Genomic DNA, 57,671 nt, shown 5'->3' on the forward strand with positions numbered 1-57,671 from the left:
TTTGTTTTAGAGCCTCTGCCAGTTGTTGTGTAGATACTAATACTTGTCGAGTAGATGCTAAAAAGCTTTTTACAGTTTTTGATGATTCGGTTAATGTTTGTTCGTTAATATTTGCTAAATCTAAATTCCCTGCTGGATTTTTCAAGAACTCTGTAATTTGTACTGCACCATCTGCAGACTGTTTTAGAAATGTTAGATTGTTTTTTATTGCTTCTGGTGCAGCTTCTAACGTTTTCGTATTCTGTGCAAAAAATGCATCTAAATCCTTCGTCATTTCTTGTCCATCTCGAATGACATTCTCAACCGTCGGCAATGTGGCTTGTGCTGTTTTCACAAGTTTTTGTGCTGTATCAGCATCCGTTAATGCTGTATCAACCAAATTGTTAATCTCCGGAAACTGCGCTTCTAATTTAAAAACAAGTTCTGTTACTTTTTCAATACTTGGCAAATTCGTTTCTAAATCAATCCCAAGTTCATTAAAAATTTTAAAAATCTCACCGTTTGCTGTTTTTACGAAGTTTTTACCTATTTCCTGTACAACACCTGATGCACCTGATGACGTAATCTTTGGTGCAATAGCATTTACTTTTTCATTCACATAATATTGAAGCTCTGGTTTTTGCGGATCATCACTTAATACCGTTGCAATTTTTTCGGAGAAATCTTTTGGGATGGTAATACTTGCGTAATAATCACCATGCTTTACACCATCTATGGCCTGCTTCTCATCAACAAACTTCCAACCAAGGTTTTTGTCCTTTTTTAAAGAATCAACAACCTCTTTCCCTATATTAATATCTTTCCCGCGTAAAGTTGTACCAGTGTCTTCATTAGATACTGCAATAGGAACATCTTTCGTATTTCCATAAGGATCCCACGAGGCTTGAATATTAAACCACGCATATAGCGATGGTAAAATTGTAAGCCCCAATATTATAACAATTGCAGCCCAATGCTTTGCCACATTCCGTATATCTGTCGTATAAATACGCCATATTTGTTTCATATTTTTAATCACCTAATCATATATTTTTTCTTTTTCCCAAATTCATACATACATTTTGCCATTATATCACTGTTTACAAAGAATTTTAAATTAAAATTCTATACTTTTCTAATAAACTGTATACGTCATTATATAATGAATACATGTCGATATCTACACTAAATGACCAATTTGGTTTTATGTTCAATAATAAAAATTATGTATGAAATGTAATAAAAAAGCAACCAATCCGTATTTTACACGGCGGTTGCCTTTCTCATTACATATTAATTTGAACTTCAACACCAAAATGATCCGATATTACATTTCGGTTCACATCATTAAAAATCACTTGAGAAGAAACAACTTGCACAGGCTGATTACTTAAAATGAGATCGATGCGTAAATTTTTCTTGTTCTCATCCCAACCAGCAATCTTTCCTTGCACAGTTGTTCCTTCGTCTTTTCTTTCTGCTAATTTATACGTGTCGTATAGACCATTTTTCATGAGATAGTCATATCCCTCATTCTGTATGCGTGCATTGTTGTTAAAGTCCCCCATTAAGAACGACAACTCATTATTATCTACATGACTCAATAAATGATCTACTTGCTTCTTAAACGGCTCTTCTTCATCAAGCCACCAGCCAAGATGACAAGAATAAATTGTCACCGGCTGATTGTTATAGGAAACTGTTGCACTTACAATTTTTCGTGTTTTCCAGTATGTTGTATCTGTACTGTCTGATATGAAAAACGAATCGCTCTTTGTAATGGAATGCTTTGTCAAAATTGCCAAGCCTTCTTCATACACCTCATACCCAATATGAGCAAAGTCCCATACAACATCATATTTTGCGGCTCCTAGCTCTTCTAACTCCGCTTGTAATAAGCGTACAAAATTATCTTCTTTCATATTACCGCATACATTCCTTGCTGTAATCGACTGACTTACCTCTTGCAGCGCAATAACGTCATAGTCATTTTCTTGAATTGTTTTTGCTAAATAATGAATCTTTGCAAGTTGCTCTTCTTCTTGCCATGAATGACAATTTAAAGTTAATAATTTCATTTTTTATGCACCTAAAATGTCTTGAATGTCTGACTTTAAAACGTCAGCTTTTGGACCGTAAACAGCTTGTACCCCTTTATCTTTTACAATTAATCCAAGTGCCCCGTTTTTCTTCCACTTTACTTCTGGTGCAACGATATCTAAATCTTTTACTGTTACACGTAAACGTGTCATACAAGCATCTACATCCGCAATATTACCTTTTCCGCCTAATAACTCAATAACCGCTGTTGCTAATGAACCTTCTTTTACATTTGCTGCTACTTCTTCAGCCTCATCTTCATTATCAATGTAGTTACCCGCACGTCCTGGTGTTGGTATGTTAAACTTTTTAATTAAGAAGTTGAAGATTGTAAAGTTTAATCCAAAGAATATAACTGATACAACAACAAAGTTGATAAGATCTCTTGTTAATCCTGCCTTTATAATCATTGGTGTACGAGTTAATAACTCAATAAAACCAAACGCATGAATACGTAGGTGAATTACATCTGCTAATGCGAATGCCAAACCTGTTGTAATTGCATACACAACATATAATACTGGTGCGATGAACATGAACATAAACTCAATTGGCTCTGTTACACCTGTTAAGAATACAGCTAATGCTGCCGATAAGAACATTGGTTTATATTTATGACGCTTCTCTTTGTCTACATTGCGGTACATCGCAAATGCGATACCGATTAACGATGCTGTGGAACCGATAACTTGTCCTACTTTAAAACGTGCTGGAACCACATTATTTAATAAATCGTGATATGCTTTCGTATCACCATTAGCTAGTAAGTTATTTAAGTCTGTAATCCATGCGAGCCATAATGGGTCTTGACCAGCTACTACTTGTCCTGCCTTGGTACCTGTTAATATTGTGTACGTGCCGCCAAGCTCTGTATAGTTCATTGGAATCGTTAACATATGATGCAATCCAAATGGTAATAATAAACGTTCTAGTGTTCCATATACAAATGGTGCAACAACTGGCGCGCTATCCTTTGAAGCTGCAATCCAACGCCCAAATTCATTTAATCCACTTTGAATGAACGGCCATACAAACGATAAAATAATAGCAGTGATTGTAGAACCAACAATTACTACGAATGGTACAAAACGTTTTCCATTAAAGAACGCTAATGCTTGTGGTAATTTATTATAGTTATAATATTTATTGTATAGAGTAGCTCCTAAAAAACCTGAAATAATACCTACGAATACTCCCATGTTAAGTGCCGGTGCACCAAGAACAGAAGTAAAGTAATCTTTAACAAGTAAATTTCCCGCTAAAAAGGAAGAAACTTTCGCTTTTGAATCCGCTAACATTACAGCGTTTACACCAAAAATTGCTCCTGTGATTCGGTTTGTTAATATGAATGCTAGCAAGGCTGCGAACGCACCGCCTGCACGATCCTTCGCCCAAGATCCCCCAATTGCTACAGCGAATAAAATATTTAAGTTTCCAATAATTCCCCAACCGATATCTTCCATAACTCTAGCAATTGTGTGCACTGCAGATATATCACCCGCAGACATACCAATTAGTTTACCAATGGAAATCATTAAACCAGCAGCTGGCATAACTGCAACTACTACTAGCAAAGCTTTCCCAAACTTTTGCCAAAAATCAAAAGATGCAAGCTTCTTCATTTCTTTGTTCCTCCTTTTTCTAAATTACAATCCCTCATGTATAAATAATAATTGCTTATCCCCTTACGAAAACTTTTTACGCAATCGTTTTCATAAATCAATTTTAATAAAAGCGTTTTCATATTGCAATAACAATTTTATAGAAAATACAAATTTTTATGAGAAAAGATGCTGTATGAGCATCTTTTCTCCATTAAGAAATATAATACACCCTTGTTTCATAAGGTTTTAAAGTTATTGTTGTAACTACATCATGTTCTTCTACTTCGTAGTTATTTAAAAGCAAACGTTTGCATTCTAGGTTGAATGCAGCCTCATCATATACAGCTTCACTCTTTGATAAATTGCTAATTACAATAACTTTTTTATTATTTAACGTCCGTGTATACGCATAAATTTGTGGATCATCCTCTAAAAGTAAATCATACGTTCCATAAGTAAACACTTCATGCTCTTTTTTCAATGCAATCATCTTTTTATAGAAATTTAAAATAGAATTTGAATCTGTTTGCTGCACCTCTACATTAATTTCTTTATAATTTGGATTCATTCCAAACCAAGGCGTACTTGTTGTAAAACCAGCATTTTCTACACTACTCCATTGCATCGGTGTCCGTGAATTATCACGACAAGATGCCCAAATAATCTCCATAATTTCTTGGTGAGGTATACCCTCTTCAATCTTTTGACGATATAAGTTCTTAATTGCTACATCATCATAATCTTCAATATGTGGGAACTGGACATTTGTCATTCCAATTTCTTGGCCTTGGTAAATAAACGGTGTACCATGCATAAAGAAATACATTGCACCTAAAGCTGTTGCACTTTCGCGCCAATACTGTTTATCATCCCCCCAAGTAGAAACAATACGAGGTTTATCATGATTTTCAATATACAGCGCATTCCACCCTTTATTTTCTAAACCTTTTTGCCACTTCGTTAAAACTTTTTTAAGCCCTGCAACATCAAGCTCTTTTTTCTTTTCTGCATCCCATAAGCTTAAATGCTCAAATTGGAATACCATATTAAACTTTCCTTGTTCTTCTCCAACCCAAAGCTCAGCATCTTCAATTTTCACACCATTTGCTTCGCCAACAGTCATAATATCATAATTTGAAAACGTTTTCGTTTTTAACTCTTCTAAAAGCGGCTGAATGCCATCAACATTCATATGTTTATCAAAAGAAGGTACATACTTTAGTCCTTTTGGATTTGGCATGTCTTTAAACCCTTCTTCTTTTTTAATATGACTAATCGCATCAACGCGGAAGCCGTCAATTCCTTTATCAAGCCACCAATTGACAGTATCATATAACGCCGCACGTACCTCTTCATTTTCCCAGTTTAAATCTGGTTGCTTACGTGAAAACAGGTGTAAATAATATTGATCTGTTGCTTCATCATATTCCCAAGCAGAGCCGTTAAAAATACTTTCCCAGTTATTTGGCTCTTTCCCATTTTTTTCGTCATGCCAAATATACCAATCACGTTTCGGATTATCTTTAGAAGAACGCGATTCAATAAACCACGGATGTTCATCACTTGTATGATTAATAACTAAATCTATAATAAGCCGCATTCCACACTTATGAACCTCGTCTAATAACTGATCAAAATCAGCCATTGTGCCGAATTCATCCATAATAGCTTGATAATCACTAATGTCGTAACCATTATCGTCATTTGGCGATTTGTACATTGGACAAATCCAAATTACATCTATACCGAGTTCTTTTAAATAATCTAGTTTTGAAATAATGCCTTGCAGATCTCCAATACCATCGCCATTTGAATCCATAAAGCTGCGCGGATAAATTTGATAAGCTACTGCTTCTTTCCACCACGTTTTATTCATAATTCCTTCTCTCCTTTTGCACAAATTAATGCAAACGTTTTCGTAACACCATCATAACAAAATATGTTGAGTTTGTAACGTTTTTTTTACTTATATTGTTACTTTTCCTTATTCAATATGTTTATTTTTTCCTTCCTGATACACAAATATCTGTATTTTTCATTAAAAAATACAGTAAAACGCCCATCATTATAAATGAAACTTCCATCAGTGGGGTTTTCTTCATCCCCCACCTATCTTCTTCGCTTTCTCTGAATCTCGAGGTGGGGGTCTTACTGCCCGTTAATGCGGGATAAAATCACATAAAAACAAGGTAGCACTCATGCGCTACCTTGTTTTCATTGTTTACAAACTTACTTCCACGATAAAGCCTTTTAACTTTTCTATTCAACTTTATTTCAAAAAAATATTTTTATAGTTTTCGTTTTCTTTAACTACAGCAGCAACCTGTTCTTTTTTGATGGCCTTCCTGCTTAATTTCATTCTATACAACCAAAAGCGCAATCACTATCGAGCTACATTACAATAACATTACACTTCTGTAAGCAAGGTTCCTCTTCCTTAACACTATGCAACACACTTAAAAAATTTCTGATTATTAAGTGTGATCGCCTTAATTTTTAACAAAAAATAAAGGAATATGACAATTTATGACTAATTACCAAAAACAAGGTATTTTTATACACCTGAATTTCATTGGAGGGGGATGCATGATACAAGTTCAAAATCTGACAAAATCTTTTGGTTCTTTAAGCGTGCTCAAAAACGTCAATTTACACGTGCAAGAAAAAGAAGTTGTCGTCTTAATTGGTGCAAGCGGTTCAGGGAAAAGTACATTACTGCGTTGCTTAAATTTCTTAGAGATGCATGATACTGGAGAGATTTCGATACAGGGAGAACAAATCCATCCAAAACGTACAAATCTAAACAAAGTTCGCGAAGATGTCGGCATGGTTTTTCAACATTTTAATTTATTTCCTCATATGACCTCACTAGAAAACATCATTGAAGCTCCTATTCACGTCAAGAAGTTAGACAAAACAAAAGCAACAAGCATTGCCTACGAATTGTTAGGAAAAGCTGGATTGCAAGATAAGGCTAACGTAACACCAGATCTTTTATCAGGTGGCCAAAAACAACGAGTCGCTATCGCAAGAGCACTCGCAATGAATCCGAAAATTATGCTATTTGACGAACCTACCTCAGCTCTCGATCCTGAACTCGTCGGAGAAGTACTACAAGTTATGAAAGACCTCGCAAAAGAAGGTATGACGATGATTATCGTCACGCATGAAATGGGATTTGCCCGTGATGTAGCTGACCGCATCATTTTTATGGATGACGGACAAATCGTAGAGGATGCACCTCCAGAACAGTTTTTCACCGCTCCATCAAATAAACGCGCAAAGCAATTTTTACGAAACATTTTATAAACATTGGAGGGATTTTTATGAAACGAAAGATGCTTAAAGTAATAGCGGCGATTGCATTATGTGCTTCTTTAATATTAAGTGCCTGTAGTAAAGAAAGTAGCACTACATCAGCAGACGGAAAGCAAGAATTTCGCTATGCAATGAGTGGTTTATATAAGCCGTTTAACTATAAAGAAAACGGCAAGCTTGTCGGCTTTGACGTCGAAATTGGTGAGGCACTTGCTAAAAAAATGAATATGAAGGCTGTTCCTGTAACAAACCCTTGGGAAACACTAATACAAGGTCTGCAAGCAAAAAAATATGATGTAATTCTAGGAAGTATGGCCATTACAGAAGATCGTCTCAAAGCAGTTAATTTTACGAATCCATATTATCGCTCTGGGGCACAAATTTTCGTTACAAAAAATAACACATCAATCTCCTCTGCTGAAGATTTAAAAGGGAAAAAAGTAGGTGTCGTAAAAGCAAGTACATTCAAAACACTTGTTGCCAAGCAGACAGATCAAATTACAGAATACGATAGTGACATTACCGCTCTTATGGATTTAGAACCAGGACGAATTGATGCTGTTGTCACAGATCAAATGGTAGGTCTTCGCATGATGAAAGAAGGAAAGTCAAATATAAAAGATGCTGGTAAACCATTATCTCTTGATGAAATGGCCATTGCTGTTCGCAAAGATGATACAGAATTAATGGAAAAATTAAATAAAGCATTAGATGAAATCATTCAAGATGGTACGTATGAAAAAATCAGTAAAAAGTGGTTTGGCCGTAACATTCTAGGTGAGAAGGCAGAATAGATTTTTGGTGCATAAGTAATGTCCCACATCTTTCGACGGAGCATTGCTATCATATTATAAAAATTAAAATCAACTCATATAGAGGTGATACTAATGATTGATATTTTCATATCTACATATCCAACGTTCCTAAAAGCAGTTGTTCTGACATTACAATTAACAATAACTTCCTTATTACTCGGATGCCTAATTGGATTATTATTTGCTTTTTTTCGTATTTCCAATAGTAAACTCTTAAATGGAGTTGCACATGTATACATTGCTATTATTCGTGGTATACCGTTAGTTGTACAAATTATGATTCTCTATTTTGGAATTACATCTGTTATTGTATTATCACCTTTTTGGGCTGGCGCTATTGCCCTTGCTATTCATAACGGTGCCTATATTACTGAAATTTTCAGAGGGGCCATTCAGTCTGTGGACCGCGGCCAACTCGAAGCAGCCCGCTCTTTAGGAATGACATATCCATTAGCAATGCGGCGTATTATTTTGCCTCAAGCATTTCGTTTATCTATTCCGCCGCTTGGCAATCAGTTCATTATCGGCCTAAAAGATTCTTCTCTCGTTGCCTATGTAGGAATGTCTGAGCTATGGGGATCCGGACTTTCTGAAGCTGCTGCAAACTTTCAGCAACTTGAAACATATATTGTCGTCAGCATCTATTACCTTGCACTCGTTCTTTTATTTACGTACTTCGTTCATCTTCTTGAAAAACGATTAGCACGAAAAAATATGAATCACACACAACTCGCTAAACAAAAAGAAATCCCTATGTAAAAAGCACGAACTCTTCATGAGTTCGTGCTTTTATCATTATTATATAAACATAGTTGATTCTAATAACAACATATATTTTAGCCGTTTTTTACATTTTTTACTTCTTTTACTTCTTTTGTATTTTCCTCACGATATTCAATATTCGCAGGATCTAATCCATTCCCTAAAGAACCGTATAAATGTGCTTTATGCGGATCAATTAGCTCGCTATCTTGGTAATACACACGCGGTGTATTCCAAAGCGTAGCTAACGCTTTCCCCATCGGCATTTCATGATAGCGCTCTGGCCACATTTCTTTAATTTTCTCTTTTACTAACGGATAGTATTTCGAGCTCATACCTGGGAACAAGTGATGTTCTGTATGATATGAGAAATTAAAATGTAACACATCTACCCAGCGCGGTACTGTTACTGATAAACAGTTGGCAAGCGGATCGTTTACAGGAACAATCGGGTTCAAACGGTGATTTGTTGCGATATATCCCATTACAATAGCGTTTGCAATTAATAATGGAATAACATAAGCAAAAAACCATTTTGCAGGACCCATAATAAACAATAAACTAATCCACACTGTCCATGGTAAAAGAAGCTGGAACCATACAGATTTTTTATTCTCTGGTTTAAATTCCTTTATAAAAAGAGTGAACATACGAGACGAATGCACTGTAAATTGAAGCGTTAACGATAGAAAGCTAAAGAAAGAACGAACATGCAACGGAAGGCGATATACCCAGCGTAAAAATTTGCTTTTCTTAAACTTCTCCATTGTTGGCCACGCATCCGGATCATTCTCCTCATGCTGTGTATGCACATGGTGAGTCAAATTGTGCCACTTTCTCCACAACTTTGGTCCAGTTGATAATGGCAAGAACGCAATTGCTCCAAGAAAATCTCGCAGCCAAGCTTTTCTTACTACTGTACCATGTAAAATTTCATGTCCAAGAAATCCCATAGATGCAAAACATAATCCTAGAACGATTGCAATTCCAAGATTAGCCCACACGTTCAAATCTAATAAACCAATTGTCAGAAATCCCGCTACCGTAATGAGTAAATAGGCTAGTCCACCAAACAAACGAGTTGGGACTGGTTTAAATGCCTTCTTTGGCAAATGCGGTGATACACGTGCTGCATACCATCCAAACGTATGAAGATCCTTCATTCTTTTGCCCCCTTTTCATGCCGCGCTTATGCACCTTGCATATATCGATTGTCGTTTCCAGATTGATAATACTATTATTATAAAATTTTCTTTCCCAAAGAAAATTATGCTCACTTAATCTTACAATTATTATTCATTGAAAAATATTTCTCTTTTTACTCTTTATCAACCTTTCCACTAGATGAATCATATCAGTAGACTTTCTATATTGTCAATAACTTTTATGACCTAGTAATAAAAGTTGGTTATATTTTCATAATCACTTCCTATGTTACTAAAGAAAAGATGCTTATTTACCAACATTTACACTCCATATCAATTCTTCATCACTTCGTTACTAAACACTTAATGTTGTGAAGGATACTATACTTAATCCTATTTGTCCTGTGTTATGTCAAGAAAATTAAAACAAAGAATCATATATAGAACTTCTGTTATTTTATTATTTTAAAATAATTTATTTTTGACACATGAAATTTCTGTTATTGGAAAAATTAAGTAAAAGAAACTAATTAGAATAAGAGGTGCATTCATTTGGAACATGAACAACTTCCAAGATTTCCAGAACCATATTGGCGGGACTCTACTAACTTCCCTACTTTCCCAAAGCTAACTGAGAACATTAAAACAGAAGTTGCCATTGTCGGAGCAGGTATCACTGGCATTACAACAGCGTACTTACTTGCAAAAGAAGGAATCAAAGTTGCATTAATTGATGCCGGAAATATTTTAAACGGAACAACTGGACATACAACTGCAAAGATTACAACCCAGCACGATCTTATTTACGATGAACTAATTAGCAATTTTGGGGAAGAGAAAGCGAGATTATATTACGAAGCAAACGATAAAGCGCGGCAATTTATAAAAGATACCGTACAACAGCACAATATCCAATGTGATTTCACAGAAGAAGATGCTTATCTATATACGAATTCAGCCGACAATCTACACAAGTTAACGAAAGAATTAGAAGCATATAAAAAGCTTAATATCCCTGGCGAATACATAGAAAGTATCCCGCTTCCAATTCCTATCAAAGCGGCACTTGTTATAAAGAATCAAGCACAGTTCCATCCGCTTCGCTACTTAGCGGCGCTTGTCGAACAATTCATTGAAGCTGGCGGCGTTATCTACGAAAACACAACTGCAGTTGATGTGGAAAAAGGATCTTATCTGCAAGTCATTACAAGGGAAGGACATCGAATCACCTGTAGCTATATCATTTCCTGTTCGCACTTTCCGTTTTATGATGCGAACAGCTTTTTCTTCGCAAGAATGTACGCAGAGCGCTCTTATGTCCTTGGTGTAAAAACAAAACAAGAGTATCCAGGGGGAATGTATTTAAGTATTGATAATCCGAAGCGCTCCCTTCGCTACACAGCAATGGGTGATGAAAAATTGGTGTTAATTGGTGGTGAAAGCCACAAAACAGGACAAGGCATTAACATGATGAATCATTACGATGCACTACAAGCATTTGGCGAAGAAACCTTTGGCATAAAAGAAATTCCATACAGATGGGCAACACAAGATTTGATTACACTTGATAAAGTTCCTTATATCGGACACATCAATGAAAATAACCCTAACATTTTCGTCGCAACAGGGTACCGTAAATGGGGCATGACAAATGGAACTGCGGCAGCTTTATTACTAAAAGCATCCATTATGAAAATCGATAGTCCATATAAAGAACTGTACGCGCCATCGCGATTCCATGCGAATGCAGATATAAAAACGTTCGTCACTCAAAACCTCGACGTAGCAAAACATTTAATTGAAGGAAAACTGGAATTTGCGCTTCGTAAACCAGAAAATCTCGAAAATGGAGAAGGTGCTGTCGTAAGCGTAAATGGGAAACGTGCTGGTGCTTATAAAGACGATGACGGCAAACTTCACATTGTCGATACAACTTGTACACACTTAGGCTGTGAAGTGGAATGGAATAGCGGTGATTGTACGTGGGATTGCCCTTGTCATGGTTCGCGGTTTTCGATTCAGGGAGATGTGATTGAGGGGCCGGCTGATAAGGGGCTGAAGAGGATTGAAGATATATAATATTATACCTTCTCTTTATGTTTTATCATGAGCTCCCGGGCAGTAAGAGCTTGATTGGTGAGAGCTGTCTATCAGTGGGGTATTACTCCCCACTGATAGACATTTCACTTTTACCTTTTTCGTTGGATTAATTGCTTTCATTGCTGTTTTCTTTATCCGAACTAATCAAGACAAAACCCTCAGCACTACTACTATTACCAGTGCTCTTTCCAGCTTTTATATAACATTTCTCGAAACAATACATTTAACTTCTCAATGTCTATAACTAATCTCTTTTCTAGACCTTTCACATACTCCTCGTAATACGTAATTGTTCCTTCCAAAAATTCATTCAATGCTGTAATTTTTGGTCCTGCATCCAGCTCGATACCTGCTTTTTTCTTCTCAAGCAGTTCCTCAATTTCTTTCAAAAGGTCTGCATCCAAGACTAATCCATTCACTAATCTTTCAAACTCAACAGGCGGCAATGTTCCTTTCTCTTCTAACCATCTGCAAGCTAATATTGGACGTAATACATAAAAGTATTTCTTCAACTTTACTTCTTCACCTTGCAAAAACGTGCGATAGTTTTTAGATGCCATATGTAAATAATGATACATCGTTGCTTTTAGATCAAAATGACTACTCATTTCCTGCAAACACTCCGGAAGATTTGATGTCTTAGCGTATACAATTGGTGAAAGAATCCACTCTATCAAAGCTGGATTCGATTTAGAAAATAACTGTAATGCTTTACGGAGTTCCCAGCCGCTTATATCAAGGGCATCGCTGATTGGATACTCAATGACATCCCGCTTTTGCTCAATTGATAGGTACCAGTCCATTCGATGTACGTATACAAAACGGACATCATAGTCACTATCTTTTGATGGAAAGCCCCACGCCCTGCTTCCGGATTCAACAGCGAAGAGAATCTTTACGTCGTTTTCGCTTTCAATTCGTTGTAACTCTAATTGAATTTTTTCTCTCATATTTATCACTCTCATTTTTCTATCATTTCCTCGGAAATTCGACACCGAATCCAAAACACCTGCCTTTAGTATGGCATCTGCGATAACATACATATACAAGTTTTCTATGTATGTCGTGTCTTCCTTTAAGATAAAGTGAAACTTCCATCAGTGGGGGTTTTCTTCATCCCCCACTGATGGTTAGTTGAACCAATCGGGCTTTTACGGGCAGTTATCCCCCACCTATCTTCTTTGCTTCTCTCTGAATCTTGAGGTGGGGGTCTTACTGCCCGTTAATGCGGGATAAAATGTCAATGAAGAGGATTCTCTATTTCTCAACTATACCTTCAAACACCACTCCTAAAAGACACTATTACATGTCACTTCCTCGTTAAGCAGGATAAGATCTCAAAAAAATAACACCTTGGAAGCCAAGGTGTTATTTTTGCTCTTGTGATATTTTCTCTGCAATCCGTTCAAACTCAGCTTGAATTTCATCTTTAAGCGAATCCACTTTGTCAAAATCCATCGCTGTAATATAAATTTTCTCTAATTTGTCACGTACAGTTTTCGCTTTCGCTAAATAGGACATCGCTTCATTCATTTTTTCTCTATAGCGCCTTGATACATCTTGAATTTCTACTGCATATTTTTCATCTGTTCCCGGTGCAATAATGAGCTCATACATATCAATAATTTCATCACTCTCACGTGTCGGAAAATATTCATGAGGTGCTGTACTATCAAAAATTGCAAAGCCAAGCTCTCTTACAATAACCATATCAAGACTATTTGGATCAAAGCCGCAATGATATATCTCAACATCGAAGCCCTTCTCTTCAGCTGCCGCTGCTAATTTTTTTAACATCGTCGATTTTCCAGAACCAGGACGCCCTTTTATAAAATAACGCTTCCGTACATCTTCCGTTAAATTTGGAACAAAATCAACTGCTCCTTTTGGCGTTGCGGCCCCTAAAAAACGATGCTTCACATTTGCTTGTTTCGTACACGCTTTATCAGTAAAAAATTGCTGTATGAGCTGTTCTGTCAGCTCATTTGCTTTTTCAAAATCAATATGGTCAATATAAAACTTCTCCCACTCATCATGAATCTCTAGCGCCGTCTTAAAACACGCATAAGCTGACTGAAACGCACTGCTCGCTTCTGATGTATAACGCATAATCTCATCTTTATGCGCCCCAAGTTGAGTAGAATCCCAAGCTACACCTAAGTTTACATACTCTTCTACAACGCCTGGCGCTTTCGGTTCAATAACATGCGGCGCTGTTCCATCAACAATTCCAACTTGTAATGACGGAATAATCACACCATCAATCGAATTATTGTCAGACGAACAATGTAAAAATTCAATATCATACCCTTTCTTCACCCACTCACGACCAATCAGCTTCATAAGCGAAGATTTTCCTGTTCCAGGTCCACCTTTTAAAATAAACAATCGGTCTAATCCCGTTAAGTTCTCTTCAAATAAACTGTAAAATCCCCTTGCTGTATTACCGCCAGCATAATAATTTTTTATATTTCCTGTCACTGCCTTTCACTCCCTTGTAAGCAGTTTCACTACATAAGCTACAATATGCAAACTGGGAAGAATAGGTGAATACCCATCTACAAATCAAAAAAGAGAAACTCATAACAGTTCCTCTTCATCTCTGACTATTCATTTCTATATTTCTTTCTCCATGAATACAGAAGAAGGCTAAACATAACTACAGTTTGCAACATAATAATCGCCGCATCCCAAAAATATAAATTCGACATTGGTTTTTGCAAGTTAGGAATAGTTTGCTTCATCATATACACCGCTTGCGGAATATAAAACATAACTGCCAATGTAATTGTTACAGTAACGCCAATAACATAAAACAGGCCATAAAAACGAACAATCTTCTCTTCGCCATTAAACAATTCACTATTGTTTACACGGAGTTTTGGAACAAACAGACCTTTTATATAACGCTTTCCATTCTCCATTAAATTATAACAAGCCGTCATATTTTCAAACACATAATACAAATCTGTTTTCATATATATGCAGCATTGATATGCCATACGTAAAGTAGTATCAAATACAATAAGTGCAAGAATCCCTAATAATACTTGTGAATGGATTGGAAAAAGAAGTTGAATTATTAAAGCAATAAATAAAATAACTGTATCAAAACTCATTCCAGCTAAATACAGAATGTTTCTCTCTTTAGCAGGCAACTTCCAAACAGATGACATATCTGTTTCAAGTACAACGAAAAACAACCGGTGTCCAAATTCAACCTTTGTCGGAAAATCATACGCCCTAACCGCAAGCACATGTCCCATTTCATGAATAAACACCAAAACAAATGTAACAAAAGCCAAAACTAGAATATTAAACGTCATTACATTAAACACAAACAAATCTTTATAGTTTGGCAATAAAGATGGATTTACGATAAACAAAGCGATATTCACTACAAAAAGAATCGCATAGAGCAGCATTGTCTTTTGAGTAAAAAAGAACTGACCAACCTTTGGAGAAATCCATGAAAACCCTAATTTCTCCTTCTCTTTCTTACAAACTATTTCCTCACCATCTACTGATTGAACAAGCTCTAAATCTAGCAGTTGCTCTGCAAAATCAAGCATATCGACGTCTTCTTCAGGATACTGTTCTTGTAATTTCTCTTCTACTTCTCTTAAATTGAATCCCTTTTGAATCATAGTAATTGCATCAATACAGATTGGAGGCATTTCATAAAATTCACCAGTTACTGCATCTTCAACAATGTAGTTTTTTTGATCATGACGGATTTCTATGTTATGTAATATTAATGTTAAGTCATATATTAGTTTCATAGTACTCACCTTTTTCTACAACAGCTGAAATAAATAAAAAAGGATGCTTCGCATCCTTTTTTATTTGTATTTTCATTCCCACCATGGCCAATTGCACCACCAGCATCCTGTCAACTTCACTTTGTTTAGTTTACGAATTTTCATACCTTCACCTCCTTTTTAATTAACAATTTACATCTTTTCTTTACAAGATAATTTTTGATGAGTTTCTTTCCAAGCAGGATACACTTTTGGAAACAATTCCACTAGATAGGGATCAAACTGTGTCCCGTTCCCTTCAACAATTCGTTTATACGCTTCTTCTAGTGGAAGTGCCGCTCGGTAAGATCGTGAAGATGTCATTGCATCAAAAGCATCTGCAACTGCTGTAACACGAGCGAGTAATGGAATTTCAATTTCTTTTAATTGATCTGGATACCCATTCCCATCCCAGCGTTCATGGTGAGAACGAATCACACTAATTCCTCGTTGTAAACCTTCTACTCCTTTCATCGCACCCGCTCCAACAGTCGTATGCGTTTTAATAACTTTAAACTCTTCAGCCGTTAAACGAGAAGGTTTTGTTAAAATATGATCTGGAATATGTATTTTTCCAATGTCGTGAAGTAAACAAGCATAATAAAATTCTTTTAATTCATCTGCCTTAAATCGCCCTGTTTCTTTCGCCAATATAAGTGCATAAGCAGCCACTCGTTCACTATGTCCTCTCGTATAAGGATCCTTTAATTCTAAAGTTGCAATAACTCCTTTTACTAACGCTTCTAATTGTCTATCGTATGAGTTTTTTATAACCCCTACATAACGTTTAAAATGCTTTAACAATATATAAGCTATAATAGATAACAAGAATATAGATATAACCGGTAGTACAACAGTAAATGATTGTAATACTAATCCAATTAAAAGATATTTACCTAACACTCCTAAAACAACGAACCAAAAAAAACGTGTGTTTAGAAACATAGGCGTGAATAAAATTGCAAATAACTCTACAATATTGCCACTTGCATATGCTCTTGGGTGCATTAAATAACTTCCTAAATCCTCTATAATCGTTAGTAGGGTATAAACACTAAAACAAATATATTTTATTGATTGTTCATTATTTTTTTTAAAAACATAATACATCACTGGTAATAAAAGTACCATAATAATATAAAACCACGGTCCCATAAAACTTGTAGACGTTGTGCTATTTTTCATAAAGTAAATAGGAAATATGTAATTACATAAAAAATCATATAATATAAAACATAAATAAAATAATGATATAAACCATTTGACAGTATTTCGTTCTTCCATTCTCACAACAGAACTAATTTCTAATTTCACCATATTTCCCTCCATTAGATGCACGTACTCTAAGAAGTTATATTGTTTATTTTAATATGCAGCTACATAGTTAAGATGACCAATCATAATAATTCGCCATTTATCGACATTTTCCTCTATTATAAATGAAATATTTTCTAAATGAAATAGATCGTCCCCCTCTTTAACCATACTTTTACATTTTATTTACTCATAATCATGTATAAAAAAACTCTTCTTTCATCGTTTGAAAGAAGAGTTTTTTATACATATATTTATTTTACCTCTGCCACCGGCAACATAACATTTACCTTTGTCCCAACGCCAATCTTGCTTTCAAATACTACTTTACCTTGATGCTCTTCAATGATTTTATATGTAACCATTAGTCCTAAGCCCGTTCCATTTTCTTTTGTCGTATAAAAAGCTTCACCTATTTTATCTATTTTCTCTTGATCCATTCCACATCCTTCATCAATAACACTCACTACAATCTGATTATCATGAACTAAATTTGCTTCTACAATAATATTACCGCCATTTGGCATAGACTCTATCGCATTTTTAATAATGTTAAGAAATACTTGTTTCATTTGTTTTTCATCACATTGTATAGATGGTAATGTTTTATCGATCATTGTCGAAATGGTAATGCCATATTGCGAAGCCGGCTGTTCTACAATATAAATCACATAAGCTAAAATATCTTTTATATTATGTAATTTATATTCTCTCTTTTTCGGCTTTCCAAGGACCATTAATTCACTAACAATCGTATTCATACGCTCAATTTCTTGCACCATAATGTTATAATACTCGACATCTTCAGGATGTTTTTCTCTCTGCAATTGCGTAAATCCTTTTAATGCTGTTAATGGATTACGGATTTCATGTGCAATCGTAGTCGCCATTTTTCCAACGACTGCTAGTTTTTCAGCTTGCTGCACTTCTTCAAATATTTTTGTAATAGTACGTACATACGATTTGAAACGTGTTAACAAAATAAAGGATATGATTGCGAGAATCGCACATAATACGATTGGGATAATAACCGTTGATATATGTAAGATAATCCCTAAAAGGGCATATTTCCCAATCATACCGAGCGAGACTAACCAAAAATATCGTTTATTCACAAAAAGGGGCGAAAACAGAACGAGAAACTGTTCTACTGCATTCCCACTTGCAAATTTTTGTGAGGCCCCTAGATAAATCATTATACTATTAAGTAAATCAATAAAGGTATATCCGAAAAATATGATATACTTTACAGCATACGGATTTTTCCTTTTTATTAAGTAAATTCCAATCGGCAATAACAGAAACATGAAAATATGCACTCCAAACCCTAATCCGCCTTCTGGAAAACCGATTGGCCGATCATCTATTTTCATTGCCGGATAAATAAAATAAAATATGATATCATAAGAGAAAAAAATAATATAAAACAAACTTAAAAAAAGCTTTAATGCTTTAATTTCCTCTTTTATGAGCATATCAGCTTTGTCCACGCTAAAACTCCTTTATACATAGCATCAATTTTATATACTACTTGTTATTTTATAAGAAAAAAACAAATTTATGAAACTATTCTTTCTAACATAGATTGTTATTCATTAAACAAATTTTGTTTTCTTAAATACTTTATTGATTCCCTCAACATAAGAGTGAAAACACATTAATAAAATATACGCCGCCCAATACTACAGTAGAGATAATCATTGTCATCAAATTATTCGGTTGTTGAGATACAGTAATAATTATACTGTACTTTATAACGTTAAAATCCAAAAATACCTTTTACTTATAAAAATAGGAACAAAGAAAGTTAACACAACTTCTACAAAATTTCCACTTTCCAATTCAGCATCATCTCTTAAATACATTCGCACGTTACGGAAAATATATCCAAATAAATACCCTATTAAATATATATTTCACGACATGTAGAATTTCTTTCTTTACACAATATATGCTAAGTAATAATAAAAGTAAAATGATCATACATAAAAAATAATATAAGCAAAATTAAACACCCATAAAAATAACTTGGCACTCTTCATTTCTTCTTCAAACAATATAGTATTTGGATTCACCTTAGACTCCTTTGCGTGTTTATATAATTGAGAATAAAAAATGTTTCCAATGTTTTATTATATCGATAAAAAAACAACCTACAATCCTACTTTAAAAATAAAGTGAAACTTCCATCAATGGGGGGTTTTCTTCATCCCCCACTGATGGTTAGTTGAACCAATCGGGCTTTTACGGGCAGTTATCCCCCACCTATCTTCTTCGCTTCTCTCTCAATCTTGAGGTGGGGGTCTTACTGCCCGTTAATGCGGGATAAAAAGAAAGAGAACTATTTCTAATTTGTTGTATCTACAATTAGAAATAGTCCTCTTTCTATCCCTTGTTTTCTTCCACTACTCTTAAATAGCTTTTTTATTTTCTTCATATATGGTTTTACCTGAAGTAGGCTAATCTTTCTGAATCCTATTTAATTAAGCCTTTTTTCTTCTATGACTAAAATCAATAATTAATTCATATTTTCTAAGTACACGATTCCTAGTCCTCGTCTTTCACATCGATATCTTCAGGAATTGGTTCGTTTAATATTTCTTCTACTAACTTTTTATATTTCTCCATTTGTTCTAAGTGCGTATTAAATTGCTCTTTATTCAGCAAGTACTGTTCTCCATCATGGACAGCACGAATACGTTTTTGTTGGATTAAGCTTTCAATATACGATTCTGGCATACTTAAAAATTCAGCTGCTTCTTTTATTGTTAAATACAATCTTTTCAGTCCTTCCCTATATAAACGAAGTAAATGAAATTACTCCTTCTTATTAATCAATTCGCCTTCCGTTCGTATAAACTTTACCACACCCAATGCGTATTTGGGAGATAACAATGCAGATATATGTTCAAATTGTATTCTATATAAACAAAAGATTAGGGAAATCAATCCCTAATCTTTTATTACTTTTGACCGTACGTCTCAAACTTCTTCGCTAATACAGCCATTTCTTCCTCTGGCAATAGTTTCGGTTCTCCAATACATTTCGTTTGATAATAAATTTGCGCACAAAATTCTATCTCTTCTGCGACTGTAAACGCTATTTTAATATTATGTCCCCCTGCAATTAGTCCATGATTCGCAAGTAAAACAGCGCGGCGATCTATCATTCCTTCATAAGCTGCTTCTGCTAATTCTTTCGTACCGAATGTTGTATACGGTGCACAGCGCACATTTGGACCTGCAAAAGCTACTAAATAAGAAACAGCTGGAAGCTCCCACCCTAATGATGCAATTGTTTTTGCATAAGGAGAATGTGTGTGCACAAGTGCATTCAAGTCGTCTCTTTTTTGATAATAAATGAGATGCATATCAAGCTCACTAGATGGTCTTCTTGTTCCCTCTATAACATCTCCATCTAAGTTCAGTACAACCACATCTTCAGGCGTTGTCTCAAAATACTCTAATCCGCTTGGACTCATCGCTATAAGGCCTTGTTCACGATTAAAAATACTAATATTACCGCCTGTCCCCTTTGTTAGTCCGCTTGTGATTAATTTCTTTCCATACTCTACAATTTCTTCTCTCTCTTTTTGTAGTAACATATACATCCTCCTCAACGGGACACTTGTTATGGCTAGTTTGCTACAATAACTGGTATTCCATATTTTTCATAGCTTGTAATACATTCTTGCTGCATCGGTGTAAGTGGTATAAGTTCATCTGTAATAATTTTTGTAATACGCTGCTTATCACAGACTTCAAAGAAAGCGACCTTTCCAAGCTTTGTATGATCCATCAGAACGATGACTTCATTTGCCTTATTCACTATCGCCTGCTTCGCTTCCCCTTCATCTATCGCTGTATCTGTTAAACCTTCACGGAAGCTTAGCCCTTTACTTGAAATAAAAACTTTATCAATATAAATCGATTGAAGATATTGATGCAAGGATGCCCCCATGACAGATAATGATTTTCCTCGTAAAAAGCCGCCAAGTAAGATCACTACAATGTCTGGTGCATCTGCCAGCTCAATTGCAATGCTCAAATTATTTGTTACAACTGTAAGGCTTTTGCGGTCTTTAATGAACTTGCTTACCTCAAGCGCCGTTGTACTTGCATCAAAAGCTATTACATCACCATCTTCAATGAGCTTTGCGGCTTCTTTCGCAATAGCCATCTTTTCTCGCTTATTACTGTTTAACCGCTCTTCCATGGAAGCTTCATATACACGCTTCGTTTTCAGCTTTACACCGCCGTAGACCCGAATAACCTTACCATCCTTTTCAAGCCTCTCTAAATCCCTGCGTATCGTCATTAATGACACTTGAAAGACATCACTTAAATACGAAACATCTGCGTATTCCGTCTTCTCAAGCATCTCAATAATTTTATTTCTTCTATCTGCTGGTGAATTAGACATGATAATCGATCCTCTTTTATTTATTTTCTTATATGTCTAATATGCAAAATTTATTATTGCTGAAATAACTTTTTTAAGTTCTCCGCAAACGGTGGACGTACAATGCCCTTCTCTGTAATGATTGCGGTAATATTCTCATGCGGCGTTACATCAAATGCTGGGTTGTACACCTTGCTATCTTGCGGTGCTGAATATTGTCCAAAGCGGTTAATAACTTCAGAAGCATCGCGTTCTTCAATCGGAATCTCTTTCCCCGTTGGTGTTTTCAAATCAATTGTTGGTGTCGGTGCTGCTACATAAAATGGAATGTTATAATACTTTGCTAAAATAGAAACACCTAACGTTCCAATCTTATTCGCTACATCACCGTTTGCTGCTACGCGATCACATCCGACAATTACTGCATCAATTTTCCCTTGTGACATTACCATCGCTGCCATATTATCGGTGATGACCGTTACATCAATGCCAGCTCGCTGCAGCTCTAACGCTGTTAGTGTAGACCCTTGTAATCTTGGACGCGTTTCATCAGAATAAATTTTTAAATCCCAGCCTTTTTCCTTGGCTAAATACATCGGTGCTGTTGCAGTTCCGTATTTTGTTGTCGCCAAAGCACCCGCGTTACAATGCGTTAACACACCCATACCATTTTGAAATAACGTAAGTGCATGTTCACCAATTTGACGGTTAATCTCCTCGTCTTCTTTATGAATCTTTTTTGCTTCTTCTAACAATCTATTTTTCAAATCTTTAATAGATAAATGAACATTTTCTTTTGCAACGTTCTCCATTCTCTCAAGCGCCCAAAATAAATTTACAGCTGTCGGTCTTGAAGTCGCCAAATAAGCACATACTTTTTCAACTTCATTTATAAACAGCTCTATTGAATTTTCCGGTATTTCTTTCACTCCTAAATACACACCGTAAGCTGCTGAAACTCCAATCGCTGGTGCACCGCGCACCTTCATCACTTGAATTGCATCCCATACGCTCTCTGCTGTTGTAAAAGATTCATAGACAACCTCATTTGGTAATAAAGTTTGGTCTAATAAAACTAAAGCGTCATCTTTCCATTGAATTGGTATTAATTGCTCAGACATAATCTTCTCTCCTTACTTTGTGTTAAGTGACAGTGCTTGTATTTTTAACGTTTGTAAAAAATCATTGCCTATTTTGTGCGTACTTGCCTGTAAAATAAACAACTTCGCAGCTTGCAAACAAATGCGTTCTGCTCTAGCACGAGCTTCTTCATCTGCAATAGATATGATATCCTTTACTTTTGCTAAACCAACAATGCGGCGAATTAATTCAAGACCAGTAACAGCCGCTGTATCTTCTAGGACAGACTGTAAATACAAACGACTAAATCCTTCTTCTTTTGCCATAATGTCTGTAACATGCGCATTCCAAGTTTCTAAAAATTTTACTGAAAACAGATCAATTACATCCGTAATCGTAGACTCCAACCAGTTCATATAAGCATCTTTTTCTATCCCAGAAACCATTGTCGCATCCGCATTTGCCCATGCAAATATTAAGTTTGCCACAACATTCCCGATGTCATATCCCATCGGTCCATAAAACGCAAATTCCGGATCAATCACCTTTGTAGAATCTTTTCTTACAAATACAGAACCAGTATGCAAATCTCCATGCAGCAAAGCTTGTGCATTTGTCATAAACGAAAACTTCAGCTTCGCCACTTCCATGCGAAGTGCGTCATCACTATATATATGCTCTCGAATCCAGCCTTCATTTAAAGAAAATAACTCATTTCTTTTGTTATGATCTGTAAACGGCTCAGAGTACACAAGATCTTCTGTAATCTCACATAACTCCGGATTTATATAGTTCTTCACTAACTCCTTTTTCTCTTTATGATTCATTACCACATCTGATGTTAATAGCAATGTATTGACCATAAAGGTCGTTAAATCATCTGCAAGCTTTGGAAAGATTTGATGATTCATAAGCGCAGTACGAAGAATCGTATGATCTGACAAATCTTCCATCACACAGCAATTCATTACATCATCATACAAATACACATTCGGCACGAGCTTTGGTGCCAGCTTCCCCTCTAGCTGGAGCACATCTGACTCAATGCGAATACGATTCGTAGATAATTTAAACTCATCAGAAATACGCGCCGTATCTCCTGCTTGCTTCACAATAACAGAAGTTCCCTTCTCTTCATCCCAAACACGGAACACATAATTTAAATTACCATCCCCAATTTCCTTGCACTGCAAGCGCTGTGCATCTTCGAACATCGACACCTTTTCCATCACATACGGTATTACATCACTAGCTTCCATTAAAAAATACTTGGTGAACTTAGACATAAATTTCCCCTCCGCAACAAATGTAAACGTTTTCTTTAAGCCGTAAAAAATAATAGATTGATACTATTTTATTCAATCTATGTTACAAATTGTTCTTTTTGAATTATTTTTTGTTCGAAACGAACATCTAGTTTTTATTATATCTCGTTAAGGATGGGAGTCAATATTTTCCTATATAAAACAAAAGGCTCTTTATGTATCCAAAAGCTTCTTGTTCATTTTTTTAATATAAGAAGCAGGCAATCCATCTTGTAACTGCTACTTCATGCCCAGGAACCAAGTGCCACTTTCCAACCATATATGTAGCCATCCCATTCAACTTTAAGATTTCAGCTAAAGTGGCAGCAGCATCTGAAATTCTCCCTCGTTTATTAGGGTATTGAGGTCCCCAATCTAGTTCAGTTATAAATCCCATCCCCACAGAATGGCAGTTACGGCCTGTTAAAAGACAAGCACGAGTAGGAGAACACAAAGGGGCTACATTAAAATTATTGTAACGCAGGCCATTTTCAGCTAATGAATCAATATTAGGTGTTTCAATCTCTGAACCAAAGCAACCTAAAGCCGAGTAACCCACATCATCTAAAACAATATATATTACATTAAGCGCAGATTTTTTATTGGAACTTTCAAGTCCTGTCCTCAATCCCATTACCATCTTTCCTTTCATACTGACAAGGTTTGTAAACAATGGATCATATTAAGTAATTTATTAAAAGGACAATTTTATCATGAATATTCTAGTTAAAAAGAAATGGCAAAATGATGAGTCATATCATCCTTGTAAAAAAGTGCTCTCTTTCAGACATCATCCAAAAACATTTATCATACTAAATTTCACTTTATCGATTTAACATCACTGTCTAATACGCTAATCGATATATCAAAAACCGCTCATTTAAATTTCGTTCATACAAACCTGGCAGTATAACTTCCTCTTTCAATTCAAACGAGGTTTGATTATCTAAAAAATAGATATAATCTTCTGATGGATAATATAACACTAGTTCTATTTCCCGTTCTACTTCTTCCACTGAAAGTAGTATGTTATTTATCACATTCATAAACACTTGCACCGAAAACGGATTAAAAAAGTAAAACTTATTATCCAGGGGATCAATCTCATACTCTTGCGCCAAGCAACAATGAAAATGAATTTTATCTTTACTTTTTTTAGCCTTCTTCAAATAACTTTTTCTATTGTCCATTGCTTCTTGATAGAAAGTCTCGTTCATTTCTATCCCTACTACAGATGCCTGACAGAAATGGTGGATATAAAAATTCAATCGTCCTTTTCCGCATCCAAAGTCAACAATTTGGTCATTACTTTTCAGTTCATACTTACTAAATAATTGTTCTAGTGCAAGATACGGTGTTGGTTCATAACGATGATAATGCAAAGACTCGTAGAACCCCTTTTGCTCTCCTACTGTTTTTATGTTTAATACTGCATCATAATATTGTTCGTTCATTTATTGCTCCTTCTCTCTAAAAAAAGAATCCTAATAAAATTAGGATTCTACTTATCATTCTTTTTTAATCAAGCCACATATCATATTCACAAATTATATCAGACAAAACATGTGTGATATTAGTAAAAACTGAAGAACATACATAGAAGAACCCTTGCTCGTTGAAATGATTTTTTAAAATCATTTCAACTCCTTTCCATGCCGAGAACATTTATGTGAATGCTATTCGCTTTCACATAAATTAAATCTTATATTTTTCCAATGACATATAATCCAATTTTATCATATACAAAAGTTTCGAACCTGTACCATATGAAAAAGCTACCCTGAAAAGGACAATCGTTTTTGACCTTTTCAGGGTAGCTTTCGTATCTTCAAATAGAAACAATATTATCCCGCATTAACGGGCAGTAAGACCCCCACCTCAAGATTCAGAGAAAATCGAAGAAGATAGGCGGGGGATAACTGCCCGTAAAAGCCCGATTGGTTCAACTAACCATCAGTGGGGGATGAAGAATCCCCCACTGATGGAAGTTTCACTTTATTTTAAAACTTCCAATACCGTTTGCTTCAATATTTGCACGCCATCTACTATACAAGCGTGATCAAACGTCATGTGAGGATGGTGTAATCCTGGCTTTAAATTCGCACCTAATCCTAACATGACAGCTTTTAAGTGCGGCTTTTTAACCGTATAATAATGAAAATCATCACTTCCTGCTGTGCGAAGCGATGCGGTGCAGCCCTCTGCGCCATACGTTTGCAGAATTCCCTTACGAAGGAACTGTTCTGCTTCATCTGATACCACTGCTCCCGGTACATAATCGACCCATTCATAAGAAATCTTTACACCCATCGATTCAGCTGATTGAATAACTTGTTCTATCTTTTTCTTTAACTCTTCCAACAGCAGATTGCTTTCTGCCCTTACATCTAAGGCAAACTGACCGTTCCCTGGAATGATATTTAAACTTTCACCACCAGCTTGGCATCTCGTCATTTTAACGGAATATGAATGTTGTGGTGAAAGCCATATATTTTTCAATCCAATGTTAATCATCGAAATTACATCGATTGCGTTCACACCTTGGTGCGGCCGCGCACCATGAGCGTCAGTTCCATATATATGGGCTTCTAAAAAGTCAGCTGCTCCATGCCGAATGGATGGTGCTGCTTGTTTCAATGATAATTCCTCTATTGGTCGTAAGTGAATACCGAATAAGAAATCGGCATCATCCACAACACCTTTCTCCACCATCTTCAGAGCTCCGCTTCCTTTTTCTTCTGCAGGCTGAAAAATAAATCGAACCGTTCCTGTTTGCCACTCTGCATTTTTTAACTGTAAAATAAGTCCCATCACAATTGTCATATGACCATCATGACCACATGAATGATTTGCTTTGAACTCCCCATCTACCTCTTGCCATAATGCATCCATATCAGCTCGAATGGCAACAACTGGTTTCCCACTTCCCATTTCTGCTACTACTCCAGGACAATCATCAAATGTTTTATAAGAAATTCCTTCTGCCTCTAAAAATTTTGTAATATAAGTAGTCGTATTATGTTCATGCCAACTCACTTCAGGATGCTCATGTAAATATTGAAAAATTTCGTTTAGACGCTCCTGCAAATCTTCTCTTTTCAACTCGATGCTCCCCCTTCTATACGCAAAACAATTCTCTTAAGGCTGTTTTGAAATGACATTTACTCCATACTAAAAAGCCTTTTGTTTTTCAAAAACATATTGAATATTCATTTAAATGTCAAGCGACACTTCTCCCCGTATCGATGAATGTTCCACCTTTTCGCTATATACTGCTTCCAACTATTTCATATTGAATTACTATCTTAATATATACGTTAACTTATCTTTGCATCCCTACACTTACCAAGACAGCAAGGATAGTACTAAAAAAGAACAAAAAGCTACATTAAAGACGTAGTATGAAAAGAATAAATAGGAAGCTTTAGCTCATAAAGGGCGCGAGGACGTCCTTGTTGATAGGGCATCTCCTCACCGCAAATATTTGCATACCCTTGATCAACCAATTTCTTTAAAATACGCTCTGTTGTGCGTCTTGTTACTTGTAAATACTCCGAAAGGTCGGCTGCTGTAAATTGAAGTGATGAACGAGACTGACTAAATTGAATGATTTTCGATAAATTTGCCGGACTAAGCTTTGTTTCTTTCGCTATCTTTAATAGTTCTTGGTCATCATTTTTAAGACTCTGGACTTTCTTTTCTTTTGGAAAAGGACCGAACAGTTCTTTTTCATCCGTTAATATATAACAACAGCTTTCCATTTGATTGTTTGTTGCGAAACTTTGAGCAATTTTAGCGTTTTGTTCCGCTTCTTTTACTGTTCTCCCGTAGCCAAATCCGAGCACTATAGGATCTTTCGAATTGCTTAAAAAGTTTTGAAGGGAACTTCTTTTTATAAGTGCCTCAATATCACCACGCGTCGTATACAAAATGTATGAGGTGTCATCTACTTGACGAAATGAACCGTGAATTTCACGAGCAAACGTATCGAGATGCTCCGTTGACATATAGTGTGATGCTGGGAATGCTATCACACATGCTGCAACAGTCGCTGAATAACTTTTCGCTAATTGTGCTTTTGCTTTTGCATCTTTTAATCCTTGTATAAGAGCTTTTGTCGGATCAAGCATTCGCTGTGAAGGCACACCAAGTTCGATAAGTTTGTCATAGACAGCATGAACACTCGTTAATGCTAAATCAACCAATCCTGACTGGTACCGAGAGTAATGAAAATCAACAATCGCTTTTATTTCAAACATATTCGGTAACATATCTTGATAATCCATAACATGAGGAACCCCTGTAATCCCGATATCAGTGAAAACATTTGTAACGAAAGATGAATTCACTAAATCAATTGAAACTCGCTCTGGTTGAATGTTTTTATGGTGTAAAATGAAAAGTAAAGAAGATGCAAGTACCATTTCGCTTTGCTGCAAATAAATACTTGGAATTCGTAATTGTTCTCGCATTTCTTTTGAAATATAATAAGGTATAACACCGGAGAAGAAGATCACATCACACGGCTTTAAATGCCGAATAATTTCCGAAGATTCTTTCGGATGAGAATAAACATAAGGCTCAATCTCTATATCTTCGACTTGGTGGGCAACAGCCACAAGGTTCTGAATAGACTCTTGTGTACCAATAACCGCAATTTTTATCATCATTTGTTCAAACTCCTTATAACTATTTAACGACTATTTAACGACAACTATATCAAATGCACAAGAGCATTGTAAACAGAAAGGGGTCTTTTCAATGAAAATCACAGCAATTCATCTTTATGCAATTCGTTTACCGCTTCGCAATCCATTTATCGTAAGCTATGGTACTTATCCTGATATGCCTTCCATTATTGTAAAACTCGAAACTGATGAAGGCATTATTGGTTACGGAGAAGGAGTAGCTGACGAGCATGTTACATGTGAAACATGGGAAAGCACTTTTCATATTTTAAAACATACATTAGCTCCTGCCTTGCTAGGTAAAAATCCAATGAATATCGAGAAAATACATGACATCATGAATCAAACTATTTACGGGGTACCTACTGCCAAAGCTGCGATTGATATAGCTTGCTTTGATGTAATGGGAAAAAAACTCGGACAGCCTGTGTATCAATTGATTGGCGGACGCTATCATGAAGAATTCCCAATTACCCATGTTTTAAGCATCGATTCCCCAGAAAACATGGCCGACGAAGCTGCTTCCATGATAAATAAAGGCTATCAATCTTTTAAAATGAAAGTCGGAACAGATGTCAAAAAAGATGTTGAGAGAATTGAAGCTGTACGTGAACGAGTCGGAAATGATGTCGCAATTCGTGTCGATGTAAACCAAGGCTGGAAAAACAGTGCGACGACGTTAACTGCATTACGTTCGCTTAAGCATTTGGACATTGATTGGATTGAACAGCCTGTTATAGCCGATGATATTGACGCAATGGCTCACATTCGATCAAAAACAGACCTTTCTCTTATGATTGACGAGGGATTAAAAGGGCCACGTGAAATGCGCCAAATTATTCAAAAGCAAGCAGCTGATAAAGTGAACATTAAATTAATGAAGTGCGGCGGAATCTATCCAGCTGTCAAACTAGCCCATCAAGCAGAAATGGCTGGCATCGAATGTCAAATTGGTTCAATGGTCGAATCATCCATTGCCTCTTCCGCAGGATTCCATGTCGCTTTTTCTAAAAAAATTATTACAAGTGTTGAACTAACAGGGCCATTAAAATTCACAAAAGATATCGGGAATCTCTCCTATGATGTCCCTTTTATTCGCCTAACAGAAAAGCCTGGATTAGGCGTTGACGTCGATGAAGATATACTCAACGAGCTAACTGTTTTTCAAGATATTGTTCGCTAAAGGACTAAATCAATAGTAGTCATTTTTATATACAAAAGTATACAAACGTGGGCAAACATGTTCGTATACTTACTATTGATTCGGTTTCAAGCCTAAGTGAGTGCGTTTTGACGAAAGTTAAATTGCATGATGAACTACGATTGATGAGTAAGTTGAAGACTTACCCTCGGATACACGCTTTAGTCCGTTGCTCTAAGAGTGTGGAAGGATGACCGAATACTACTGCCCTGTAGTCAAACACCGAAACACATGAACTCTCATCTGTCATTGGCAAAAAGCGAAATTCTCCGAAAGGATGGCTGGTCAGAAATGACTAAAAATAAAAACAAAGAATATTGTTTTGTATTGGATGTAGAAGGAGGAAAATTAGCTCCTACAAGTGTCAACAATGGATGGTACTTAATTAGGAAGAAAAGAGCAAAACTTGTTGCAAAATACCCAATGGTAATTCAACTTCATAAGTCAGTGGAAGATGTAGATTATAAAATTAGATTGGGGATAGACGATGGTAGTTTACACGTTGGGGTTGGGTTAGTACAAGAATGTAAAACAAAAAATAAGCCAATCTTTAAAGCTACTATTGAACATCGAAAAGATGTATCAAAGCTAATGGAGAAAAGAAGAGGACATAGACGATACAAAAGAAATCACAAACGGTATCGTCAAGCAAGATTTGATAATCGTGCAAGTAGTAGAAAAGAAGGAAGAATCGCACCTAGTATACTCCAAAAGAGACAAACGATTATTAGGTTTGTAAATAAGATTTCAAAATGGATAGACATTGCAAGTATTCACTTAGAAGATGTTGCGATAGACATACGAGCATTAACTGATGACAAGAAGTTATACAGATGGCAATATCAAAAATCCAATCGGCTAGATGAAAACATGAGAAAGGCTGTAATTATACGGGACAAATATAAATGTATGGAATGTGGAAACTCAAACTGTATGTTAGAAGTACATCATATTGTCCCTAGAAGGTTAAGAGGCTCTAATACATTAGATAACCTGATTACACTATGTAGTAAATGTCACCAAAAAACAGAAGATAAAGAAGAAAAGTTTGTTGATAAGTATCAAAAAATGATTAATGGAAAGAGTTTACGGCTAGACTTTGCTCAACACGTTATGCAAGGTAAAAACTGGTTACAACAACACTTATCTCAGTATGGTACTTTGCTTTTAACAAGTGGTGGAGATACTGCAAATAGGAGAATAGATTGGGGTATTGAAAAATCACATTCTAATGACGCTTTAGTTATTTGTGGGTTAAAGATCAATGATACAAATATAAAAGACTGGGTCATTAAACCAATCAGAAAGAAAACGAAAGCAATACATTCCGAAACTTATGGGTTTAGGCATAGAGATATTGTACAATACACAGACACAAAAAAGGTAACTCATGTTGGCTATATTACTGCAATGTACCCAGATAAGTTACAAATTAATATCCAAACAAAAGAGAAACACCTAAAAAGAGTAAATGCAAGAAAAAGTGTACTAAAGTGGAGATTTAGAGGGTTGTATTTCCTATGAATGACCACACATGAATACTTTTGTGTATATTTTTTGAAGGAGGCCATAGCATGAACATTCTTTATGAAGGAACGTTAAAACAAAACGAGCAACCATTCAAAGTCACACCATTATCTTTGCATCACATCGAGCAAATTTTATCCGTACAAGACGATGTAATTGAAGCACTAGAAAACAAACAAAGCTTACAGCCTCTTACATTAGAAGAATTTCAAAATATATTAACAGGAAATGGCTTAATGATCGGTGCTTTCGCAAACGAACAACTAATTGCATTTCGCGCGCTCTTAATTCCACCTATCGATGAAGAACATTTAGGATTGGATATTGGCTTACAAGGTGAAGAATTAGAACGGGTCATCTATCAAGAAGTATCAAATGTTCATCCAACTCACCAGGGAAACGGCCTTCAAAAAATGTTAGCAAAATTGATTATGGCGCAATTAAAACAAGTAGATAACAAATACGATTACGTTTGCTGTACTGTTGCGCCGTTTAATATCCCTAGTTTAAAAGACAAATTTGCTCAAGGGATGGAAGTTGCTGCGCTGAAAGAAAAATATAGTGATCGGTTGCGGTATGTGTTTGTGAAAGATTTGAAGAGTGAGAGACAAATAGAATGGGTGAACGTAGAAGAACTTCTAATGAGTGATATTGCTGGGCAGAAAAAGTTGCTGATGGAAGGTTATCGTGGGTATGAGATGGAGTTTCGTGGTGGGGAGTATTTGGTGCGGTTTGGGAAGTAAAATAACAATAGCGCATTTTCTAATATTATTTACTACGAAGAAATAAAAAGGTGAGATACTACTATCTGTAGTGTGTCACCTTTTTCAATAAAACATCCTTCTTAGAAAATGGTAGAGAAAACTTGATAATTTTCTCCTTCCATCTTTAATTGTATACTCGCCCTCTCTATAATTTCGAGCAGTTCCTTAAGTAATATTGATAAAATAATTCATCGGACCAACCCATTCGATGCTTTAGTTCAGTTAAATAGGCCAATATAATAATGGGGCCATCTGAATTGGACTGAAAAGAAACTCCTCTTTTTTGAAGATCATTTGCTAATGGAGTGATCATTTCAATATTTCCACTACGATAAATCGCCTCACTACAAGTAGAAACTTCCTTCGCAAATTTTAATAGCCCTCTTTCATGCAGTTTCGCTTTTTGTGACTCATAAATGCCATACGCACAACTGAATAATACATCGATGTCCTTCAACGTAAGTGTTTCTTTTCCAATAAATAAATTTTGTGTTTCTTTTTCGAACATCCGAATAATTGGAATGTCTCGCTTTTTTTCTTTCAAAGCATGTAAAATACTCATGTAATACCATGATTGGTCACGTTTTCCACGATTAAAACGCGACCATACTTGATCGCCTTCTCTTTCTACGTCCTCTTCAATGGACCGTAAGTTATGTAATTTATCTGCGACGATCAAAGTAATCTCTTCATTCGAACGGTGTGGAAGAGATAGAATGGTATGTTTTTTTCTTTCTTCCCATGACAACGATTTATCTGGTTCTGAAGCCGCCTTAACCAATCTCAACACTTCTTCGCCAAAATGCTCGCACAACTCAACCTCGGTTGTATTCGTATCTTCTAAAGTATCGTGCAATAACCCTGCAACAATCACTTCATCACGCTGCTTTGCTTTCTGTAAAATGAGTGCTACTCCAAACGGATGTATAATGTACGGAATATTAGTACCCTTTCGCATTTGGCCTTCGTGCTTGATAGCAGCAAACTGCATCGCTTTCTCAATTAATCTGCTCATGTACCTCATCTCCTTTACCTTCATTTATATTCATAACATAAACACCGCTCAGAATAAAATCTTCCGAGCGGTGTTTACTCCTCCAACTACTAAAGCCATTCAATTTTACAAGATTCTTCTTTTACAGTTAGTGTTTCTTTAAATTGAACAAGCTGATTCAAAAGATACATTCATGGAAATTTTCAATTCAAAAGACTGTATTCCTGAAAACTTAGATTCGGATAATAAATCACCGGAATCTGATGAATTTTCAGATGAAGAGAAAAGAATATTACAATTAATAATTAAAAAAAGGCTTTGGTCCAGACCAAAACCTTTTTTTATAAACTACTTTTCAATACTATTGTATCTAAAAATATATGAGTTTATACAATGCTATTTAATATCATATGAAACGTGTACGTCTAACACGTAAATCCAGCTACCCCTCACTATTTTTTATCTACACTTCTCCTTTTTTGTAGATTAATTATATAACTGCTGAAAATTGATTCTTCTCTTTTTAATCTACATATGCATATTATATTACATGTGTTTTTTTTGTATACAAATAAAAACACAGAAAGCAGGTAGAAAATAATAGACAAATGATCAACGTTTTCATGAATATATTGAATTTCTATCCACTGAAGGGGGAGATCGAGTCCTAATGATGCAAATGAAAAATTTCTTTCAAAGTAAAGGATTTCAAAGGTTGCTTGTGTTAATAATTTTAACCATTATATTATATGGGTTAAAAAGTATGATTAATTTAATATTGATTACCTTTATCCTTACGTTTTTAATGGATCATTTTCAAAGGTTTATTTCTGAAAAGCTTAATCGTTTTGTACGGATAAATAGGAAAGTGATTATCGCTTTTTTATACATTGTTTTAGTTATGTTGATTGTTACCACGTTATATAAATATTTACCGGTCATTACCGTTCAAATTTCACAGTTAATTCATCAGTTTCAAGTGTTTTTTAAGCAGCCACCTGATAATGAAATTATAAAATATTTGATTTCTACCATTAAAGAGATGGAAGTATCAAAGTATATTGAACAAGGTGTCGATGTTATTTATCATTCTTTAGCTAATATTGGAAAAGTAAGTTCGCAAATATTTCTTTCCCTTATTTTAAGTTTGTTCTTCTTGTTAGAAAAAGAGCGTATTATAGCTTTCACTTCTAAATTTAAAGATAGTAAGCTTAGCATTTTTTACAATGAGATTGCATTTTTTGGACAGAAATTTGTACGTTCATTTGGAAAAGTTATTGAAGCACAGTTTTTAATCGCTGTTATAAATTGTATCCTTTCAGTTATTGCACTTTGGCTTTTAGGATTTCCGCAGCTCCTTGTATTAGCAGTAATGATTTTCTTGCTTGGGCTCATCCCAGTTGCAGGTGTAATCATTTCGCTATTTCCACTTTGTATTATTGCCTATAATATTGGTGGGATTACATATGTAGTATACATTTTAATTTTCATTACAGTCATTCATGCGTTTGAAAGCTATGTTTTAAATCCAAAATTTATGTCTGCAAAAACGAATTTACCAATTTTCTATACGTTTATGATCCTTATATTTTCAGAGCATTTTTTTGGTGTGTGGGGGTTAATAATTGGGATTCCGATTTTTATCTTCTTGCTTGATGTACTTGACGTGAAGAATGAGGAGAAATCGTATGTAGATGTGGAATGATACCTTGAAGGCACGTAAAAAGCAATCCAAGTATATTGGATTGCTTTTTATCTCGCTATTCGTGGGGAGTATTTGGTGCGGTTTAGGAAGGAAAATGGCTGAATCAGTCACGCCTCAGTTATCCCGCATTAACGGGCAGTAAGACCCCACACCTCAAGATTGAGAGAATCGAAGAAGATAAGTGGGGAAACTGCCCGTAAAAGCCCGATTGGTTCAACTAACCATCAGTGGGGGATGACTCCCCCACTGATGGAAGTTTCACTTTACTATAAGATGACGTGTTCTCAAAAATGGGAAAGTTTCCCTTTCGCAAAGGATCGAAGAGGGAACTTTCTCATTACTTATTAAGCTCTAACAAATCCCTCTGTTTCAGATTTTTCCTTATTGTCTTTTGCTCAACCTTATAACGATCTCCACCTACAAATAAGGAAACAAGCAATCCAATGATACCAGCTACCATTGCCAATATAAAGCCATGGTGCAATGCTGTTTCTAATGCCCCTCTCATGAATTCTACTAGCTGAGGAGGAAGCTGTGTATGATTTTGCATCAAGATTTCTGGTTTTGCTAATTTATCAATTTGATTAGCCGGCATTTGAGAGGATGCCGCAAAATCTATCATCTTTTCTTTTAAATCATTGTTCACAATGGTTGCTGTAATTGCAGCCCCCATCACACCACCAATACTTCTCCAAAACCCAACAACTGATGAAGCAATTCCCATATATTTCATATCAACGGATTGAGCGACAGCATTTTGTGCGACACTCATAAGCGGACCAAGAACAATTAATCCCATTGTGATCATCACAAGAGTTACTGTCAATTTCGCAGTATCATGTGTAATGTTACTAAGCATGTAAGCTTCAAATATTCCAACTGCCATCGAAATTACCATGATAGTACGGAAAGGAACTTTCGTACAAAGGAAACCTCCTAAAATCGCCCCGATCATAATCGGAAACATCATCGGTGTTAATACACCATTTGAATTTTCATTCCCAATAATAGCTACTGAAAGAATTGGAAGATACGTAATCGCAGAGAACATGATTGCTCCCTGACAAAATACAACAATACTTGTACCTAGCACCATTTTATTTTTAAATATGGAAAGAGGTAAAATCGGTTCACTAGCCTTTCTTTCCACTAATATGAACAACACAATTGATATCGCAGCTGCACTAAACATTCCAATAATTTGAGCGGAATCCCAAGCATAATCCTTTCCGCCCCATTCTAAACCGAGAAGAAGGAGAACAGTTGAAGCAATTAATAAAACCGTTCCAAGATAATCAACTTTTGGTTTATGTTCTGATTTAGATTCCTGTAAAGAAAACAACAAAGTAATAATTGATAAAATGCCAAAAGGTACATTTACATAGAAGCACCATCTCCACCCTAACCAAGAGGCTTCAGAAATCCAAGTACCGATTTGTGGTCCAAGGACTGAGGATATACCAAATATCCCGGCAAACACACCAGACATTTTTGCTGCTTGTTTAGGATCCGTAGAAATTGAATAAATAATTGTGAATGAAATCGGAAAAATAGCTCCTGAACCTATCCCCTGAATAACACGATACGCAATCAACTGATCTATACTTTGAGCAGTTCCACATAATGCTGAGCCAACTAGAAATAAACTGATCCCGAGTAGATAAAACATTTTTCTTCCAAATAAATCGCTCATTTTCCCAAACACAAGCATCGTACTTGTTGCCGCAAGCATATAAGCCGTAAAAACCCAGCTCATTTTATCAAATCCACCAATATCTTTAATGACTTGACTAATGCTCGCAGAAACAATGGTGTTATCCAAAGAGGACATAAACAGTCCTAACGCCATGGCTACGATTACAAAAGGCATTCTTTTATTCTTTTCCATTGCGCTCTCTCCCCATTTCTTCAATCCTATCCACTCAAATAGAATAACATTTTTCCATTAAATAACAATAAAATTCAGAAGTGATTTTTTGACAAAAAGCGACTTCATTTGTAATAAAAACAGCTACTGACTATAATTATGCTTTGAAATTTAGACTATGTGGATTAATTGTCGCGAAAGTTACTTTAAATGTATTGAGTCTATATTTCTGTAGATATAAAGAGAAGCCCACTTCCGGGAAGGAAGTGGGCTTTTTCTTATTGAAGTACTAATGTTGCCACGCACTCCACATGTGCAGAGTGTATGTGGCAACACATGGGTGCTGGTGAGTCTTACTAAATCTGTAAATAGCACGTGGTCAATACCTCGTCTTTTGCTTCTCATTTTACCTTTCGTTTCACATTTACCTTAAATCTTAGAAATGTATATCTTAATGCTTTCTAGAATAGCAAAAGCACCTATCTAAGTTTGAAATAAAGGATAGGTGCATCACAATGAAACTTTAATAATATAAAAATAGCCATTTCATCCCTGGTATGGGTGGAAAATCGTTATTACGATTTTTTAAAAATTTGAGAGATTAATAGATAAATATTGACAGTCATAATCTAAAGTAGTTGAAGATGTAAGTATATTGTATAATTTTTTTCTTCAAAAGTATTAGCACTACTTTATAAGTACTCACTTCTTGCGAGCAGAGTAGCTCTTGGGTAGTTTCAGACTATTCTGTTCCATGACCACACGCAGGCGGTCCGGATAGTCAGTGATCATTCCGTCGACGCCATCATTGATAAGCTTTTGCATAGTAGGCTGGTCGTCAACCGTCCAGGGAATGACCTTCATTCCGTACTTGTGCGCTTCCTGAACCATGCTTTTCGTCACATAGGGCACGTAATTCTCATCAGTAACCTTGCCGTTCTGCGGGAAACCGTGCACTGGAGAGATGGCGTCTATTCCTAACGAGTGGGCAGCCGCAACGGGGTCTCCGCCAAAGTCGTCGATATCAATTCCACCTAACCATGGAGAGGAACCCGGCTGACCAGGCTGCAGGAACTCTGGACCGTTGGTCAGTGCAACGAGAGGTAAACGAGGCTCAACCTCGTGCATTCGTTTGAGCGCTCCCCAGTCGAAGCTTTGAATCGACACCCGGTTGAGCATACCGGCTTCGCGAACTTCTTTGGCAACAATCTGTACGAATTCTTCACGTGGAGCAGTCTGCTCAGGTGCACCGGCCTCCACCTTCGTCTCGATATTCATCCACACATTGTTGGCGTTATAGAGCTTGATAAGGTCGAAAATCTCGGTTAGCAGTGGTATTTGAGCACCAGGGCTCGGGTGCTGACCTGGGAATTGCGGCAACGTCTTTGAGCCACAATCCAGCGTTCGGACTTGGGCAAGGGTTAGATCTTTTATGTACTTACCGACGTAGGGGTACTCAGGGTCACCAACGAATGCAGGACTCGTGTCCATGCACTTGGAACCCGAAATCTTTCGGTCGTGCGAAATAACAGCTTGATGGTCTTTGGTGATCTGCACGTCAAGCTCAAGTGTGCTCACACCGACTTCGAGAGCATGGGAAAACGAGGCAATCGTTGACTCAACGGTTAGCCCAAGTCCGCCTCGGTGTGCCTGCAGGTCGAACCCTTTAGGACCAAAACTCTTTGAGGTGCCTGACCAGGACGGATTCTCAGTGGCTGAGGCTGATTGTGCTGAAACTTGGCTAGCTCCTGAATACACCATAAGGGCTGCCATTGTTGCTAATATAAATTTTTTCCTCTTCATTTCTGCTCATCTCCTTATAAAATCTATTACTCTTATAAGTTTAGATGACTGATGTAATATCCCTATTAATAATATGATAAGAAATAGTAAAGGGAAATAAAGCGCTTACACACAGGAATTGAAGAAAATAAAATTATCAATCTTTGTCCAGCTACGATTCACCTCTAAAGTAATTATCAATTTCTACGATCTTTTTAAATTTTGCGAATTTTTAGCATTAATTATCTATGGTATAACATGTTAGAGGTGATTGATCTTTTCAGAGTTTAAGGATGGTATGTCAACACTAAACTAGATAAAAGTAATCTTTTTACGAATGTACTATTCTGTGCTGAATGTAAAAGAGGTATGTGGTATAATGCAAATCAAAAAGGATATCGTTGCGGCGGAAACATTAAACATGGATCTGTTTTTTGCGAAAATCAAAAGCGATTAAAGAAAAGCAGCTAAGTGAAACTATATTAAATGATTTATCAATCCTTTTTGAAGAACTAAAAATGCCCCACTTTAACACAGAACTTCTAAAACAATTCAAAATCAAAAGAAAGCTTATTATGAATTTAATTTCTTCGATTGAAATTAAATTAAAAAATCTAAACCAAAAAAAGCTACAATATTACGATTTATTTGTTGAAGAAGAAATTTCGAAAGAAGAGCTTGAAGAACTGAGAGAAATGATAATGGTAAAAATTTCGGATTTTCAAAATCAAATAATAAATCTAAACTCTTAAATTGAGGAAATTGTACAAGAGGACTATGTTCTGGCCTTAAAAGATACTTTAAAAGAATTCTTGTCGTTAAAAGAGCTTACAAACAAAATGCTCCATACTTTTGTAAATAAAATTGAATATCGAATTGATGGTAGTATTGAAATACACTACAATTTTGCAAATCCGTTAAAAGAAGTGTAAAGGCAACGTACCAATAAAGGGACGTTGCCTTCTTTATATTATTTAGTTTTTAAAATAAGTTGCGCCACGCACTCCACATACGCGGAGTGTATACGGCAATACAATGAGATGTTTGTGAGTTCAGTTATAAGAGAAGAAGCAATTATAAACTAAAACTGTAGTGCAATAGTAATCGCTCCAACTATGTCACTGCTAAACAGTCATTTTCCAGCCTGATAATGCCAACCAGTTTTCCAGTTCCTTATAATCAGGCATTATTTTCCCAACAAGGCGCCAAAAGGATCGATCATGATTTAGATGGACCATATGGCACATTTCATGAACGACTACATAGTCGATCACCTGCTGAGGTGCCATTGCTAGCTTCCAATTAAACGTTAACTGTAGATTTGAATCACAAGTGCCCCACGTACGATTACTATCTGTAATACGAATGGACCGTGGTTTTGTTTTAAAGTTACTTTGATACGATTTAATACTCTTCTCTACTAATGCCTTACACTGCTTATAGTAAAATCGTTTTAAAGCTTGTTGTATTTTCTCATTCTTAAGCTCTTTCACATAAATATGTAGCTTATCTCCCTCAAACACTGCGTTATCTTGCTCAATACTTGCATCTTGAGAAATCTGTATCGGATATGTGTTCCCTAAATATAGAAAGCCCTCTCCTTGATCATAAGCTTTTTCCTGAGGACCACGCACTCGCTCCTGCATTTCCTTACGTGTTTTCTGAATCCAATCCCATTTCTCCTCTAACAATTGGACTAAGTATTCAACAGGCGTTCCTTTCGGAGCTTGTACTTCAACATTTCCGTACGAATCTACATAAATACGTACAGATTTTTTCTTCTTATAATTTATATGAAAATTAATTGTCTCACCTAAATATGTATGTACCATTTCATCACCTAGCGTATTTGTTCTTGTTATTTTTACAAATAAAAAAGAGTAGGTTACAAACTCCCTACTCTATCTATTATATCATTTACTGTTTAACATAAATGTTACAATGCTTATTCCTTATCCTCTATACTTTACAGCTAATCCCTTTACGAAATTCCTTGCGTATCTATCGCCGCACTCTTTGTAATTTTTATGGCCTTTTTTTCTTAATAGAGCGCCTAACTCTCCTTTTGTCACCTTAACTCCTACGCTGTCTAATATATCAAGCACATCTTCACTCGTTAACGAAAGTGCTATTTTCATTTTCTTTAGAAGAAGGTTATTGGCACTCTCATTACTCTGCAAAGGCATCGCTTGTCCAGCTGGTTGCCCTGGTTTCGGATCTTGCTTTCCTCTTTTTAAAGTAATAAATCCATTTAAAAATGACTCTAACATCATCATATCGCATGTTAATACGTAATCATCTTCGACTACATCAGCATTTTCAGCTTCATGCTGGGGACTTTTCTTTACTTTTGTAAGCATATCAACTACTTCTTCTTTCGTTACTTCAATGCCACCAAGTTTAAATATCTCTACCATATCTATATCTTTTATATCCATAGCATATCTTACTCTTTTTAATATATCATTATTGCTCATTGCCATTGTTAGTCCTCCTAAAATGTTGATTATTTATACGGCTGTTAAAGTCTATCCTCTAACATGCTTTAAACTATCATGTTTAATATAACCTTTTAGTTAATATCCGCTAAATTAATACTTTAACATTTTAAAGATAGGTTTTATAGTCTTACCCGAACTTTTCTCCATCATTGTATCTATAGATCTCTTACGTGTTTGTTGTATGCTTATAAAAAGATTTCCCTCATAACATTAACTAAAAGAAAAAACAGTGCTTTGATTTCTCAAATACACTGTTCTTTTCCAGCTCTACGCTTATTTTAAACTCAACCAAGCTACACACTCTACATGTACAGAGTGTATGTGGCAACACAAGGGTGCTGGTGGGTTTATTACATTCTTAAGACCTTCTTCTTTCAGAAAACAGACCTTACCAAAACAAAAGTTGCCGTCTGCAAAGGAACTCGAAACTGAACAAAATAAATACACATAAGTTGATGTGATTCACTTTTTCTCTAACTTTTTGAGGGTTACATCATTCCACTGTCATCTGTCTCATCAACACTCTTTTCAAATTTATCAAGCAATGCACGCACTTCATCTGTTGATTTCGTGCTCATCAATTGATTTCTTAATTCAGCAGCTCCATGGAATCCTTTGACATAAATTTTGAAAAAGCGATGAAGCCCTGTGATTGAACGTGGTAGTACTTCCGCATATTGATCTTGAAGATCAAGCTGCAGTCTTAAAAGATCAAGGTGTTCTTTACTGGTATGCTCTTTTGGCTCTTTTTCAAAAGCAAAAGGATTTTTAAAAATACCTCGCCCGATCATAACACCATCAATACCATATTTTTCAGCAAGCTGCAGCCCGATTTGACGGTCAGGAATGTCTCCATTGATTGTTAGTAGCGTATTTGGTGCGATGCGGTCACGTAATTTTTTGATTTCCGGAATTAGCTCCCAATGCGCATCTACTTGGCTCATTTCTTCTCTTGTACGTAAATGAATAGAAAGGTTCGCAATATCCTGTTTTAAAATATGCGTTAACCACTCCTCCCACTCATTTAGCTCCTTAAAGCCAAGTCGTGTTTTCACGCTGACAGGCAGTCCGCCCGCTTTTGCTGCTTGAATAAGTTCTGCCGCAACGTCTGGACGCAGAATAAGGCCACTACCTTTCCCTCTCGATGCCACATTCGGTACAGGGCAGCCCATATTAATATCGATGCCTTTAAATCCTAGCTCTGCCATGCCAATACTCATTTGACGGAAATATTCGGGATTATCCCCCCAAATATGTGCCACCATTGGCTGTTCATCTTCTGTAAAAAGCAAACGGCCACGCACACTTTTCATACCCTCTGGATGACAATAGCTATCCGAGTTTGTAAACTCTGTGAAAAATACATCCGGTCGACCGGCTTCACTTACTACGTGACGAAAAACAACATCTGTCACATCTTCCATTGGTGCAAGTACAAAAAATGGTCGTGGTAAATCACGCCAAAAATTATCTATCATTTCAAACTCAAATCCTCTCACTATGGATACAACTTCAAACTCTCGGTCAAAAAATATAAAGTGAAACTTTAATCAGTGAGGGTTTTCTTCATCCCCCACTGATTATTAGTTGAACCAATCGGGCTTTTACGGGCAGTTTATCTCCCACCTAACTTCTTTGCTTTCACCGAATTTTGAGGTGGGAGTATTACTGCCCGTTAATGCGGGATAAAGCCAAATGTTCCACTTCTTTTACACTTATATCATGCTTAATAACTTATTATCAAACACAAGTACATTTGGACATTTATAATTTGTGAAAAACTATTGTGAAAATCGGCAATGTTTATTTTAACTAAAATCGGTCCTGAATGGTATTTTTATAAACAAAAAAGCAGATGGTATAGATTTTTTCTATATCAACTGCTTTTCTATTATACCAACTCCAACCACGCGACCGCTTCACAATGCGTCGTATGCGGGAACATATCCACAGGCTGCACTTCCTGCGTCTTATATCCACCTTCTTCAAGAATCTTCAAGTCGCGTGCAAGTGTCGCTGGGTTACATGATACGTATACAACACGCTTTGGCTTCATGTCGATGATTGTATTTAGTAGTGCTTCATCACAGCCTTTACGCGGCGGGTCGACTACGATTGTGTCGGCGATGATGCCTTGTTTGTACCAATTTGGAATGACTACTTCTGCTTCGCCTACGCCAAATTCAACGTTTGTTATGTTGTTTAGTTCTGCGTTTCGGTTTGCGTCTTCGATTGCTTCTGGGACGATTTCAACACCGTATACTTTTCTTGCTTTTTGCGCTAGGAATAAGGAGATTGTTCCGATGCCGCAATAAGCGTCGATAACTGTTTCATTTCCATCTAATTTTGCGTACTCAAGCGCTTTGTCGTACAGTACTTTCGTTTGCGTTGGGTTTACTTGATAGAATGAACGTGCTGAAATGGCAAATTTAATATCGCCGATGAAATCATAAATATATTCTGATCCGTATAGGACTGTCGTTGTGTCGCCGAAAATTACGTTCGTACGTTTGTTGTTTACATTTTGAACGATGGATTTTACACTTGGGAATTTCGCTGTAATTTCTTCGATGATTGCATTTTTGTTTGGAAGTTCTGCAGTACGTGTAATAAAGACAAGCATGATTTCGCCTGTAACTTGTCCGTAGCGAGCCATTACGTGACGAAGTGTTCCTTTATGACGCTCTTCGTTGTACGCCGTAATGCCGTGTTTCTCACAAATGCGTTTTACTTCTTGAATTAATGTATCGTTTTCTTCCGCTTGGATTAAACATGTTTCCATATTAATGATGTCATGCGTTCCTTGGCGGTAGAAACCAGCGACAAGTCCACCTTCACGTTCTCCAATTGGCACTTGTGCTTTGTTTCGATATATCCATGGATTTTCCATGCCAAGGACAGGGTGAACAGGTACATCATGCAGTCCACCGATGCGCTGCATAACGTCACGCACTTGTTTTTCTTTTGCTTGCAGTTGTCCTTCATATGTTAAGTGCTGAAGCTGACAACCGCCGCACTGGTTATATACTGGACATTCTGCCTCTTTGCGATATGGGCTCTCTTTATGAAGCTTCATTAAACGACCGAAAGCAAAATTCTTTTTCACTTTAATAATTTTAATTTGTGCTTCTTCACCTGGTAATCCGTTTTTCACGAAAATAGGATAGCCATCTACTTTCGCAACACCGGCACCGTCATGTGTTAAATCTTCAAACACTACATCTATAAACTCGTTTTTTTCAACTGGTGGTGTCATTTTATTACTCATTTTCCGACCTCTCTTTTTCATCACACTGCGTTACATTTTACCATACTCCAAGGCTCTTTAGCCATTGGAAGAAAAAAAGCTATTGACGAATTTTGTCGCTTAATGTTACGCTACTACTAATTCAATACGGATGGTGTTACCTCATATATACTTGATGATATGGATCGAGAGTCTCTACCCGGCAACCGGAAATTGCTGGACTATGGGGAAAACTAATGAATATTAGCTTTTTTGTGTATATAAAGACTCATATTGATTAGCTTTCTCGCATAGAAGGAAGTGGATCTGTATGGGTCTTTTTTTATTTTCATTTTAAAAGTCAGACATCATACGTATGACTTAAAAACTTCGAGATTAACTTCTCTATTTCTTACAAAATAACAACATCTGAAAGGAGCAAATTTTGTGCAATATGTGATGAGTATCATTGGCATTCTTGCCGTATTAGGAATTTGTTTTGCTTTTTCCAACAACAGAGCAAAAGTTAATTTCCGCGCTATTATTATTATGCTTGCTTTCCAAATTTTAATTGGTTGGTTTGTATTTGGAACAAAAATTGGTCAGCAAATCATTGTTTTCATTGGTAAAGTCTTTAATAAATTGATTCAACTTGGTACTACAGGTGTAGACTTTTTATTTAACGGAATTCATAAAGATTTTGTCTTTTTCTTCAATGTATTATTAATTATCATCTTTTTCTCCGCACTACTTTCTGTTTTTAGTTATCTTGGCGTTTTACCTTTCATCGTGCGCGTTGCTGGCGGTGCGATTTCGAAAATTACAGGCCTGCCGCGTGTGGAATCGTTCCACGCTGTGAACTCTGTCTTCTTTGGATCAAGTGAAGCGTTACTTGTTATTAAAAATGACCTGCAGCATTTTAATGCAAATCGTATGTTTATCATTTGCTGTTCAGCAATGAGCTCTGTATCTGCTTCTGTCACAGCATCTTATGTGATGATGTTAGATACAAAATACGTATTAGTGGCCCTGCCGCTGAACTTATTCTCTAGTCTAATTGTTTGTTCACTATTAACACCAGTTGATACGGCGCAAGAAGATGAAAAACTGCAAAAGTTCGATAAAAATCTTTTTGGCAGCAGCTTAATCGATGCGTTGATTAACGGTGCATTAGACGGTTTAAAAGTAGCCGGAATTGTTGCGGCATTAATGATTGCTTTTATTGGTGTAATGGAAGTTGTAAACTTCGTGATTTCTTACGCATCAGGCGCACTTGGTCATAAAATTACACTACAACAAATTTTCGGTTACATTCTTTCACCGTTTGCATTCTTAATGGGAATTCCAGCACACGATGTGATTTCTGCCGGCGGTATTATGGGGACAAAAATTGCATTAAACGAATTCGTTGCTATTCTAGATTTAAAGAACATCATGAATACATTATCCCCGCGCACAGTTGGGATTGTTACAGTATTCTTAATCAGTTTTGCAAGCATTAGTCAAATCGGTGCAATTGTCGGTACAATTCGTGCCCTATCTGAAAAACAAGGGCGCATTGTATCACGCTTTGGATGGAAGCTCCTTTGTGCTTCGACGCTAGCTTCTATTTTATCTGCAACAATTGCAGGGTTATTCATTTAACTATGCAGGCAGCTCCCTATTTAAAATAGGGAGCTGCTTTTTGTTTTCTTCACAAAAATTTTACATATTGTTCATAAAGTGAAACTTCCATCAGTGGGGGTTTTTTTCATCCCCCACTGATGGTTAGTTGAACCAATCGGGCTTTTACGGGCAGTTGTCCCCCACCTATCTTTCTCGCTTTTCTCTAAATCTTGAGGTGGGGTCTTACTGCCCATTAATGCGGGATAAGCTAATAAAATACAGTATTTTTGTCGTAATTAACCAAAAAAGGATATTTCCCTCTATATATGAGAGTGATATGATTAACAAGGGTATAATACACAATAGAAGGATGGATATGATGAAAAAATATGCACTAATGGCTTTACTTTCTTCTACCATTCTCACAGGCTGCAACACTAGTGTAACTGGTGATAAACAGAAAAAAGATGCAGCTGCTGAGAAACAGGTGGAACCGCAAAAAGTTGAAGCAAAAACAGTAGATGTTCCCTTAACGCAAGGGAACATAACATGGGAGCCATTTGCACCTGATGCAAAAAATACTGTGCTCTATATGAATAATTTACGAGATGCGTTTAAACAAATACAATACCACGTTTGGCGCACCGCTGATGGCCCTGAAAGCAAACAAACATTTTCATCTCAAGAAAAAGAACATAACTTTGCTTTGCCATTCCACTTAAAAGCCTTCAATTTGAAACGCGGGGAATATCAAATTGAAACAACAGGATTAAAAGAAGATGGCACACAAGTACCTCTTGCTAAATCTACAATTACCTTTCAACAATCTGTACCAATTCTAATGTATCATGCGATTGAAAAATACTCTGGACCAGGTGACGGTGAGTTAGGTTTGTATGTACCGCCAGCACAGTTCGAATCACATATGAAATATTTAAAAGATAACGGGTATACAATGCTGACATTTGAACGTTGGAACGATATAAATCGTGTCAATAAACCTATCTTTATAACGTTAGATGACGGGCGAAAAAATAATATGAATGCCCTTCATATTTTACAAAGTTTAAAAGATGACAAATTCCAGCCAGCAGCGACAGAGTTTATCGTTGCCAATGATATTGATGCACCAAATCGTCTTTCAAAAGATGAAATCAAACAGATGGTAGATTCTGGTATTTTCTCCATACAATCGCACACATCTACTCATGCTATGATGGCTTATTCAAACAATTACGATGAAGAATTACGCGTTTCAAAAGAGAAAATTGAAAGTCTTACTGGTCAGAAAATAATTGCTCTCGCATATCCAGTAGGCTCTTATAACGATCAAGCTGTTGCAGAAACAAAAAAATATTACGAATTTGCAGTAACAACAGATCATGGCAACCATATGACAAAAGGTTTACCGAACGAACAATATTTAATTAAACGCCATTTTGTCGGACCTAACACATCAATGGCGCAATTTACAGCATTGGTAAGAGAGCGCAATTAATTATATAAATGCAAATTGGAAAACCGACATAAAACCCCCTTTCTTTTTAGGTGGGCGAGAGCATCTGGCCATGCCTAGAAGCTGTTAAGGTCTTTTCCCGCCACATGCAGGAGTGAAAACAAAGGGAGAAAACAAGTGCAGATTATGTTTTGCTGTGCATAGCAGCGACTCATATGTGGAAAAATTAGAATGGATTTACATATTTTAAGGCTGTTAGCAGCCTCTTCTTATACAATTTGATTAAAGGATGCTTATTATATGAAAAAATACATTTCTACTATACTACTCTCTACTCTGTTCATCTCTGGTTGTAGTAATACGGCTCAAACAGAACCGAAAAAAGAAACAACGACTTTCAAGCAGCAAACAGAAGAGAAAGTGCAGCCACAAGGAACTATTTCATGGAATCCGATTACATACGAATCAACAAATACCGTTATATATACAAAAGATGTAAAAGATCCCCTTACAGAAGTACACTATAAAATTTGGCGCACTGCTGACGGAAAAGAGAGTGCAAAAACATTTTCTTCTAAAGAAAAAGAGAACCATTTTTCTTTACCGTTTGATTTAAAAGAATTTGAAGGAAAGCGCGGCGAATATCAAATTGAAGCAATCGGTGTAAAAGAAGATGGGAAAACCATTCCACTTGCAACATCGGCAATTGTATTCCAGCAATATGCACCAATTCTAATGTATCATGCGATTGATGATTATAAAGAGGGCAATGGCCTAAAAGATCTGTTTGTATCTCCTGCTAACTTTGAAGCGCAGATGCAATATTTGAAAGACAACGGCTATACATTGTTAACCTTTGAACGCTGGAGTGACATTAACAAAGTCAACAAACCAATTTTTGTTACATTTGATGATGGTATGAAAAATAATATGAATGCCTTTCATATTTTACAAAGGCTTAAAGATGATAAGTTCAAGCCAACCGCGACAGAATATGTAATTGTCAATTCCATCGATACAGAAGGCTCAATATCTACAGCAGATATAAAAGAAATGATTGATTCCGGCATTTTTTCTGTTCAATCTCATACAGCAACGCATGCCGATTTGCCGAAAATTACAAACTATGAAGAAGAGCTAAAAGACTCGAAGGAAAAACTCGAAAAGATTACTGGCAAACCCGTTATCGCTATTGCTTATCCATTTGGCCATGTAAATGACCATGTTGTTGCTGAAACGAAAAAATATTACCAATTTGCGACAACAACAAAACCTGGTCAATTTATTGAAAAAGGCGAGCCAGATGAATTGTTACGTATAAAACGTGTCCGTATTCATAACTCAACAACTGTGGAACAGTTTGGGCTGGCAATTAAATAAGAAAATAGAACTCGATTCCAATCGGGTTCTATTTATATTTTCAGAATTTTCATGTATCATGTACATAAGAACTATTTACGCAAAGGAGAATATATATGTCATTTAAACAAACGTTAGAAAAGTATGCTGCCCTAGCAGTAAATGTCGGAGTAAATATTCAACCGGGACAAACATTAAATATCAGTGCACCAATTGAAGCTGCTCCATTTGTTCGTCTTGTTACAAAGAAAGCTTATGAGTCAGGTGCAAAGCATGTGTATGTCGATTGGGTTGATGAAAATTTAACACGTTTAAAATTCGACTTAGCACCAGAGGAAGCATTTTCTGAATTCCCTGCTTGGAAAGCGCATGCACGTGAAGAACTAGCAAAAGAAGGGGCAGCATTTTTATCCATTTACGCAGAAAACCCTGATTTATTAAAAGGTGTAGATCCAAAGCGCATTGCTAGCGCAAATAGAGCAGCTGGAGAAGCAATGAAAACAGTTCGCGAATATATGATGACTGATAAAGTAAGCTGGTGCGTTATTTCTGTTCCAACAACAGAATGGGCAGCAAAAGTGTTCCCTGATGTACCGGAAGAAGAACAAGTAGCAAAATTATGGGATGCAATTTTCCAAGCAACTCGTGCTGATTTAGAAAATCCTGTTCAAGCTTGGAACGAGCATAACAGTAACTTACATACGAAAGTAAACAATTTAAACGACAAACACTATAAAGCACTCTACTATAAAGGGCCAGGAACAGATTTAACAATCGAACTTCCTGAAAAGCATTTATGGGTTGGTGCTGGCAGCGTTAACGAAAAGGATGTACCATTCATGGCAAACATTCCAACAGAAGAAGTATTTACAATGCCATTAAAAACAGGCGTAAACGGCTATGTAACAAGTAAAAAACCATTAGTTTATGCAGGAAATGTTATCGATAACTTTACGCTTACATTCGAAAATGGTCGCATTGTAGACTTCAAAGCTGAAGTTGGCGAAGAAACATTGAAACATTTAGTCGAATCAGATGAAGGTTCTCACTTCTTAGGAGAAGTGGCATTAGTACCGCACGACTCACCTATTTCTAATACAAATATTTTATTCTACAATACATTGTTTGATGAAAACGCATCTTGCCATTTAGCAATCGGTAATGCTTATGCTTTTAACTTAGACGGCGGTAAAACGATGTCTAAAGAAGAACTAGCAGAAAATGGTGCAAACTCTAGTATTACACACGTAGACTTTATGATTGGTTCTGCTGAACTAGATATTGACGGTATTACAGCGGATGGTACACATGAACCAATCTTCCGTAAAGGAAACTGGGCGTTTTAATAAGCGTACTAAAAAAATCGCATCAACGGTTTCGTTGATGCGATTCTTTTTTATCCTGTTATTTTGAGGCATTAAGCACTCACTACCGATAGAAACTTCACTTTATAGACCTAATGAAATATATTTAATTTCTAAATACTCTTCAATTCCAAAGTGCCCGCCTTCACGGCCAATACCACTTTCTTTAAATCCGCCAAATGGAGCTTGTGCAACAGATGGAAGACCGTCATTTAAACCAATAATTCCGTATTCCAATGCCTCACTAATTTGAAAGGCTTGGCTAATATTTGTTGTAAAGATATATGCCGCTAAGCCATATGGTGTGTTATTTGCACGCTCAATTACCTCTTCAGCTGTTTTAAATTTCGCAACTGGTGCAACTGGTCCAAATGTTTCTTCTGTCATACATAACATATCATCATTTGCTTCGCCGATTACAGTTGGCTGAACAAAATGGCCATTTAATTCTGTAATCTTTTGTCCGCCATTAAGTACCTTTCCACCCTTTTGAATCGCATCTTCTATATGTTCTTGCACTTTTTCAACAGCTGACTCATCAATAAGCGGTCCAACAGTTGTACCTGCTGCAAAACCGTCACCTACCTTTAGTTCTCCTACAGCTGTTTGGAACTTCTCTACGAATTTTCCATACACATCTTCTTGAACAAAAACTCGATTCGTACAAATGCACGTTTGACCAGCATTACGGAATTTTGAGCCGATTACTGCTTCTACAGCCTTATCTAAATCTGCATCATTCATTACAATAAACGGTGCATGACCACCTAATTCTAATGAAACTTTTTTCACTGTTTCAGCTGCACTGCGCATCAATTCTTTTCCAATTTCCGTTGATCCAGTAAAGGATACTTTTCTTACACGTCCATCATTCATCCATGTATCAGCAATTGCTTTCGCACTTCCTGTTACGATATTTAAAACACCTTTTGGAATGTCTGCTTCATGCGCAAGTTCAGCTAATTTTAATGCCGTTAATGGCGTTTGGCTTGCTGGTTTCACGATCGCCGTACATCCCGCTGCTAATGCAGGTGCCACTTTTCTTGTAATCATAGCTGCTGGAAAGTTCCATGGCGTAATTGCTGCAATTACACCAACAGGCTGTTTCGATACAAGGATACGTTTATTAGGATGAGAAGCAGGAATCATTTCTCCATATACACGCTTCCCTTCTTCTGCATACCATTCTACAAAGCTATTCGCATAGTTTACTTCACCAAGCGCTTCTGCGAATGGTTTTCCTTGTTCCTTTGTCATAATAGCTGCAATTTCTTCTTTATGATCATCAATTAACGTAAACCATTTTTTTAATTTGTTCGCACGCTCAGCTGCCGTTAGCTTTGACCAAGTCTTAAACGCTTCATGTGCAGCATCTACCGCTTGCTTTGCTTCAGTTACTCCACCTTTTGGAACAGTAGCAAATACTTCTTGTGTAGCCGGATTGTTAATTTCAATTTGTTCATGCAAATGAACAAATTCCCCATTAATATACATCGCTTTCTTATCTAAATTGATAGACATTGTTTTTTTATCCAACCTTTTCATCCCCCTTTATATTTACTGTACCAATTGCTAAAGAAACATCCAAATGCAATGGTACTTTTTTAAATTCCTTCTTCTCCTCCAACGAGAAGCTCTTCTCCAATAAACTTTTTGATTTTTCTAGTTGCTGCGGACTGACTAATTTTTAAAGTCTCTGCTACTTTATAACTTGATTGATGTGCTTTATACGTTTTCAAAATAATATTGCGCTCTACTTCCTCTAACATTTCATACAAACTTTTTCCGGATTGTTCAATTGTAGAATTTTGCATAGATAATGGTAAGTCTTCCAATGTAACAAGCTCATCTGCAGTAATAACAACACGTTCCATCACATTTTCTATTTCTCGGTTATTTCCTTCCCAAGGATATTCTAAAAATGCTTGTAATACATGCGGAGATAGCTTCACATTACGCACATACTTCTCATTAAAATGCTGCAGGTAATAATAGACTAGTGGTAAAATATCTTCTTGTCTCTCACGTAAAGGAGGGATATAAATCGGAATCACATTAAGGCGGTAATATAAATCCTTTCGAAACGTCCCCTGTTTCACCATTTCTTTCAAATTTCTATTCGTTGCGGCTACAATGCGCACATCTACTTTTTTTAATTCTCTTCCTCCTACTGGACGGAATGTCTTTTCCTGTAATACTTGTAAAAGTTTCGCTTGAATTTCAAGAGGCATTTCCCCAATTTCATCTAAAAAGAGTGTCCCTTTATGAGCCAGTTCTAAAATGCCTTTTTTCCCTTCACGATGCGCACCTGTAAAAGAACCACTTGCATATCCAAACAGTTCAGATTCAATTAAATTTGTTGGCAAAGCGGCGCAATTGATTTCATAAAACATTTCATTTTTACGATGGCTAAGTTCATGTAAATGGCGCACTAATCTACTTTTTCCAACCCCTGTTTCTCCTAAAACAAGAACCGTGCTATCTACTACGGATACTTTTTTTATCGTTTCAACTATCCTCTGCATAGCTGCACTTTTAAAAATAAGCCCTTCATGCTCATATGTTTCTCGTAATTCTTTTTTATACGTTTTTAATTGATCCGTCATTGCCTCTACCTTTTTTCGCAATTGATAGAGCTCTGTTAAATCACGTGAGTAGCTAATGACCCTTCTTAAATTACCGTGATCATCGAAAACTGGCCGTGTTCGAACATGTAAATATTCCCCTGACTTTGTTGTCTGTACTAATTCAATTGGCTTTTCTTTTTCGATGACTTCAAGTGTTGCAGACGGATAAAAAATCCCTTCCTTTTGTAACTCTTTTACACTCTTACCAACCAATTTCTCCGCTGGTAACTGGTAATGTCTTTCGCACATGCTGTTGACACGAACAACAATACCTTTCTCATCTGTTACAAAAATCTCATCAAATGCATGTTCAAATACATCTTTTAAATCCATAAATACTCGTTCCTTTTCCGCCACCATTCCAGTCACTCCCTGAAGTTTAAATATTTTCAAAGTTTTATAACCCTGCTATGATAAAGAGCATTTGAAATATCACAGATTAACGGTTCATCTTAGAGGATCAATGATATTCAAACACGTCCAATTTATATATAATACTTTGTCATTATTATATAACAGGGAGAACTGGAACAGTTGCAAACAAGTTTTTAAAATGAATATTTTAAAGAAAGCTCAATACACTTTTAGCTTATACGTGTGCTTTATCTACTTTTCCATAACAAGCTTGCAGCGATTCTTCAAGAATGTTAAGCCCTTCCTCAAGTTGCTCATCTGTAATAACAAGCGGCATTAAAACGCGAACGACATTTCCATATGCGCCTGCCGTTAATAGCAATAAACCTCTCTTATTTGTTTCTGCAGTAAGATTTGCAGCTAACTTTTTATCTGGCTCTTTCGTTACTTTATCTTTCACTAATTCAAAGGCACACATTGCTCCTAACCCGCGAACATCACCAATGCATTCGTATTTTTCAGCCATTTGGTGAAAACGATCCATTACTTCTTTTCCAATATGCACAGCACGTTCATTTAAATTTTCTTTCTCCATTACTTCAAGAACAGCTAACGCAGCGCTGCATCCTAATGGACTTCCAGCATACGTTCCGCCTAATTCACCAGGTGCAGCCTCATCCATTACTTCTTTTCGGCCAATTACACCACTAATTGGTACACCCGCTCCTAGCGATTTAGATACAGTAATTAAATCTGGTACTACATCGTAATGGTCAATAGCAAAATATTTACCCGTACGGCCAAATCCTGTTTGAATTTCATCAGCAACAAACAAAATGCCATGTTCAACACATAAACGATGTACTTCTTTTACAAACTTTTTACCAGGAACGATAAAGCCGCCTTCTCCTTGTACAGGCTCCATCACAACAGCTGCAATACTTTCTGGTGCAACCTCTGTGATTAAGAAGTTTTTAAACTCTTCAATGATAAAATCTTCATATTGTTCTTCTGTTAATCCAGCTGGACGACGATATTCGTAAGGGAATGGAGCTTTATAAACCTCTGGTGCAAACGGACCAAATCCATGCTTATACGGCTTTACTTTACTTGTCATTGTCATCGTCATTAATGTACGACCGTGGAACCCTTTTGTAAATGCAATAATCCCTGTTCGTTTCGTATACTTACGAGCAATTTTCACTGCGTTTTCAACAGCTTCAGCTCCGCTGTTTAAAAACAATACTTTTTTATCGAAAGCACCTGGCGCTAACGCAGCTAATTTTTCTGCCAATTCAATATACGATTCATACATCATTACGTTAAAACCTGTATGGATATATTGATCGATTTGCTTATGAAGAGCCTCTGTAACAGTCGGGTGACAATGTCCGACGTTGATTGTACCAATTGCCCCAGCAAAGTCGATAAATTGATTTCCATCCACATCTGTAACAAGCGCTCCATGAGCCGATTGTACAAATGTTTGAATTCCATTACTTACTCCTCTTGGTACGATATTTTGGCGGCGTTCAAATAATGAAGCTGCTTTTGAACCCGGAATATTTTGATTAACCTTAGCAAAATTTGTTTTCATTGTATATTCCACCTCTTTTAGCGATTTGCTTTTTATATTGCAAAATGTGTGCCAATTTTCAAACACACTGTACTCCTATATTTCCATAGGTTTTGACATAAAAAATAAGTCCCTAAAGACTCAAAGTAAGTCTTTAGGGACTTATTTAAAAGATTTTTATCTATTCTCGCGTTTCAGTTGCAGGAATGGACGGGACATGCCGACAAAAAATATATGCTACATCCATACTTGTTCGCCCAGCGTCCCCTACCCACCCTTCATTAAAAGTACAACGAACTACCAATTTAAATTCTTTACAAAAAAACTACCTTTTACAAGGTAGTTTCTTCTTGCTCTGGAACAAATAATTCTAAACAGTGATATATATTTTCAAACTCCATCGGTGCATCACCGCCGTACTCACCGTCTAAATTAATCATTAACTTTTCTGGAGAATGTACTTTAATTCGATTTGCTTGTGTATATAATACTTTCGGATTATTTATATGCTCACCGCGCTGCGCTTGTGTCGCTGCCTTAATTAGGTCTGCAATAGAACCCTTTTTTAATATTAACAAATCAAACAAACCATCATTAATAGACGCATACGGCGCTACTTTTTCAAAGCCGCCGACAGATCGTGTATTCGTAATTAAAAACATTGTAATTTCTTCTTGCAGCATTTTTCCATCATACTCAATTTCTACATATGTCGGATGCAAAGATGGTAACATTTCAATACCTTTTAAATAATATGCAAGTTGCCCAAGTACTGTTTTTAATTTACTTGGTACTTCATATGTTAATTCTGTAATGCGGCCACCGCCAGCAATATTAATAAAATATGTATCATTTGCTCTTCCAAGATCAAGAGGTACCGTTTGACCAGCACAAATGATATCAGCAGCTTCTTCGATTGAACGGGGTACACCAATCGCTCGAGCAAAGTCATTTGTCGTTCCAACTGGGATAATCCCGAACTTTGGAAGGTGCTCATTTCCAACTAACCCATTCACAACTTCATTTAACGTACCATCGCCGCCTGCTGCAATAACAACATCAAACTTACGCTCTGCCGCTTGCCTCGCTGCTACAGTCGCATCTCCAGGGCCTGTCGTCGCATGACATGACGCTTCATACCCTGCTTTCTCTAATTTTTGTAGTACTTCCGGCAAGTTCTTCTTAAATAACTCGCGACCAGAAGTTGGATTATAAATAATTCTTGCACGTTTCATATAACATTAGCACAGGAAAACCCTCATTCATCAAAAAGGGAAAGGAATAGCCGCCAAGCATTTGCTTAGCACTCCTATGCGTACCCTCCTCTCAATTCTACATGTATTTCCTTCAACCTAACAAAGCAATATAATTTCATTGTTAACACTAAATTAACATTTATTTCATATCATATCATGAAAAAATTTCCTCTAGATTTAGATTTATCATTATTACAACCTTTTTGCAACTATCATACCATACTTAACTGCAGGTATTTTTCTTATATTTGTCAGTTAATCAAACGTTTGTTTAAACTAAATACCATTTAAACAAACGTTTGATTAACTCAGAAAAACACCCATATTTGGGTGTTTTTCTGTTTAATCTTCGTTGTTGCACTCTCGTTTCAGCAGCTTCGCGGTTTCTCATCCTAAGCGAAACGCCTCCACTTTTCGTGCTTATCGCTTGTTAATCTCTTCAAGTAAAATTTTGTTAACAAGCGGTGGATTTGCTTGTCCTTTTGTTGCTTTCATAATTTGACCAACTAAGAAACCAATTGCACGGTCTTTACCGTTTTTGAAGTCTTCAATAGACTGTTCGTTATTATCAAGAATGTCTGTTACGATCTTACGAAGCGCTCCTTCATCAGAAATTTGAACAAGACCTTTTGCTTTCACGATTTCTTCTGGGTCTCCACCTTTTTCAATTAATTCATTGAATACCTTCTTCGCAATTTTAGACGAAATTGTACCTTTTTCAATTAATTGAATCATTTTAGATAAACCAGCTGGTGCTAATGCTACGTCTTTTAATTCTTTTTGTTGTTTGTTTAAGTATGCTAATACTTCACCCATTAACCAGTTTGATGTTAATTTCGCGTCTGCACCATCTGCAACTGTTGCTTCGAAGAAATCAGACATCTCTTTCGTTAATGTTAATACGTGTGCATCGTAAGCTGGTAAGCCAATCTCTTCCACATAACGTACTTTACGAGCATCTGGAAGTTCTGGAATAGAAGCACGAACACGTTCTTTCCACTCATCATCAATGTAAAGTTCAACTAAATCTGGCTCTGGGAAGTAACGGTAATCGTCAGATCCTTCTTTCACACGCATTAAGATTGTTTTCTTCGTTGCTTCATCATAACGACGTGTTTCTTGTTGGATGATACCACCAGATAATAGTTCTTTTTCTTGACGTACTTGTTCAAACTCAAGACCTTTTTGTACGTAAGTGAAAGAGTTTAAGTTTTTCAATTCCGCTTTTGTGCCGAACTTCTCTTGTCCAACTGGACGAAGGGAAATGTTTGCATCACAGCGAAGGGAACCTTCTTCCATCTTACAATCAGACACGCCTGTATATTGAATGATTGATTTTAGCTTTTCTAAATACGCATACGCTTCTTCTGGTGTACGCATATCTGGCTCAGATACGATTTCAATTAACGGCATACCTTGGCGATTGTAGTCTACTAATGAATAACCTTCACCTGTATGTGTTGATTTACCTGCATCTTCTTCTAAATGAAGACGTGTAATACCGATGCGTTTCTTTTTGCCGTCTACTTCGATTTCAATCCAACCATTTTCCCCAATTGGTTTATCATATTGAGAGATTTGGTACGCTTTCGGGTTATCTGGATAGAAATAGTTTTTACGGTCAAATTTTGTTTCTGTTGCGATTTCACAGTTTAACGCCATTGCAGCTTTCATTGCAAAGTTAACTGCTTCTTTATTTAGAGTTGGAAGCACCCCAGGATATCCTAAATCAATTACACTTGTTTGTGTATTTGGATCCGCTCCGAATTCTGTTGGACTCGCAGAGAAAATTTTCGAATTTGTTTTTAACTCAACGTGAACCTCTAAACCGATAATTGTTTCAAAATTCATCTATGCTCGCCTCCTTACAGACTTGCTTTTTTTGTATGATAATCTGTTGCTTGCTCGAACGCATGTGCAACGCGATAAATTGTTGCTTCATCGAAGTGTTTACCAATAATTTGCAATCCAAGTGGCATGTTGTTCGCACCGAATCCACATGGAACAGAAATTGCCGGAACACCTGCTAAGTTTACTGGAATCGTTAAAATGTCGTTTGCATACATTGTCATTGGATCATCGATTTTTTCGCCCAC

47 protein-coding genes and 1 riboswitch (2 of these 48 running past the window's edge) are annotated in these 57,671 nt (G+C 36.4%); of the genes, 14 read left to right on the top strand and 33 right to left on the bottom strand.

Going from position 1 to position 57,671, the window contains the following annotated elements:
• The 4 genes from LRP84_RS07430 to LRP84_RS07445 all read right to left on the bottom strand — a co-directional run.
• Positions 1–1,006, bottom strand: partial view of a YhgE/Pip domain-containing protein gene (locus LRP84_RS07430; RefSeq protein WP_230574498.1) — the 5' portion only. 1,634 nt of this gene lie to the left of the window's left edge; 1,006 of the gene's 2,640 nt are visible here — the first part of the coding sequence; its start codon is at positions 1,004–1,006; the stop codon falls past the left edge of the window.
• 259 nt (positions 1,007–1,265) lie between these two features.
• The gene (locus LRP84_RS07435; RefSeq protein WP_230574499.1) at positions 1,266–2,057 is read right to left on the bottom strand and encodes an endonuclease/exonuclease/phosphatase family protein; all 792 of its coding nucleotides are present in this window, start codon (positions 2,055–2,057) and stop codon (positions 1,266–1,268) included.
• 3 nt (positions 2,058–2,060) lie between these two features.
• On the bottom strand, positions 2,061–3,701 hold the full coding sequence (locus LRP84_RS07440; protein WP_230574500.1) for a PTS transporter subunit IIBC: 1,641 nt from the start codon (positions 3,699–3,701) through the stop codon (positions 2,061–2,063).
• Between the two features lie 193 nt (positions 3,702–3,894).
• On the bottom strand, positions 3,895–5,559 hold the full coding sequence (locus tag LRP84_RS07445) for a glycoside hydrolase family 13 protein (protein ID WP_230574501.1): 1,665 nt from the start codon (positions 5,557–5,559) through the stop codon (positions 3,895–3,897).
• Between the two features lie 710 nt (positions 5,560–6,269).
• Between LRP84_RS07445 and LRP84_RS07450 the strand changes: the two genes are divergently transcribed.
• The 3 genes from LRP84_RS07450 to LRP84_RS07460 all read left to right on the top strand — a co-directional run bounded on the left by LRP84_RS07450 (position 6,270) and on the right by LRP84_RS07460 (position 8,575).
• Positions 6,270–6,992 (top strand): amino acid ABC transporter ATP-binding protein, encoded by a 723-nt coding sequence (locus LRP84_RS07450; RefSeq protein ID WP_230574502.1) that lies wholly within the window; start codon positions 6,270–6,272, stop codon positions 6,990–6,992.
• A gap of 17 nt (positions 6,993–7,009) precedes the next feature.
• The gene (locus LRP84_RS07455; RefSeq protein ID WP_230574503.1) at positions 7,010–7,795 is read left to right on the top strand and encodes an ABC transporter substrate-binding protein; all 786 of its coding nucleotides are present in this window, start codon (positions 7,010–7,012) and stop codon (positions 7,793–7,795) included.
• Between the two features lie 93 nt (positions 7,796–7,888).
• Positions 7,889–8,575 carry an amino acid ABC transporter permease gene (locus tag LRP84_RS07460; RefSeq protein ID WP_230574504.1) on the top strand — a complete coding sequence of 229 codons (687 nt, stop codon included), beginning with the start codon at positions 7,889–7,891 and terminating at the stop codon, positions 8,573–8,575.
• Positions 8,576–8,652: 77 nt separating this feature from the next.
• Here LRP84_RS07460 and desB read toward each other — a convergent pair whose 3' ends face one another.
• Positions 8,653–9,741: a Delta(10) desaturase DesB gene (gene desB / locus LRP84_RS07465; protein WP_230574505.1), complete on the bottom strand. Its 1,089-nt coding sequence runs from the start codon at positions 9,739–9,741 to the stop codon at positions 8,653–8,655.
• 534 nt (positions 9,742–10,275) lie between these two features.
• Here desB and LRP84_RS07470 point away from each other — a divergent pair.
• Positions 10,276–11,802 carry an FAD-dependent oxidoreductase gene (locus LRP84_RS07470; protein ID WP_230574506.1) on the top strand — a complete coding sequence of 509 codons (1,527 nt, stop codon included), beginning with the start codon at positions 10,276–10,278 and terminating at the stop codon, positions 11,800–11,802.
• Positions 11,803–11,996: 194 nt separating this feature from the next.
• Here LRP84_RS07470 and LRP84_RS07475 read toward each other — a convergent pair whose 3' ends face one another.
• The 15 genes from LRP84_RS07475 to LRP84_RS07540 form a co-directional block, all read right to left on the bottom strand.
• Positions 11,997–12,773: a nucleotidyltransferase domain-containing protein gene (locus LRP84_RS07475; protein WP_230574507.1), complete on the bottom strand. Its 777-nt coding sequence runs from the start codon at positions 12,771–12,773 to the stop codon at positions 11,997–11,999.
• A 418-nt stretch (positions 12,774–13,191) separates the two neighbouring features.
• Positions 13,192–14,304 carry a PRK06851 family protein gene (locus LRP84_RS07480; protein ID WP_230574508.1) on the bottom strand — a complete coding sequence of 371 codons (1,113 nt, stop codon included), beginning with the start codon at positions 14,302–14,304 and terminating at the stop codon, positions 13,192–13,194.
• A gap of 125 nt (positions 14,305–14,429) precedes the next feature.
• Positions 14,430–15,605 (bottom strand): zinc metalloprotease, encoded by a 1,176-nt coding sequence (locus LRP84_RS07485; protein ID WP_230574509.1) that lies wholly within the window; start codon positions 15,603–15,605, stop codon positions 14,430–14,432.
• 171 nt (positions 15,606–15,776) lie between these two features.
• Positions 15,777–16,940, bottom strand: coding sequence for an HD-GYP domain-containing protein (locus tag LRP84_RS07490; RefSeq protein ID WP_230574510.1), 1,164 nt, complete (start codon positions 16,938–16,940; stop codon positions 15,777–15,779).
• Between the two features lie 251 nt (positions 16,941–17,191).
• Positions 17,192–18,427: an ATP-binding protein gene (locus tag LRP84_RS07495; protein ID WP_230574511.1), complete on the bottom strand. Its 1,236-nt coding sequence runs from the start codon at positions 18,425–18,427 to the stop codon at positions 17,192–17,194.
• 261 nt (positions 18,428–18,688) lie between these two features.
• On the bottom strand, positions 18,689–18,850 hold the full coding sequence (locus LRP84_RS22545) for a hypothetical protein (RefSeq protein WP_367890487.1): 162 nt from the start codon (positions 18,848–18,850) through the stop codon (positions 18,689–18,691).
• 634 nt (positions 18,851–19,484) lie between these two features.
• Complete coding sequence (locus LRP84_RS07500) at positions 19,485–19,715, bottom strand: excisionase family DNA-binding protein (protein ID WP_230574512.1); 231 nt, start codon at positions 19,713–19,715, stop codon at positions 19,485–19,487.
• A gap of 185 nt (positions 19,716–19,900) precedes the next feature.
• Positions 19,901–20,542: an L-fuculose-phosphate aldolase gene (locus LRP84_RS07505; protein WP_230574513.1), complete on the bottom strand. Its 642-nt coding sequence runs from the start codon at positions 20,540–20,542 to the stop codon at positions 19,901–19,903.
• A 32-nt stretch (positions 20,543–20,574) separates the two neighbouring features.
• Positions 20,575–21,360, bottom strand: coding sequence for a DeoR/GlpR family DNA-binding transcription regulator (locus LRP84_RS07510; protein ID WP_230574514.1), 786 nt, complete (start codon positions 21,358–21,360; stop codon positions 20,575–20,577).
• Positions 21,361–21,413: 53 nt separating this feature from the next.
• A complete protein-coding gene (mtnA, locus tag LRP84_RS07515) occupies positions 21,414–22,460 on the bottom strand; it encodes an S-methyl-5-thioribose-1-phosphate isomerase (protein WP_230574515.1) in 1,047 nt (348 codons plus the stop codon).
• Positions 22,461–22,472: 12 nt separating this feature from the next.
• Positions 22,473–23,705 carry an S-methyl-5-thioribose kinase gene (gene mtnK, locus LRP84_RS07520; RefSeq protein ID WP_230574516.1) on the bottom strand — a complete coding sequence of 411 codons (1,233 nt, stop codon included), beginning with the start codon at positions 23,703–23,705 and terminating at the stop codon, positions 22,473–22,475.
• 223 nt (positions 23,706–23,928) lie between these two features.
• Complete coding sequence (locus tag LRP84_RS07525; RefSeq protein ID WP_230574517.1) at positions 23,929–24,351, bottom strand: sulfatase-like hydrolase/transferase; 423 nt, start codon at positions 24,349–24,351, stop codon at positions 23,929–23,931.
• 217 nt (positions 24,352–24,568) lie between these two features.
• Positions 24,569–25,177 (bottom strand): class I SAM-dependent methyltransferase, encoded by a 609-nt coding sequence (locus LRP84_RS07530; protein WP_230574518.1) that lies wholly within the window; start codon positions 25,175–25,177, stop codon positions 24,569–24,571.
• A gap of 541 nt (positions 25,178–25,718) precedes the next feature.
• A complete protein-coding gene (locus LRP84_RS07535) occupies positions 25,719–26,825 on the bottom strand; it encodes a M20 peptidase aminoacylase family protein (protein ID WP_230574519.1) in 1,107 nt (368 codons plus the stop codon).
• Positions 26,826–27,106: 281 nt separating this feature from the next.
• Positions 27,107–28,393, bottom strand: coding sequence for a transcriptional regulator (locus tag LRP84_RS07540; protein WP_230574520.1), 1,287 nt, complete (start codon positions 28,391–28,393; stop codon positions 27,107–27,109).
• A 91-nt stretch (positions 28,394–28,484) separates the two neighbouring features.
• Here LRP84_RS07540 and LRP84_RS07545 point away from each other — a divergent pair, with 91 nt between their 5' ends.
• The 3 genes from LRP84_RS07545 to LRP84_RS07555 all read left to right on the top strand — a co-directional run bounded on the left by LRP84_RS07545 (position 28,485) and on the right by LRP84_RS07555 (position 31,882).
• Complete coding sequence (locus LRP84_RS07545) at positions 28,485–29,594, top strand: mandelate racemase/muconate lactonizing enzyme family protein (protein ID WP_230574521.1); 1,110 nt, start codon at positions 28,485–28,487, stop codon at positions 29,592–29,594.
• A 309-nt stretch (positions 29,595–29,903) separates the two neighbouring features.
• The gene (iscB, locus tag LRP84_RS07550; protein WP_230574522.1) at positions 29,904–31,136 is read left to right on the top strand and encodes an RNA-guided endonuclease IscB; all 1,233 of its coding nucleotides are present in this window, start codon (positions 29,904–29,906) and stop codon (positions 31,134–31,136) included.
• Between the two features lie 50 nt (positions 31,137–31,186).
• Positions 31,187–31,882, top strand: a complete 696-nt coding sequence (locus LRP84_RS07555; protein ID WP_230574523.1) for a GNAT family N-acetyltransferase — start codon at positions 31,187–31,189, stop codon at positions 31,880–31,882.
• A 166-nt stretch (positions 31,883–32,048) separates the two neighbouring features.
• Here LRP84_RS07555 and LRP84_RS07560 read toward each other — a convergent pair whose 3' ends face one another.
• Entirely contained in the window at positions 32,049–32,918 is an 870-nt protein-coding gene (locus LRP84_RS07560; RefSeq protein WP_230574524.1) for an HD domain-containing protein, read from the bottom strand.
• Positions 32,919–33,567: 649 nt separating this feature from the next.
• Between LRP84_RS07560 and LRP84_RS07565 the strand changes: the two genes are divergently transcribed.
• Entirely contained in the window at positions 33,568–34,602 is a 1,035-nt protein-coding gene (locus tag LRP84_RS07565; RefSeq protein WP_230574525.1) for an AI-2E family transporter, read from the top strand.
• A gap of 337 nt (positions 34,603–34,939) precedes the next feature.
• On the opposite strand, the gene LRP84_RS07570 is transcribed toward LRP84_RS07565, so the two are convergent.
• Together LRP84_RS07570 and LRP84_RS07575 are read right to left on the bottom strand one after the other, a co-directional pair.
• A complete protein-coding gene (locus LRP84_RS07570) occupies positions 34,940–36,490 on the bottom strand; it encodes a DHA2 family efflux MFS transporter permease subunit (RefSeq protein ID WP_230574526.1) in 1,551 nt (516 codons plus the stop codon).
• 681 nt (positions 36,491–37,171) lie between these two features.
• Positions 37,172–38,272 carry a glycerophosphodiester phosphodiesterase gene (locus tag LRP84_RS07575; RefSeq protein ID WP_230574527.1) on the bottom strand — a complete coding sequence of 367 codons (1,101 nt, stop codon included), beginning with the start codon at positions 38,270–38,272 and terminating at the stop codon, positions 37,172–37,174.
• Positions 38,273–38,620: 348 nt separating this feature from the next.
• Between LRP84_RS07575 and LRP84_RS22550 the strand changes: the two genes are divergently transcribed.
• Together LRP84_RS22550 and LRP84_RS07580 are read left to right on the top strand one after the other, a co-directional pair.
• Positions 38,621–38,722: a hypothetical protein gene (locus LRP84_RS22550; protein ID WP_367890486.1), complete on the top strand. Its 102-nt coding sequence runs from the start codon at positions 38,621–38,623 to the stop codon at positions 38,720–38,722.
• Complete coding sequence (locus tag LRP84_RS07580; RefSeq protein ID WP_230574528.1) at positions 38,686–39,003, top strand: hypothetical protein; 318 nt, start codon at positions 38,686–38,688, stop codon at positions 39,001–39,003. Before LRP84_RS22550 ends, LRP84_RS07580 begins: the two co-directional genes overlap by 37 nt.
• A gap of 372 nt (positions 39,004–39,375) precedes the next feature.
• On the opposite strand, the gene LRP84_RS07585 is transcribed toward LRP84_RS07580, so the two are convergent.
• The 4 genes from LRP84_RS07585 to rlmD all read right to left on the bottom strand — a co-directional run bounded on the left by LRP84_RS07585 (position 39,376) and on the right by rlmD (position 44,020).
• Positions 39,376–40,083 (bottom strand): M48 family metallopeptidase, encoded by a 708-nt coding sequence (locus LRP84_RS07585; protein WP_230574529.1) that lies wholly within the window; start codon positions 40,081–40,083, stop codon positions 39,376–39,378.
• Between the two features lie 120 nt (positions 40,084–40,203).
• Complete coding sequence (locus tag LRP84_RS07590) at positions 40,204–40,734, bottom strand: YehS family protein (RefSeq protein ID WP_035437731.1); 531 nt, start codon at positions 40,732–40,734, stop codon at positions 40,204–40,206.
• 506 nt (positions 40,735–41,240) lie between these two features.
• Complete coding sequence (locus LRP84_RS07595; RefSeq protein ID WP_230574530.1) at positions 41,241–42,230, bottom strand: tRNA dihydrouridine synthase; 990 nt, start codon at positions 42,228–42,230, stop codon at positions 41,241–41,243.
• A gap of 413 nt (positions 42,231–42,643) precedes the next feature.
• Positions 42,644–44,020 (bottom strand): 23S rRNA (uracil(1939)-C(5))-methyltransferase RlmD, encoded by a 1,377-nt coding sequence (gene rlmD, locus LRP84_RS07600; RefSeq protein WP_230574531.1) that lies wholly within the window; start codon positions 44,018–44,020, stop codon positions 42,644–42,646.
• Between the two features lie 121 nt (positions 44,021–44,141).
• Positions 44,142–44,243, top strand: a riboswitch (purine riboswitch).
• A gap of 182 nt (positions 44,244–44,425) precedes the next feature.
• Here rlmD and LRP84_RS07605 point away from each other — a divergent pair.
• The 4 genes from LRP84_RS07605 (at position 44,426) to LRP84_RS07620 (ending at position 49,744) form a co-directional block, all read left to right on the top strand.
• On the top strand, positions 44,426–45,622 hold the full coding sequence (locus LRP84_RS07605; protein WP_230574532.1) for a NupC/NupG family nucleoside CNT transporter: 1,197 nt from the start codon (positions 44,426–44,428) through the stop codon (positions 45,620–45,622).
• A gap of 340 nt (positions 45,623–45,962) precedes the next feature.
• Entirely contained in the window at positions 45,963–47,081 is a 1,119-nt protein-coding gene (locus tag LRP84_RS07610) for a polysaccharide deacetylase family protein (RefSeq protein ID WP_230574533.1), read from the top strand.
• Positions 47,082–47,339: 258 nt separating this feature from the next.
• The gene (locus LRP84_RS07615; protein WP_230574534.1) at positions 47,340–48,419 is read left to right on the top strand and encodes a polysaccharide deacetylase family protein; all 1,080 of its coding nucleotides are present in this window, start codon (positions 47,340–47,342) and stop codon (positions 48,417–48,419) included.
• A gap of 95 nt (positions 48,420–48,514) precedes the next feature.
• Positions 48,515–49,744, top strand: a complete 1,230-nt coding sequence (locus LRP84_RS07620; RefSeq protein ID WP_230574535.1) for an aminopeptidase — start codon at positions 48,515–48,517, stop codon at positions 49,742–49,744.
• Positions 49,745–49,846: 102 nt separating this feature from the next.
• On the opposite strand, the gene LRP84_RS07625 is transcribed toward LRP84_RS07620, so the two are convergent.
• The 6 genes from LRP84_RS07625 to gatA form a co-directional block, all read right to left on the bottom strand.
• Positions 49,847–51,256 (bottom strand): NAD-dependent succinate-semialdehyde dehydrogenase, encoded by a 1,410-nt coding sequence (locus tag LRP84_RS07625; protein WP_437438768.1) that lies wholly within the window; start codon positions 51,254–51,256, stop codon positions 49,847–49,849.
• 110 nt (positions 51,257–51,366) lie between these two features.
• Entirely contained in the window at positions 51,367–52,749 is a 1,383-nt protein-coding gene (locus LRP84_RS07630; protein ID WP_230574537.1) for a sigma-54 interaction domain-containing protein, read from the bottom strand.
• 229 nt (positions 52,750–52,978) lie between these two features.
• Entirely contained in the window at positions 52,979–54,340 is a 1,362-nt protein-coding gene (gabT, locus tag LRP84_RS07635; RefSeq protein ID WP_230574538.1) for a 4-aminobutyrate--2-oxoglutarate transaminase, read from the bottom strand.
• Between the two features lie 311 nt (positions 54,341–54,651).
• A complete protein-coding gene (locus LRP84_RS07640) occupies positions 54,652–55,554 on the bottom strand; it encodes a diacylglycerol kinase (protein WP_230574539.1) in 903 nt (300 codons plus the stop codon).
• A gap of 441 nt (positions 55,555–55,995) precedes the next feature.
• Positions 55,996–57,426: an Asp-tRNA(Asn)/Glu-tRNA(Gln) amidotransferase subunit GatB gene (gene gatB / locus LRP84_RS07645; protein ID WP_230574540.1), complete on the bottom strand. Its 1,431-nt coding sequence runs from the start codon at positions 57,424–57,426 to the stop codon at positions 55,996–55,998.
• A 14-nt stretch (positions 57,427–57,440) separates the two neighbouring features.
• Positions 57,441–57,671, bottom strand: partial view of an Asp-tRNA(Asn)/Glu-tRNA(Gln) amidotransferase subunit GatA gene (gene gatA, locus LRP84_RS07650; protein ID WP_230574541.1) — the final stretch only. It continues 1,227 nt past the right edge of the window; 231 of the gene's 1,458 nt are visible here — the last part of the coding sequence; the start codon falls outside the window, past its right edge; its stop codon occupies positions 57,441–57,443.

The organism is Bacillus rhizoplanae (assembly GCF_917563915.1).
GTDB classification, from domain to species: Bacteria; Bacillota; Bacilli; order Bacillales; family Bacillaceae_G; genus Bacillus_A; species Bacillus_A rhizoplanae.

Excerpts from the sequence above, each read along its gene's own strand:
- LRP84_RS07435 (WP_230574499.1), bottom strand. The coding sequence starts at position 2,057 with ATGAAATTATTAACTTTAAATTGTCATTCATGGCAAGAAGAAGAGCAA.
- LRP84_RS07440 (WP_230574500.1), bottom strand. The coding sequence starts at position 3,701 with ATGAAGAAGCTTGCATCTTTTGATTTTTGGCAAAAGTTTGGGAAAGCT.
- LRP84_RS07445 (WP_230574501.1), bottom strand. The coding sequence starts at position 5,559 with ATGAATAAAACGTGGTGGAAAGAAGCAGTAGCTTATCAAATTTATCCG.
- LRP84_RS07450 (WP_230574502.1), top strand. The coding sequence starts at position 6,270 with ATGATACAAGTTCAAAATCTGACAAAATCTTTTGGTTCTTTAAGCGTG.
- LRP84_RS07455 (WP_230574503.1), top strand. The coding sequence starts at position 7,010 with ATGAAACGAAAGATGCTTAAAGTAATAGCGGCGATTGCATTATGTGCT.
- LRP84_RS07460 (WP_230574504.1), top strand. The coding sequence starts at position 7,889 with ATGATTGATATTTTCATATCTACATATCCAACGTTCCTAAAAGCAGTT.
- desB (WP_230574505.1), bottom strand. The coding sequence starts at position 9,741 with ATGAAGGATCTTCATACGTTTGGATGGTATGCAGCACGTGTATCACCG.
- LRP84_RS07475 (WP_230574507.1), bottom strand. The coding sequence starts at position 12,773 with ATGAGAGAAAAAATTCAATTAGAGTTACAACGAATTGAAAGCGAAAAC.
- LRP84_RS07485 (WP_230574509.1), bottom strand. The coding sequence starts at position 15,605 with ATGAAACTAATATATGACTTAACATTAATATTACATAACATAGAAATC.
- LRP84_RS07490 (WP_230574510.1), bottom strand. The coding sequence starts at position 16,940 with ATGGTGAAATTAGAAATTAGTTCTGTTGTGAGAATGGAAGAACGAAAT.
- LRP84_RS07505 (WP_230574513.1), bottom strand. The coding sequence starts at position 20,542 with ATGTTACTACAAAAAGAGAGAGAAGAAATTGTAGAGTATGGAAAGAAA.
- LRP84_RS07510 (WP_230574514.1), bottom strand. The coding sequence starts at position 21,360 with ATGTCTAATTCACCAGCAGATAGAAGAAATAAAATTATTGAGATGCTT.
- mtnA (WP_230574515.1), bottom strand. The coding sequence starts at position 22,460 with ATGTCTGAGCAATTAATACCAATTCAATGGAAAGATGACGCTTTAGTT.
- mtnK (WP_230574516.1), bottom strand. The coding sequence starts at position 23,705 with ATGTCTAAGTTCACCAAGTATTTTTTAATGGAAGCTAGTGATGTAATA.
- LRP84_RS07530 (WP_230574518.1), bottom strand. The coding sequence starts at position 25,177 with ATGAACGAACAATATTATGATGCAGTATTAAACATAAAAACAGTAGGA.
- LRP84_RS07540 (WP_230574520.1), bottom strand. The coding sequence starts at position 28,393 with ATGATGATAAAAATTGCGGTTATTGGTACACAAGAGTCTATTCAGAAC.
- LRP84_RS07545 (WP_230574521.1), top strand. The coding sequence starts at position 28,485 with ATGAAAATCACAGCAATTCATCTTTATGCAATTCGTTTACCGCTTCGC.
- iscB (WP_230574522.1), top strand. The coding sequence starts at position 29,904 with ATGACTAAAAATAAAAACAAAGAATATTGTTTTGTATTGGATGTAGAA.
- LRP84_RS07555 (WP_230574523.1), top strand. The coding sequence starts at position 31,187 with ATGAACATTCTTTATGAAGGAACGTTAAAACAAAACGAGCAACCATTC.
- LRP84_RS07560 (WP_230574524.1), bottom strand. The coding sequence starts at position 32,918 with ATGAGCAGATTAATTGAGAAAGCGATGCAGTTTGCTGCTATCAAGCAC.
- LRP84_RS07565 (WP_230574525.1), top strand. The coding sequence starts at position 33,568 with ATGATGCAAATGAAAAATTTCTTTCAAAGTAAAGGATTTCAAAGGTTG.
- LRP84_RS07570 (WP_230574526.1), bottom strand. The coding sequence starts at position 36,490 with ATGGAAAAGAATAAAAGAATGCCTTTTGTAATCGTAGCCATGGCGTTA.
- LRP84_RS07575 (WP_230574527.1), bottom strand. The coding sequence starts at position 38,272 with ATGAAGAGGAAAAAATTTATATTAGCAACAATGGCAGCCCTTATGGTG.
- LRP84_RS22550 (WP_367890486.1), top strand. The coding sequence starts at position 38,621 with ATGTGGTATAATGCAAATCAAAAAGGATATCGTTGCGGCGGAAACATT.
- LRP84_RS07585 (WP_230574529.1), bottom strand. The coding sequence starts at position 40,083 with ATGGTACATACATATTTAGGTGAGACAATTAATTTTCATATAAATTAT.
- LRP84_RS07590 (WP_035437731.1), bottom strand. The coding sequence starts at position 40,734 with ATGGCAATGAGCAATAATGATATATTAAAAAGAGTAAGATATGCTATG.
- LRP84_RS07595 (WP_230574530.1), bottom strand. The coding sequence starts at position 42,230 with ATGATAGATAATTTTTGGCGTGATTTACCACGACCATTTTTTGTACTT.
- rlmD (WP_230574531.1), bottom strand. The coding sequence starts at position 44,020 with ATGAGTAATAAAATGACACCACCAGTTGAAAAAAACGAGTTTATAGAT.
- LRP84_RS07610 (WP_230574533.1), top strand. The coding sequence starts at position 45,963 with ATGAAAAAATATGCACTAATGGCTTTACTTTCTTCTACCATTCTCACA.
- LRP84_RS07615 (WP_230574534.1), top strand. The coding sequence starts at position 47,340 with ATGAAAAAATACATTTCTACTATACTACTCTCTACTCTGTTCATCTCT.
- LRP84_RS07620 (WP_230574535.1), top strand. The coding sequence starts at position 48,515 with ATGTCATTTAAACAAACGTTAGAAAAGTATGCTGCCCTAGCAGTAAAT.
- LRP84_RS07625 (WP_437438768.1), bottom strand. The coding sequence starts at position 51,256 with ATGTATATTAATGGGGAATTTGTTCATTTGCATGAACAAATTGAAATT.
- LRP84_RS07630 (WP_230574537.1), bottom strand. The coding sequence starts at position 52,749 with ATGGTGGCGGAAAAGGAACGAGTATTTATGGATTTAAAAGATGTATTT.
- gabT (WP_230574538.1), bottom strand. The coding sequence starts at position 54,340 with ATGAAAACAAATTTTGCTAAGGTTAATCAAAATATTCCGGGTTCAAAA.
- LRP84_RS07640 (WP_230574539.1), bottom strand. The coding sequence starts at position 55,554 with ATGAAACGTGCAAGAATTATTTATAATCCAACTTCTGGTCGCGAGTTA.
- gatB (WP_230574540.1), bottom strand. The coding sequence starts at position 57,426 with ATGAATTTTGAAACAATTATCGGTTTAGAGGTTCACGTTGAGTTAAAA.